This window comes from Enterobacter sp. SENG-6 (genome assembly GCF_001605945.1).
In the GTDB taxonomy this organism is placed as follows: Bacteria; Pseudomonadota; Gammaproteobacteria; order Enterobacterales; family Enterobacteriaceae; genus Enterobacter; species Enterobacter cloacae.
In genome coordinates this window covers 115344-173014 of sequence record NZ_LOMM01000022.1, presented here as the reverse complement: position 1 = coordinate 173014, position 57671 = coordinate 115344, and the positions used below count along the sequence as shown (strand labels likewise).

Genomic DNA, 57671 nt, shown 5'->3' with positions numbered 1-57671 from the left:
CAGTGGCTGAGAAGAGCGTTTCACCAGGAACTGGTTGTAACCGTCGTAGTCAGAGACGCGCAGCTCATACGGGAACTGGCCGCCGTTGGTCTGTACCACATAGGCGATACGGGTACGGAACGCACCTTTAATACCGGTCAGTTTTTCGAATACCGCATCGCTGGCAGCGTGAGCCGCATAGCGCAGGTACTGTTTAGTGACCTTGTAAGAGTTCTGAGCCAGAACGGTACCCGGTGCACCGCCGGTATCCACCAGCTGCCAGGCCACGTTGTAAGAGCCGTCCGGGTTAGGGGTAACCTGACCCACAACCACGGCATCAATGCCCAGTGCAGACCACGCGGCAGGCTGAACTTCCTGCGCGCTACCCGGCTGCTGAGGCAGACGAGAACGATCTAACGGGTTGAATTTACCGCTGTTACGCAGGTCAGCTGCCACGATGCCGCCGGCATCTTCAGGCGCCGCACCAGGGCCAGCCCACTGGAATGGAACTACACCGATTGGGCGTGCCGAGTCCACCCCCTGGGTGATCTCGATACGTACTTCTGCGTGCAGTACAGCTGCCCACAGCATTAAGAAACTAAATGCTACACGTAATGCCTGCTTCATCATATCTCCCTTATCTGGGTAACCTTACCCACGATAATTTAGCAGAATGTTAACAAACCCAAATAGACAAAACTACTAAACCCTGGTTACGACAATAGACTGTTTTCCATACTTCCGTAAGGAGAGTCGATTACAGCTTAAAGTCCAGTTTGGCATCTTTTATCTTTTCATAAACAGCCTCACTAGGCGGTTTAGGAATGTTCGCCGATCTTGCTGCGGCCAATGCTGCCTGACAAAGCGCAGGATCGCCCCCTTCAGACGTCACATTTTTCAACCGGCCGTCTGGCGCAAGGTTGATATGCAGCACGCACTGTTTACCCTGATAAAGGCCTGCATCAAACAGGCGACTCTGAATAGCCACCTGAATCTGCTTAGCGTAAGCGCTGATATCCGCCCCCGTCGCACCACCGTTGGCACCCGAAGTACCGCTGTCTTTAGACGGCTGACCACTCCCCTTCGCCCCACCGCCTGTTTTCGGCGCATTCTTACCGGAACTGAGATCGCCCAGCAGATCGTCAACGCCCGCAGCGGCAGCGGCTTTCTCTGCAGCAGCCTTTTTCGCTGCAGCTTTTTCAGCAGCCGCTTTTTTATCGGCAGCAGCCTTCTCAGCTGCAGCTTTTTTGTCGGCAGCCGCTTTCTCGGCGGCAGCTTTCTTCTCCGCAGCCGCTTTTTCAGCAGCGGCGGCTTTTTCTGCCGCAGCTTTCTCGGCAGCAGCGGCTTTCTTCGCAGCCTCGGCAGCTGCTTTCTTCTCGGCTTCCTGAGCCGCTTTTTTCGCGGCTTCGGCTTCCGCTTTCTTCTGAGCATCAGCAGCGGCTTTTTTCGCGGCTTCTGCTTCCGCTTTCTTCTGAGCATCAGCGGCGGCTTTCTTCGCGGCTTCCGCTTCCGCTTTCTTCTGGGCGTCGGCAGCGGCTTTCTTCGCCGCTTCTGCCGCTAATTTCGCCTGGGCATCAGCCTGTGCTTTGGCATCCGCTGCGGCTTTCGCTGCCGCTTCTTCCGCCTGCTTTTGCTGTTCCTGGGCTTTCTTCGCGGCCTCTTCGGCTTGCTTCTGCTGTTGTGCCTGCTCTTTCGCGGCTTCCTGCGCCTGCAAACGTTCTTTCTCAAGCTGCTTCAGACGTTCCTGCTCGGCGGCCTGCTTTTCACGCAGTTCCTCCGCTTGCTGTTGCGCCTGTTTTTCTCGCTGCTCTTCAGCCCGTTTTGCACTCGCCTGCTGCTGTTGCTGACGGTTATAGTTCTGCACGACCGCACCGGGATCCACCATGACGGCGTCGATAGAAGAACCGCCACCGCCGCCTGATGCATCAATATGCTCGTCGAACGAACTCCAGATCAGCCCTGCAAAAAGGATCACATGCAGCACTGCGGAGACGATTATCGCTCGCTTAAGCTTGTCGTTCTGTTCGGTTGCCTTTGACACTATCGGTTCCCAAAAACTACGCGGATGATCAAATAGGCTGAGTCATTAAGCCGACAGACTTAACACCCGCACTATGTAGCAAGTTCAGCGCTTTAATAATTTCATCGTAAGGCACGTCTTTCGCACCACCGATTAAGAAGACCGTTTTCGGATTTGACTCCAGGCGTCGTTGCGCTTCAGCAATCACCTGCTCCGGCGGTAGCTGATCCATACGATCTTTCTCTACCACGACGCTGTATTGCCCTACGCCGGAAACCTCAATGATGACCGGAGGATCGTCATTGGTGCTTACCGCCTGTGATTCTGTCGCATCCGGCAGATCAACTTCCACGCTCTGGGTAATGATGGGCGCTGTCGCCATAAAGATCAGCAGCAACACCAGCAGTACGTCCAGCAGCGGAACGATATTGATTTCGGACTTGAGCTCGCGACGACCTCGTCCACGCGATCTGGCCATGGTTTACCCCTTGTTGCTCTCGGTGCTGGTAAACGCCTGACGGTGCAGAATCGCGGTGAACTCTTCCATGAAGTTGTCGTAGTTCAGTTCCAGTTTATTCACGCGCTGGTTCAGACGGTTGTAAGCCATAACCGCCGGGATTGCCGCAAACAGACCGATAGCGGTTGCAATCAGTGCTTCTGCAATACCCGGTGCAACCATCTGCAACGTCGCCTGCTTCACTGCGCCCAGCGCGATAAAGGCGTGCATGATCCCCCACACCGTACCAAACAGGCCGATATACGGGCTGATGGACCCCACCGTTCCCAGGAAAGGAATGTGCGTTTCAAGATTTTCCAGCTCGCGGTTCATAGAGATACGCATCGCACGCGAGGCCCCTTCCACCACCGCTTCAGGCGCGTGGCTGTTCGCACGGTGCAGACGGGCAAACTCTTTGAATCCGCTGTAGAAAATTTGTTCGGAGCCAGCGAGACTATCGCGACGACCCTGACTTTCCTGATACAGACGGGACAGTTCGATACCCGACCAGAACTTGTCTTCAAACGCTTCCGCTTCACGGCCAGCCGCATTGAGAATACGCGTTCTCTGGATGATGATGGCCCAGGATGCGATTGAAAAACCAATTAAAATCAGCATGATAAGTTTAACCAGAAGGCTTGCCTTCAGGAACAAATCAAGGATATTCATGTCAGTCACTGCTTAAACTCCGCGACAATAGACTTAGGAAGCGCACGAGGCTTCATTATGGTTGGATCAACACAGACAATCAGTACTTCAGCTGAGTTCAGTACGGTGTTCTCTGCATTGACTATCCGCTGCGTGAAAACCAGCGAGGTTCCGCGCATTGATGTAATTTCAGTTTGGACTTCGAGCATATCGTCGAGTCTGGCAGGCGCAAAATACTCAAGCGTCATCTTGCGTACCACAAAGGCAACTCGCTCAGCCAACAGTACCTGTTGACTAAAGTGATGATGGCGCAGCATCTCTGTGCGTGCCCGTTCATAAAAAGCAACGTAGCTGGCGTGGTAAACCACACCACCGGCATCGGTATCTTCGTAATAGACACGAACCGGCCATCGAAACAGCGTTGTATTCACTTTACATCCCGGTAATGCAACAAAAGTTTATGCTTTAAACTTCGCTACTATACGCGCGGGAATGATGGTTTGGAATGGGAGAAAGTAAACGGAGAGTAAATTTTTATGGGCTCGGGTAAGCCCATATGGTTAACGGACATTTCTTATTCAGAAGAAGAAGAAAATCAATCCAGCAAGCAGCACGATATCGGCGATAAGCGGGCAGAAAATGCCCTGCCAGTGAATCGCTTTCGGACGAAAGCCTACGCCGTGGATCACACCTGCGCACACCGCCCACATAATGAGAAAGCCGTGCCAGATCTCAAGCTCGCTGGTCTTCGCTGCAAAACGCGAAGGGTCCCAGAAGATACACCCTGCCAGCAGTAATGCCATCACTAAAGAAAGCGCCCGTAACGGGCGCTTATCCATTACCGCATATAACGTTGCGATAATCTTCATTAGTGTTTTTCTTCACCCGCTTTGGTCGCTTCAACGTGCTCAAGCGCCAGGGCAGTGATGACACCAAAAGCACAGGCAAGAAGCGTCCCTAAAATCCATGCGAAATACCACATATTCAGCTCCTTACTTAGTACATAGAGTGGGTGTTGCTTTCGATATGTTCTTTAGTGATACGACCGAACATTTTCCAGTAACACCAGATGGTGTAGGCCAGAACAATCGGAACGAACACGCAAGCAACATAAGTCATTAAGTTCAGCGTCATATGGCTGGAGGTTGCATCCCACATGGTCAGGCTAGCATTCAGCATGGTGCTGGATGGCATCACGAATGGGAACATAGCGATACCTGCAGTCAGGATGATGCACGCCAGCGTCAGTGATGAGAACACGAACGCCAGAGCGCCTTTTTCCAGACGAGACGTCAGAACCGTCAGCAGCGGCAGCAACACACCCAACGCCGGAATAGCCCACAGCACAGGCATCGCGTTGAAGTTCACCAGCCATGCACCGGCCTCACGCGCCACTTCTTTGGTCAGCGGGTTAGACGGCGCGACGTGGTTAATCGCAGACGTCACCACGTAACCATCAATACCGTAGACCACCCAAACACCTGCCAGCGCGAAGCAGACCAGTGTGATCAGGGCAGCAACCTGAGCCGTTGCACGAGAACGCAGATGCAGCTCACCAACAGTACGCATCTGCAGATAGGTTGCGCCCTGGGTGATGATCATCGCCACACTGACTACGCCTGCCAGCAGACCAAACGGATTCAGCAGCTGGAAGAAGTTACCGGTGTAGTAAAGACGCATGTACTCGTCCATGTGGAACGGTACACCCTGCAGCAGGTTACCGAATGCCACACCAATCACCAGCGGTGGAACGAAGCTACCAATGAAGATGCCCCAGTCCCACATGTTACGCCAGCGGGTGTCTTCAATCTTGGAACGGTAGTCGAAACCGACCGGACGGAAGAATAAAGACGCCAGAACCAGAATCATCGCCACGTAGAAACCGGAGAACGCAGCCGCGTAAACCATCGGCCAGGCAGCGAACAGCGCGCCGCCTGCGGTGATCAGCCACACCTGGTTACCGTCCCAGTGCGGGGCGATGGAGTTGATCATGATTCGACGCTCGGTGTCATTACGACCGAGGAAACGGGTGAGCATCCCCACCCCCATGTCGAAACCATCCGTGACAGCAAAACCGATCAGCAGAACACCGATCAACAGCCACCAGATAAAACGCAATACTTCATAATCGATCATTTGATGACTCCTGTCTTAGCGTGCCGGCTGAGTAGTCACACCGGACTGCTCGTAGTGATAGCGACCGGTTTTCAGGCTGCTTGGGCCAAGGCGCGCGAACTTGAACATCAGGAACAGTTCAGCCACCAGGAACAGGGTGTAGAGACCACAGATCAGCAGCATTGAGAAGATCAGATCGCCTGCTGTCAGCGAGGAGTTGGCCACCGCCGTTGGCAGCACCTCACCAATCGCCCATGGCTGACGTCCATACTCCGCAACAAACCAGCCGGACTCAATTGCGATCCACGGCAGCGGGATAGCATACAGCGCCGTACGCAGCAGCCATTTTTTCTCGCCGATGCGGTTACGAATCACAGACCAGAAGGACGCCGCAATGATCAGCAGCATGATGATGCCGCAGCCTACCATGATACGGAATGCAAAGTAGAGTGGCGCTACGCGTGGAATAGAGTCTTTGGTTGCCATCTGGATCTGCGCTTCCGTCGCGTCGGAGACGTTCGGGGTATAGCGTTTCAGCAGCAGACCGTAGCCCAGATCTTTCTTCACGTCGTTAAACTGGTCACGAACGGCCTGGTCGGTAGAACCGGCACGCAGCTGTTCCAGCAGAGCGTAGGCTTTCATACCGTTACGGATACGGCCTTCGTGCTGCTCCATCAGCTCTTTCAGCCCCGTCACCTGTTTGTCAACAGAACGGGTGGCGATGATACCCAGCGCATAAGGAATTTGAATGGCGAAGCGGTTTTCCTGGGCGTCCTGGTCCGGAATACCGAACAGGGTAAAGGCAGCCGGGGCCGGTTGGGTTTCCCATTCAGCTTCGATTGCGGCGAGCTTGGTTTTCTGTACGTCACCCATTTCATAACCGGATTCATCACCCAGCACGATAACGGAGAGGATGGCAGCCATACCGAAGCTTGCAGCGATAGCAAAGGAACGTTTAGCGAAGGCGAAGTCACGACCACGCAGCATATAGTATGAGCTGATGCCCAGAATGAACATCGCGCCGCACACATAGCCAGAGGCCACGGTGTGGACGAATTTAACCTGAGCAACCGGGTTCAGGACCAGCTCGGCAAAGCTGACCATCTCCATACGCATGGTTTCGAAGTTGAAATCAGACGCAATCGGGTTCTGCATCCAGCCGTTTGCCACCAGGATCCACAGCGCGGACAGGTTAGACCCTAATGCCACCAGCCAGGTCACCGCCATATGCTGGACTTTGCCCAGACGGTCCCAGCCGAAGAAGAACAGACCTACAAAGGTGGATTCGAGGAAGAAGGCCATCAGACCTTCAATGGCCAGCGGCGCACCGAAGATATCCCCTACATAGTGGGAATAATATGACCAGTTAGTCCCGAACTGGAACTCCATGGTCAAACCGGTAGCCACGCCCAGTGCGAAGTTGATACCAAACAACTTGCCCCAGAACTTGGTCATATCTTTATAAATCTGTTTGCCGGACAGAACGTATACCGTTTCCATGATGGCCAGCAGGAACGCCATACCGAGCGTCAGCGGCACAAACAGGAAGTGGTACATCGCGGTCAAGGCAAACTGTAAGCGCGACAGTTCGACTACGTCTAACATTATGACTCCTTGCTCATCGCATGAAGACTCCGAGAGTGAACCCCAGGAAAAGGATCCACACGCATGCCCCAATACAAAGTTATCTGCTCCCCTTCTTCGTTGCCTATTCTCTACAGAATGAAAAAGCAGTGATGAAAGGTTACAAATACGTTAATAAAAAACTCAAATTGGTCCCGCAAATATAATACGCTGCAAAACCCTTACAATAAACAGGTTTTTATTGAATCATATTTACGTTTTTCGACGGCGATCAATTTATAGCAAAATTACCACTTTTCGACCATTTTGATCGGGGACAATTTAGCGCTTTTAAGCACCTTTTTCCAAGGATTAAACTTTGATTTAAATCAAAAACAACGACCGATGTTAACTATGTTTAAACGCGGTAAGAATGGTAAAAACCATGTTAACGATATGTGCATACAAAGCTGTGATTGGTTATCGAAGAAGGGAAAAAATATAAACAGAAGTGATTTTAATTAACGCAAAAGAAAAACACCTTTTAGACGCGGGGCAATCCTTAAAGCGTAGTCGGGCCAGGTTATTTTTCCAGAGTTTGACTGCAACCCTTCGAAATTACATTTAATTTACTTTTCGCGCTCTATAAGTTAACACCGTAGCGTGACTATTTAATGAAAAAAGGCTGCACTTGGCAGCCTTTTTCGTTTTTCAGGCAAGAAGAATGCTAAAGGTTCGTGACTGCCCCGGTCTGAACGTGCCGGTAATCCCCTGCTCTTCACGATCATCCAGTAACCGTTCATTCAGGTCCGTTTCGCCGCACCGTTTCAACGCCGGGTTAACGGATAACGTCGTCTCGCAGACGCTGGACTCCGAAGGGTTGAACAGGCGAAGAATAAGTTCATCACGATCTTCCGCTTTTTTGAGCGCGCTGAGCACGCATCCCGTCGGGGAAAGCGCCAGCAGACTGTAACTTTCCGGCGTGGTGAACGACGCACGGTTTAATTTCATCGCATCCCAGGGGATCTTGTTATAGCACTGCACCGGCGTTAACCACGCCTTAGCCTGCTGCGCGACGCCCGTGCTTTCAGGGGTGCCACTGAAACTGAACAGGCTAAAACGGCAAGTTAACGGACCACGCATCTGGGAATCCGGGACGGGCATCTTAATCCCCGAAGGTCTGCCAGGGCGCAACAGCAAATCTTCTTTTCCGAGTAACCCCACGCCGCGCAGCAGAGTCAGCGCAAAGGCTTTTTTGGTATCGCCCACCACTTCAAATTCACGTAGTCCTTCTGTAAACAGCGCAAGCCCGTTTCGCTTTTCCTGCAGCACGGCATAGTTGAGCAAATTCCAGACAGGAACGGGCGCTTCTTTCCAGCCCTCTTCCTGCCAGCGTTGCATCGCAGCGTCCTGCACGGGGCGAGTAATGGTGCCAAACTGCGTATCCGCGAGCACGTGCTGAGTCGTAAACGGTGTGGGGATCAGCACCCGAACGCGGTGGTCATCCGCCTGGTTATCCAGACGCACCGCCACATCAATACATCTGCTGTTGTGGCTGAGCGTAATGTCAAATGCCACATCAAGAGAACCCTTTCGCTGACGTGCAGCGCGTTCAGAGAGGTTTGCCGGTACAGCAATACGGTGGCGGATCACCGCCCTGCTCTGCCAGGCTTCGTGTATGACGTCAACCTGATGCTCGCCCTGTGCTGAAGTGAGTCTCCACTCTTCCCGTGAAGGCGAGTAGTCGTACTCATCGCCATCATCCGAACTCTCTTCAATCTCCAGTACCCGGTCGTAAATCAGGCCGGTTTCTTTGTCGCGCAGACGCAGCGTACCGTCGTCGTTTATATCAATCTGCCAGAAAGCGTTTTCCAGTAAGGCACCGGTGTTTTGCGCCGGAGAGAGCACCTTCCCGGCTACGTGCGGTTCTATAAACAGCGTACGGTAGCCCATCGACGGCAGGATCTGGCTGAGCTGGATATCAAACTCCATAAACGGTTCGTAGTTACCGTAATGGACAATCTGCCGGTCAATGAGACCAGGGTCGAGCTCGCGCGCGCTGCGAATGAAATACGGGATCTCGTTGCCTTTCTCATCACGCAGACGAAACTGGCTGGCGCGCAGCCGAATCGTGGTGTTCATCACCTCTTCACGCGGCCAGGGCATCAGGTTGAACATCACCAGCTTATCGGCGTCGGATTGCGGCATGTTGTCGACAATCTTGCGCATATAGAAGCGCACCAGGTTGTCTGCCATGTCCTCCGCCAGCTCAAAGCGGGAGACAATCTCGCGATGCACCTTGTCGCTGCAGCAGCAGCCGATGCTGTCGTGGGCGTGATTCTTGAGGATCTCTTTCCACATTTTCTCCAGCAGACCGTGGTGATAGTCGAAGCCGAGAGTCCAGGCAAGCGTCGCCAGCGGCTCAAGCACATTGACGATTTTATTCTCGATACGCGCATGGGCGATTTTAATATCCATGCGCGTGGAGCCGATTGTCCGGTGCACGCGCATGTATTTCCCGTCGATAAACTCCCCTTTCAGCGTCGCCAGTTCATCGCGCCGCGCCTCAATATGGTCAAACACCTCCTCGAAGCGGCTCATCACAAACTGACGTTGCGGATAGATTTCACGAAGCTTCTCCATCACCGCAAAGAGGTTCTGCTGCAGCGGCATCTGGTCGTGTCCGTTGGGCAGCAAAATCTCTTTGGTGATGGAGGCGTTTTCCAGGACCTCGAAATAACTGTCGAGCCGTTTTCGTAGCCCGGCCTCATCCTCAGGTAAGTACTTACCAATCGCATAGCCCAGCGGCAGCACCTGTGCCGTCACTTCACTGCCGTCCTGGCTCTGCCAGAGAAATTCGGTTTTATCGGTACCGTGTCGTTCAGAACAGCCGCGCCAGAACATCGTGCGGGTAATGCCAAAGCCATTATAAATATGCGGAAGCTGGCCTGACATCCCAAACGAATCCGGCAGATAACCGATCATCATCGGCTCGCCGAACGCCATACAGTCGCGAATACCGTACATCAGGTTGCGGACAATCGACTCGCCGCTGACGATCGTGGTATCGGTCTGGGTATACCACGGGCCGATAATCAATTTTCCGCGCTCGACAAGCGCCTTCACCCGCGAGCGGTTTTCGGGCTTGACGGCAAAGTAATCCTCCAGCACTGCCGTCTGTCCGTCGAGAACGTAATATTTATAGGCCTCGTCCTGCTCCAGACGGGTCAGGATCTCTTCCATATTATTGACCAGAAGAATACGCGACTCTTCGGTGGTGAAGTACCACTCACGGTCCCAGTGCATATGCGGCGTGATATGAACGCGAGATACAGCTTTCATCTTCGTTTCCTGTGTTGTGCGTTTTACGGTATGGCGTCTTCAGTGATGTATTTGCCCGTTTTGACCGCCTGACGTCGCCAGAGCAGCAGAATAAATGTGGAGATAGCGGTCCCCACCAGCGCCGCGCCAAACCAGCCTGCCGCTGCAACCACACCGCTCAGCCCTGCATCATGAAGTAAAAAGAGCGAGAAAATGCCTGCGCCCGGCGTGGACAGGCCGATCCCCATCGCGCCAACAATCGCCCCTGTCACCATGGAGCCCAGCACAAATGAGCCAATGACGCGGAGGGGATCTTCAATCGCCATCGGTATCGCCCCTTCGGTAATGCCCGCGAGGCCAAGCAGCCACGTTGATTTGCCGGTTTCAATTTCAAACGGTTTAAACAATCTCGGCGCCAGCATCGTTGACGCCGTCACGGTAAAGGCCGAGACCATCTTGACGGAGGCGAAAATTGCATAGGGGCCATATACCCCGTTGGCCATCGCCCCGAGGCAGAACGCGTAGGAGGCTTTGTTGACCGGCCCGCCCAAATCGAACGAACACATAAAGCCAAGGATCGCGCCCAGGAGCAGCGCATTTGCGCCAGAAAGACCATTAAGCCAGGCGGTGAGCGCGTTGTTTATCCATGCCACCGGTTCGCCGATCACAAACAGCATCAGGCTGCCCGCGCCCAGTACGCCAATAACCGGATAAAGATAAAAGGTTAAGAAGCCGTTGAAGCGGCTACTCAGACGAATGTGATTTTTTACCCAGCGCATCAGGTATCCCGCAATCAGCCCGCCTGCGATGGCACCCAGAAAACCGGAACCAATCATATTGGCAGCCAGACCGGCAGCGAAACCCGGCGTCAGCGCCGGTTTATCCGCCAGTGAATAAGCGGTATACGCCGCCAGAACGGGAACCATCAGCATGCCAAGCATGCCGCCGCCAAGCTTGCGGTACATCCACAGCCACGAATTTTCCTGATCGAATAAGTGCTGCAGCCCCAGAATTTGCGCCAGCAATACCGACACGGCCAGCACCGTACCACCGGCAACAATCAACGGCACCGCAAAGGAGATGCCGCTCAGGAGCGCCTGCTTGAGCTCGGTTTTGACACTCTTTTTTGTTTCAGTATCGACGGGCGCATGCCGCGCAGCGTCGGCAGGCTTTAACGCCAGCGCGCGTTCTATTAACGCTTCAGCATGGCGTAGTGGTTCCGCAACGGGTACGGAAACGGTGGGGATCCCCGCAAAGCGTTCACTCTCTTTGATCGCCACTTCTGCGGCAAAGATACATGCTCTGGCCTCCTGCAGTTGCTGCGAGGTGAGGCGTCCCTCAATGCCGTTCGCCCCCTGCTTTTCCACCACCACGTTGACGCCCATCCTGCGTCCCGCTTTTTCCAGGTACTCCGCCGCCATATAGGTGTGGGCAATCCCGGCCGGGCAGGCGGTAACGCAGACAATAGTCGGGGCACTCTCCTGGATGGCGTCGGCCTGTTCCCCGGGCGCGGCGTCCAGCGCGGTCAGCACACCTTCTGCCGTGGTCGCCGCCATTACGCGGGCCCTGAGATCGTCATCCGCCAGGCGAGACGTGAGCGCCGTTAACACCTCAATATGTGTTGATCCGGCTTCCGCCGGAGGGATCGCGAGCAGGAAAATGAGCGTGACCTCTTCCGGCCCGTCCACCCCTTCCCATTCCAGCGGCTCGCACAGCGTTGCGACGGCAAATGCCGCCTCTTTTACCGTGGCCGATTTGCCATGGGGGACAGCCAGCCCCTCACCCAGCGCGGTTGGGCCAAGCGATTCCCGTTGAAAAACGTCCGCCAGAAAAGCCTCGGCGTCAGTGATTTTGCCCAGCGCCTCCAGCCGCATCGCGAGCTGACGTATTGCCTCATCACGGCGGGTAAACTGCGCCTGAACGCAGACAGCACGCGGATCGGTCAGGGTCGTCAGGTTCATAGAGATCCTTACAGTTGCATCGTTATAGTCTGCGAAGGATTGTGGCAGAGCAGATAATACATTTATGTGATCATTTTCACTAACATCAACATTTGTATTTAAGTTGTATTATTTACAAATCATTAGTTGAATGCATAATTCTCAGAAAAGGTATTAATCAGGCGCGATAAAATGGGCAATAAACCGCGATACCGGCAGATAGCGGATGTCTTCCGCGAAAAAATTAACGCCGGAGAATTAAAACCGGGTGACGCGCTACCAACGGAATCCAGCCTTCAGGAGGCGTTTAGCGTCAGCCGCGTCACCGTCCGGCAGGCCCTGAAACTCCTTGCCGACGAACAGATCATCGAAAGCATCCAGGGCAGTGGTTCATATGTAAAAGAGGAGCGGGTCAATTACGACATTTACCAGCTCACCGGCTTTTACGAAAAACTGGCGGATCGCAACGTTGATACGCACAGCGACGTTAAAATTTTTGAAGTGGTAAAAGCCGATACAAGACTCGCGGCTACGCTGGCAATTGGCGAGGATGATAAGGTCTGGCACGTCAAGCGCGTACGCTTCATCAAGCAGAAGCCGGTAAACCTGGAAGAAACCTGGATGCCGCTGGCGATGTTCCCCGACCTCACCTGGGAAGTGATGGAAAAGTCGAAATACCACTACGTTGAACAGATCAAAAAGCTGGTCATCGATCGCAGTGAACAGGAGCTGGTGCCGGTCATGCCCTCAGAAGAGGCGATTGCCGCGCTGGCGCTCGATCCGGCAAAACCGATCCTGGAAAAAGTCTCCCGCGGTTTCCTGAAAGATGGCCGGGTTTTCGAATACAGCCGCAACGTGTTCAATACCGACGATTACAAATTCACCCTCGTGGCGAAACGCAGGCAATAAAAAAGGCCGCTTTACAGCGGCCAACCATGTCGAAACGGACATTTTTTATTTCAACGCGCCCCTTTCAGGGCGCAGAGAGGACTTACTTAATGATGGATTTCAGTGCTTCGCCGATATCCGCCAGGCTGCGAACGGTCTTCACGCCTGCGGCTTCCAGCGCTGCGAATTTCTCATCAGCCGTACCTTTACCACCGGCGATAATCGCGCCTGCGTGACCCATACGCTTACCTTTCGGCGCGGTCACACCCGCGATGTAACCGACTACTGGCTTGGTTACGTGTTCTTTGATGTAAGCAGCCGCTTCTTCTTCCGCGCTACCACCGATCTCACCGATCATGACGATCGCTTCGGTCTGTGGATCTTCCTGGAACAGCTTCAGGATGTCGATGAAGTTAGAGCCTGGGATTGGGTCACCGCCGATGCCCACACAGGTGGACTGGCCGAAGCCGTAGTCGGTGGTCTGCTTAACCGCTTCATAGGTCAGCGTACCGGAACGGGAAACGATACCCACTTTGCCCGGCTTGTGAATGTGACCTGGCATGATGCCGATTTTGCATTCGCCTGGGGTGATCACGCCTGGGCAGTTCGGGCCGATCATGCGCACGCCCGCTTCGTCCAGCTTCACTTTCACGGTCAGCATATCCAGCGTCGGGATACCTTCAGTGATGGTGATGATCAGTTTGATGCCTGCATCGATCGCTTCCAGAATGGAGTCTTTGCAGAACGGTGCCGGAACGTAGATAACGGTCGCGGTTGCGCCCGTCGCTTCTACGGCTTCACGCACGGTGTTGAACACCGGCAGGCCCAGGTGCGTGGTGCCACCTTTACCTGGGGTTACGCCGCCAACCATCTGCGTACCGTAGGCAATCGCCTGCTCGGAGTGGAAAGTCCCCTGGCTACCGGTGAAGCCCTGGCAGATAACCTTGGTATCTTTATTGATTAAAACTGACATTATTTCCCCTCCACTGCGGCAACAACCTGCTGAGCTGCATCCGTCAGACTTTTCGCTGCAATAATATTCAGGCCGCTGTCAGCCAGTTTTTTCGCGCCGAGTTCAGCGTTGTTACCTTCAAGACGCACAACAACCGGAACGTTAACGCCCACTTCTTCTACCGCGCCGATGATGCCGTCTGCGATCAGGTCGCAACGTACGATACCGCCGAAGATGTTCACCAGAACGGCTTTCACGTTGTCGTCAGAGAGAATGATTTTGAACGCTTCGGTTACGCGCTCTTTGGTTGCGCCACCGCCTACGTCGAGGAAGTTCGCTGGCTCGCCGCCGTGCAGCTTAACGATGTCCATGGTGCCCATCGCCAGGCCCGCACCGTTAACCATGCAGCCGATGTTGCCATCCAGCGCCACGTAGTTCAGTTCCCACTGAGCAGCCTGTGCTTCACGCGGGTCTTCCTGAGACTGGTCACGCATTTCGCGCAGATCTGGCTGGCGGAACAGGGCATTGCCGTCAGCACCCAGTTTGCCATCGAGGCAGATCAGATCGCCCTGAGTGGTGATCACCAGCGGGTTGATCTCGATCAGCGCCAGATCGCGTTCCAGGAAGATGGTCGCCAGACCCATGAAGATCTTGGTGAACTGCTGAACCAGCTTGCCTTCCAGACCCAGTTTGAACGCCAGCTCACGGCCCTGGTAAGGCATTGGACCTGCCAGTGGATCGATAGCCACTTTATGGATCAGGTGTGGTGTCTCTTCTGCCACTTTTTCGATTTCCACGCCGCCTTCGGTAGACGCCATGAACACCACGCGGCGTGAGCTACGGTCAACCACCGCGCCCAGATACAGCTCTTTCGCGATGTCGGTTGCCGCTTCAACCAGGATCTGGTTGACTGGCTGGCCGTTCGCATCTGTCTGGTAAGTGACCAGACGCTTGCCGAGCCAATGTTCAGCAAATGCACGAATTTCTTCTTTGCTCTTAACAACCTTCACACCGCCCGCTTTACCACGGCCACCAGCGTGAACCTGACATTTAACTACCCACGGGCCGGAACCGATTTTAGATGCGGCTTCTTCTGCTTCACGCGGGGTAGTACAGGCATAACCCACCGGAGCCGGTAAGCCATACCGGGCAAACAGCTGTTTGGCCTGATATTCATGTAAGTTCATGTGTTCTATCCATCCTTCAGGGTAATCGTTATCTTCAAACCTGCAGGCCGGTGCAAGGCGTATCCGGCCTACAGGGCAGGTGATGCTAAAAGGGACTAGACGTCCAGCAGCAGACGCGTTGGATCTTCCAGCAGCTCTTTAATCGCTACCAGGAAGCCCACGGACTCGCGGCCGTCGATCAGACGGTGATCGTAAGAGAGCGCCAGATACATCATTGGCAGGATCTCCACTTTACCGTCTACCGCCATCGGACGATCTTTAATGGCGTGCATACCCAGGATCGCGCTCTGCGGCGGGTTGATGATCGGGGTAGACATCAGCGAACCAAATACGCCGCCGTTGGTAATGGTGAAGTTACCGCCGGTCAGGTCGTCTACGGTCAGCTTGCCGTCGCGGCCTTTCACGGCCAGCTCTTTAATATTTTTCTCGATGTCGGCCATACCCAGGGTATCCACATCACGCAGAACCGGAGTCACCAGACCACGTGGCGTAGACACCGCCATGCTGACGTCGAAATAGTTGTGGTAAACCACGTCATCACCATCGATGGACGCGTTCACTTCCGGGTAGCGTTTCAGTGCTTCAACAACCGCTTTCACGTAGAAGGACATAAAGCCCAGACGGATACCGTGACGTTTTTCAAACGCGTCACCGTACTGCTTACGCAGGTCCATGATTGGCTTCATGTTCACTTCGTTGAAGGTGGTCAGCATCGCGGTGGAGTTTTTCGCTTCCAGCAGACGCTCTGCCACACGCTTACGCAGGCGAGTCATTGGCACGCGTTTTTCACTGCGCGCACCCAGAGCAGGCTGTGCTGCTGGTGCTGCCACAGGGGCTTTCGCTTCTGCCTGAGCAGGCGCTTTCGCCAGGTGTTTGTCGATGTCTTCACGGGTCAGACGACCGCCTACACCGGTACCTTTGATGGCTGCCGGGTCAAGGCTGTGTTCAGCCAGCAGGCGACGGATCGCCGGGCTGAGCGCGTCGTTGGTCTGTTCTTCCAGAGAAGCCTGCTGGCGCTGAGCCGGTGTAGAGGCTTTCTCTTCAGACTTCGCGCTGGACTCTTTGCCCGCGCTGTTGCCTTCACGCAGGCGACCCAGGATCTGGCGAGAGGTTACGGTGGTGCCTTCGTCTTCCAGCACCGCGTCCAGAACGCCATCCGCCGAAGCCGGTACTTCCAGTACCACTTTGTCAGTTTCGATTTCTACCAGCACTTCATCGCGCTTAACGGCATCGCCTGGTTTTTTATGCCAGGTAGCGACGGTCGCATCTGCTACAGATTCAGGCAGGTCGGGAACAAGAATATCTACGCTACTCATTATGTATCCTTTAATTAATCGACGTTCAGCGCGTCATTGACCAGATCTTGTTGCTGCTTCTGGTGAACGGACATATACCCTACCGCCGGAGAGGCGGAGGCCGGGCGACCTGCATAACGCAGAGCAGACCCAAATGGAATCACTTCACGGAAATGATGCTGGCTGCAGTACCATGCGCCCTGGTTGAGCGGCTCTTCCTGGCACCAGACAAAATCATGCACGTGAGCGTACGGTTTCAGCGCTTCCTGCACCGCCTGGTGCGGGAATGGATAAAGCTGTTCGATACGCACGATGGCGACATCTTTCTGATCGTTCTTACGGCGCTGTTCCAGCAGGTCGTAATAAACCTTACCAGAACACATCACCACACGCTTCACAGCCTGCGGATCCAGTTCATCAATCTCACCGATGGCAGGCAGGAAGGTGCCATTCGCCAGCTCATCCAGGCTGGACACCGCCAGTGGGTGACGCAGCAGGGATTTTGGTGACATGACCACCAGCGGACGACGCATACCGCGCAGCGCCTGACGACGCAGCATGTGGTAAACCTGAGCCGGGGTGGACGGTACGCAAACCTGCATGTTCTGCTCAGCGCAGAGCTGCAGATAACGTTCCAGGCGCGCGGAGGAGTGCTCAGGACCCTGGCCTTCATAACCATGTGGCAGGAGCATCACCAGGCCACACATACGGCCCCATTTCTGTTCGCCAGAAGAGATGAACTGGTCGATAACCACCTGAGCACCGTTGGCGAAGTCACCGAACTGCGCTTCCCAGATGGTCAGCGTACGCGGCTCTGCGGTAGCGTAACCGTATTCGAAGGCCAGCACCGCTTCTTCAGAGAGCACGGAGTCCCAGACCTTGAACTGGCCCTGACCGTTGTGCACGTGCTGCAGCGGGGTGTAGGTCGAACCGTTAGACTGGTTGTGAACTACCGCGTGGCGGTGGAAGAAGGTGCCACGGCCCGCATCTTCACCGGACAGACGAACAGGAATACCTTCGTCAACCAGCGTCGCGTAAGCCAGCGTTTCTGCACCGCCCCAGTCGAACAGCTTCTCACCTGCCGCCATAGACTGACGGTCAGCATAAATTTTTGCCACGCGAGACTGCATCTCGATGGCGTCTGGCACGGTGCTGATGCGTTTAGCCAGCTCCTGCAGGCGCTTCATCTCGACCTTGTTCGGGTAGCTCTCATCCCACTCGTGGTTGAGGTACGGCGACCAGGTAAAGGAGTGCATGTTCATCGGACGCAGCTCTTTCACCACGCACTCACCCGCATCCAGCGCGTCGCGGTAGAGGTTGACCATTTCGGTCGCATCTTCCAGCGTCGCCACTTTTTCGCTTTCCAGCTTGTCAGCGTAGATTTTGCGCGGCGTCGGGTGTTTTTTGATTTTCTGGTACATCAACGGCTGGGTTGCACTTGGCTCGTCGGCTTCGTTGTGGCCGTGACGGCGGTAGCAGAACAGGTCGATGAACACATCGCGTTTGAAGGTGTTACGGAAGTCCAGCGCCAGACGGGTCACGAAGGCGACCGCTTCCGGGTCATCCGCGTTCACGTGGAAGATTGGCGCCTGTACCATCTTGCCGATGTCGGTGCAGTAAGGGGTTGAACGCGCATCCAGTGGGTTAGACGTTGTGAAGCCCACCTGGTTGTTGATGACGATACGAACGGTACCGCCCACTTCATAACCACGCGCTTTGGACATGTTCAGGGTTTCCTGAACCACGCCCTGCCCTGTGACCGCCGCATCACCGTGAATGGTAATTGGCAGCACTTTGTTGCTGCTTGGCTCATCCAGACGATCCAGACGCGCACGCACGGAACCGATAACTACCGGGCTGACGATCTCCAGGTGCGACGGGTTAAACGCCAGCGCCAGGTGAACCAGACCGCCTTCGGTTTCGATATCAGACGAGAAGCCCATGTGGTACTTCACGTCACCGGTGCCGAGATGTTCTTTATGTTTGCCCGCGAATTCGTCGAACAGGTCCTGCGGTTTTTTACCCAGCACGTTGACCAGCACGTTCAGACGACCACGGTGCGCCATGCCCAGTACCACTTCACGGGTACCGCTCTTGCCTGCATGACGAATCAGCTCTTTCAGCATTGGCACTAACGCATCGCCGCCTTCCAGCGAGAAGCGTTTTGCGCCCGGGAATTTCGCGCCCAGATAGCGCTCAAGCCCTTCCGCTGCCGTGAGTTCGTTAAGGAAGCGTTTTTTCTCTTCAGAAGAGAACGTCGCGTGGCCCGCCACGGACTCAATGCGCTGCTGGATCCAGCGTTTCTCTTCAGTAGAAGTGATATGCATGTATTCCGCGCCGATGGAGCCGCAGTAGGTTTGCTTGAGGGCGTCGATCAGATCGCCCAGCTTCATCGTGTCTTTACCGATGGCAAAAGAACCTACGTTAAAGCTTTCCTGGAAATCGGCCTCGGTCAGATCGTGATACGCCGGATCGAGATCCGCCACACGGTCTTGTTTCCACAGTCCCAGCGGATCGAGATTCGCATGCTGGTGACCGCGGAAGCGATAAGCGTTAATAAGCTGCAGGACTTTAACCTGCTTCGCGTTGGTGTCAGGGTCGGAAATCGCAGAAGAGTAACGTGAGGCATCCTTCGCCAGACGACGGAAATAATCACGTGTTTTGGAATGGAATTGATCCGGTTTGACTCCCGTGCCAGGCAACTGCTGGAACATGGAACGCCAGTTTGCGTCCACTGAGTCAGGATCGGTTAAGAAGTCTTCATAGAGCTGTTCTATCCAGCTCTGGTTGGCACCAGAGAGGTAAGAAGAGTCCAGCCAGGCTTTCATTGCGCCGTTCTGCATCGTGATCCCTTAAGCATTTTTATGCTTACTTTCGCCGTAGAAACTACCACGCACACCGCGTGTACGTGCCGGGGTTCACCTGCGAGCTCTTTTCATTTGGCCCGCGAAGGAACCTTTAGAAACTGTCTAGACTTCAGGGCAGTTTTTAAAGGTTTCTGCAATCTATCCCCTCTCCCTTTGGGAGAGGGTTAGGGTGAGGGGGAACAGCGCCCCCTCTCACTACTTACTTACGCACTGCGCTGCAACAGCATCGACTTAATATGGCCGATGGCGCGCGTCGGGTTAAGCCCCTTCGGACACACACTGACGCAGTTCATGATGCTATGGCAGCGGAATACGCTGAAAGCGTCACTTAAACCTTCCAGACGACTATCGGTTTCGGTGTCGCGGCTATCGATCAGGAAGCGATAGGCAGCCAGCAGACCGGCCGGGCCGATGAACTTGTCCGGGTTCCACCAGAACGACGGGCACGACGTTGAACAACATGCACAGAGAATACACTCATACAAGCCGTCGAGTTTTTCACGCTGCTCAGGAGACTGTAAATGCTCACGAGCGGGTGGATTTTGCCCATTATTCAATAAGTAAGGTTTAATCTTCTCATATTGTGCATAGAATTGCCCCATGTCTACCACCAAATCACGCACGACCGGCAAGCCTGGCAGAGGACGGATAACAATTTTCTGGCCCGGGCGCTGCAACGCGGAAATTGGCGTGATGCAGGCCAGACCATTTTTGCCGTTCATGTTGACGCCGTCAGAGCCACACACCCCTTCACGGCAGGAGCGACGGAACGACAGTGTCGGATCTTTTTCTTTCAGCTGGATTAACGCATCCAGCAGCATCATGTCACGACCTTCTTCCGCTTCCAGCGTGTAATCCTGCATGCGCGGAGCGTCATCTACATCCGGGTTATAACGATAAACTGAGAATTCGAGTTTCATTGTCCTGTCTCCGCATTAGTAAGTACGAATCTTCGGCGGGAACGCCGGACGCAGTTTCGGTTCCATGTTCACCTGACGGCGTGTCATGGTTTCCGACTCTGGCAGATACAGGGAATGGCACAGCCAGTTTTCATCGTCACGATCCGGGAAGTCGAAGCGGCTATGCGCGCCACGGCTTTCGGTACGGAAGTTGGCCGACATCGCGGTTGCGAACGCGGTTTCCATCAGGTTATCCAGCTCCAGACACTCAACGCGCTGGGTGTTGAACTCGCTGGAAGTATCATCCAGACGGGCGTTTTTCAGGCGCTCGCGGATCGCTTTCAGTTGCTCAAGACCTTTCGCCATCGCGTCACCTTCACGGAATACCGAGAAGTTGTGCTGCATACATTCCTGCAGCGCTTTGCGGATTTCCACCGGATCTTCACCGTTATGGTTACCGTTCCAGCGGTTCAGACGCTCAAGCGATGCATCAATTTCGTCGTCAGTGGCGTCACGCAGCGCGCCCTGTTCGGCAATGGATTCCTGCAGGTGCAGACCCACCGCACGACCAAACACCACCAGGTCCAGCAGGGAGTTCCCCCCCAGACGGTTGGCACCGTGTACGGATACGCAGGCAATTTCGCCTACCGCGAACAGGCCTGGAATGACCACATCTTCGCCCTGCTCGTTCACGGTCAATGCCTGACCGGTCACTTTGGTCGGAATACCGCCCATCATGTAGTGGCAGGTAGGAATAACCGGAATCGGCTCTTTCACCGGGTCGACGTGGGCGAAGGTACGGGACAGTTCCAGAATACCCGGCAGACGGGATTCCAGTACCTCTTTACCCAGGTGGTCGAGTTTCAGCTTGGCGTGTGGACCCCATGGGCCATCACAGCCGCGACCTTCACGGATTTCGATCATGATGGAACGCGCCACCACGTCACGACCCGCCAGGTCTTTCGCATTCGGGGCATAACGTTCCATGAAACGTTCGCCGTGTTTGTTCAGCAGGTAACCGCCTTCACCACGGCAGCCTTCGGTCACCAGAACGCCCGCACCGGCGATACCGGTTGGGTGGAACTGCCACATCTCCATATCCTGCACCGGCACGCCAGCGCGGATAGCCATCCCAACGCCGTCACCGGTATTGATGTGGGCGTTAGTGGTGGACTGGTAAATACGCCCTGCACCGCCGGTCGCCAGCACGGTTGCGCGCGCTTTGAAGTAGACCACTTCACCGGTTTCAATGCACAGCGCGGTACAACCAACAATCGCGCCATCGGCATTTTTCACCAGATCCAGCGCATACCACTCGGAGAAGATAGTCGTGTGGTTTTTCAGGTTCTGCTGATACAGAGTATGCAGCAGCGCGTGACCGGTACGGTCAGCCGCTGCCGCGGTACGTGCCGCCTGCTCGCCGCCGAAGTTTTTCGACTGGCCGCCAAACGGACGTTGATAGATGGTGCCATTTTCCAGACGGGAGAACGGCAGACCCATATGATCCAGCTCCAGAATCGCTTCCGGGCCAGTCTTACACATATATTCGATGGCATCCTGGTCGCCGATGTAGTCGGACCCTTTTACCGTGTCGTACATGTGCCATTCCCAGTTATCTTCATGGGAGTTACCCAGCGCAACGGTAATACCGCCCTGCGCAGATACCGTGTGGGAACGGGTCGGGAATACTTTAGAGAGCAGCGCACAGGTCTGGCCGCTCTGGGAAATTTGCAGCGCGGCGCGCATACCTGCGCCACCCGCACCAATCACAACAGCATCAAATTCTCTGACTGGCAGTTTCATTACACACCCCACACCACAACGAATCCATAAATAACGTAAACCACCAGTGCAACGACAATGGCCAGCTGCAGAGGAAGGCGAATCGCCAGCGGTTTAACGTAATCGGTCAACACCTGCCACATGCCAATCCAGGCATGAATAAGAATGGAGAACAGCGCCAGCAGGGTGAACACTTTGGTGAAGGCAGATCCGAAGAACCCACTCCAGATTTCCCACGTCAGCGTGCCGCTGGTCGCGAAGAAACCGATCATATAGATGATGTAGAGGGTGAGAACGATGGCGGTAGCACGGACCAGAATGAAGTCATGTACGCCGTTGCGTCCTAATGCGGAGGCGTTGCTTACCATACGAGAACTCCTGCGAGAAGTGAAAGCACGACTGTAATCACAAATGAAATGTTAGCGGAACGTTTCCCGGCTTCGAAAGTCTCTTCCAGGTAACCAAAGTCCATCAGCATATGGCGAACACCCACCACAACGTGGTACGCCAGCGCGGTCAGAATGCCCCACATGATGAATTTCACGAAGAAGCTGTTCATGATGGCAGAGGCCTGGAGGAATCCTTCAGGAGAAGAGAGGCTGGTGCCCAGTAACCACAGCAGAATGCCTACCGCCACAAACGTAATCACACCCGATACACGGTGCAGAATGGACGCTATTGCTGTTACGGGGAACCGGATCGTTTTGAGATCCAGATTGACAGGTCTTTGTTTTTTCACATTTCTTATCATGAATAACGCCCACATGCTGTTCTTATTGTTTCCTTCCTCCGGACTGCGATGCGGGTCAGACAGCGTTCCTTTTCTATAACTGCGCGTCATGCAAAACATTGCTTCCAAATGCTAAAACGACACGTTACAACGCTGGGTGGCTCGGGATTGCAGGGTGTTCCGGAGACCTGGCGGCAGTATAGGCCGTTCACAAAATCATTACAATTAACCTACATACAGTTTGTCGGGTTTTCTCTGGAACAGTGATCAGGGTCACGATAACAACATCTTTTTAATTTTTAATCATCTGATTTGACAAATGTTAAACAATATTGTTACAAACGTCATCAGAAAAGGCATATAATGCGCAAAAGTTATGAGGTCTCTCTTTCACCTGACAAATAGTTATGTAACAGTGTGATGGTATTGACCGAAGTTATCAGGACAGTTATTAGTGATATACAGGTTTGAAAAATTCGGACTGCAAAAACGCTGATTTGCTGTTGTTTCACTGATATTTCATTCGTTTACCTGCAAGGCGCCATAGCTCTGTACCCTGGTTTGTCCTCGTGAGCTGAGCGGTAAGCCAAATAACAATCTGGTAACGGTGATTAACAGCTGAAAGCAAATCCGGTAAAGCGCAGTCTTAAGCATAAGGCGCTAAGGAGACCGTAAATGGCTGATACAAAGGCAAAACTCACCCTCAACGGTGGTGATGCTATTGAACTGGATGTGCTAAAAGGCACGCTCGGTCAGGATGTTATTGATATCCGTACGCTGGGTTCCAAAGGAGTGTTCACCTTTGACCCTGGATTTACCTCTACCGCATCTTGCGAATCCAAAATCACCTACATTGACGGTGACGAAGGTATCCTGCTCCATCGCGGCTTCCCCATCGATCAGTTAGCCACAGAATCCAACTATCTGGAAGTGTGCTACATCCTGCTGAACGGCGAAAAGCCGACGCAGGCTCAGTATGATGAATTCAAAACCACCGTCACCCGTCACACCATGATCCATGAGCAGATTACCCGTCTGTTCCATGCGTTCCGTCGTGACTCTCACCCGATGGCGGTGATGTGCGGGATTACCGGTGCGCTGGCGGCGTTCTACCACGACTCCCTTGACGTGAATAACCCACGCCACCGCGATATCGCCGCGTTCCGCCTGCTGTCCAAAATGCCAACCATGGCAGCGATGTGCTACAAATACTCCATCGGTCAGCCGTTCGTGTATCCACGTAACGACCTCTCCTATGCCGGTAACTTCCTGCGCATGATGTTCTCCACGCCGTGCGAAGAGTACGAAGTGAATCCGGTGCTGGAACGCGCGATGGACCGTATTCTGATCCTGCACGCTGACCATGAACAGAACGCCTCTACCTCCACCGTCCGTACCGCAGGCTCTTCAGGTGCGAACCCGTTCGCCTGTATCGCTGCGGGCATCGCCTCCCTGTGGGGACCGGCGCACGGCGGCGCGAACGAAGCTGCACTGAAGATGCTGGAAGAGATCAGCACCGTTGAGCACATTCCTGAATTCGTGCGCCGCGCGAAAGACAAGAATGACTCCTTCCGTCTGATGGGCTTCGGTCACCGTGTGTACAAAAACTACGACCCACGTGCAACCGTGATGCGTGAAACCTGCCACGAAGTGCTGAAAGAGCTGGGCACCAAAGACGATCTGCTGGAAGTGGCGATGGAGCTGGAACACATCGCGCTGAACGACCCGTACTTCATCGAGAAGAAACTCTACCCGAACGTAGACTTCTACTCTGGCATTATTCTGAAAGCGATGGGCATTCCGTCATCCATGTTCACCGTGATCTTCGCCATGGCGCGTACCGTGGGCTGGATTGCGCACTGGAACGAAATGCACAGCGAAGGCATGAAAATCGCCCGTCCTCGTCAGCTGTATACCGGCTACGAGCAGCGTGATTTTAAGTCTGATCTTAAGCGCTAAAAGACGTGGGTGCGGCCTGATGCCCTCACCCCGGCCCTCTCCCACCGGGAGAAGGTGAAAACATTAAAAACGGTAACCTGAGGGTTACCGTTTTACTTTTTACCTCTGGCACCCGGGACACCAGTAAAACGGTCGTGAAGAGAGCGTTGTCTTCTCAATCACCCCACCGCACCGCTCGCACCTCTTCCCCGCCCGATGAAACACCTTAAAGCGGAACAGCGCCCCGTGATGCTTGTTGTCATCTACCACGCCGCGGGTGTTGTACGATAGCCGCGGAATATCCAGCAGCGCGTGAGAGAGCACTTCCAGCTGATCATCCCTCAACTGCGACGCTTTGTGCTGCGGTGCCAGCCCGACCTCCCAGAGAATTTCGACGCGAAGGTAATTGCCTAATCCGGCCAGGAACGCCTGATCGAGCAGTAGCCCGGAAAATTGCCGGTTGCGGAATTTAGGAGATAACAGGCGGGCTTTGACATCGTTCGCCGTCAGACGCATATCCAGCACGTCCGGCCCGACCCGCTGTAAGAACGGGTGCGTAAGCAGTTGCTCCGGCGTTAACATTTCGATATCAGACGCGCTATACAGCAAAATCGCTTTATCCGCGGTTTGCAGCCTGACGCGCAGCACACGGGTGGTTTGCGGCTGCTCGTTGGCGTTAACCACCCGCCAGACGCCATAAAGCTGGTTGTGGCTGTATAACGTCAGGTTATGAGAAAAATGCGTGAGTAACGCCTTTCCCCGTGTTTCGATGTGGGTCACCGTTTGTCCCATCAGCGGTGCTTCAAACGGCTTCAGTTGAGGAAAAGCAAACCAGACGTCCGTCAGGGGTTTGCCTTTTATCGCCGCCTCGAGGCTATCCGCAGCGCGGCGGATCTCCGGGCCTTCTGGCATCTCTTTATCCTTATGATTTTCAGGCGCTGACGAGGATCCCCTGCTCTGCAAACGCCGCCCGTAAGCGGCGGGCAAACTGCAGCGCGTGCTCGCCATCACCGTGTAAGCATACTGTGTCAGCCTGAACGCTGGCCGTTGTACCCTCGACCGTTGTTACTGTTCCCTCGCGCACCATCTGAAGGGTCTGCGCCAGCGCCAGAGACTCATCGGTGATCAGCGCGTTGGGCCGGGAACGGGGAACCAGGGTTCCGTCGGGCTGATAGCCTCGGTCGGCAAACACTTCCTGGCGGGTGGTTAACCCCAGACGCTGACCGGCGCGAATCAGCTCGCTCCCCGCCAGGCCAACCAGGATCAGTTGCGGGTTGCAATCGAACACCGCCCGGGCGATGGCCTCTGCCAGCGCGGGGTCGTTCGCCGCCTGATTATAGAGCATGCCGTGCGGCTTCACGTGGCGCAGCGCGCCCTGCTGCGAACGCACTATAGCCTCGAGCGCGCCAATCTGGTAAAGCGTCTGGGCGTAGACCGTTTCGGGCGGGAGATCCATCGCCGTGCGGCCAAAATTCTCCCGATCAGGGAAGCTCGGATGCGCCCCTATCGCTACGCCGTTTTTGATGGCATTGCGCACGCTCGCCAGCATCGTTTGGGCATCACCCGCGTGAAAACCGCAGGCGATATTCACCGAGGTGACCAGGGTCATCAGTTCAGCGTCGGCGCTGCCGCCCTCGCCCAGATCGGCGTTTAAATCAATCTTTACCATCAAGCCTCCACGCCAGTTGTTCCAGATAACGCTGCTGGTCCTGCCGCGCCTTCAGCGCCTCCTCCAGGGAGCATTGCACGAAGTGAATCGGCTGTCCGAGAGGGATTTGCGCCAGATGGTAGCGATCGGCCTCAATGATGCAGGCGATGCGCGGGTAACCGCCCGTGGTCTGTGCATCGTTCATCAACACAATCGGTTGACCGTTACCCGGCACCTGAATAACGCCGGGCAACAGACCGTGTGAAAGCAGCTCGCGGTCCGTCGTACGGGTCAGCGGCTGCCCCTGAAGACGATACCCCATGCGGTTACTCTGCGGGCTAATCTTCCACGGCGAGCGCCAGAAAGACTCCTGAGACACCTCATCAAATTCCTGATACTCCGGTCCCGGCAGGGCGCGGATCTGGTTTCCCCACAGGAGTTGTTTTACACCCTGCGCGGTTGAAAAGTGCCGCGTTGACGGTTTTATCGCCAGACGATCGCCATCGCGCAACAAACGTCCTTCGTGACCGCCAATTCCGGCTTTCTGATCGGTACTGGATGAGCCCAGCACCTCCGGCACGTCAATCCCACCGGCAACGGCAAGATAACTGCGAACCCCATGCTGAGGTCGCTTAAGCGTTAAACGTTGTCCGGCTTTTGCCCGCAGTCGCCAGCCGGTCCAGACCGCTTTGCCATCAAGCGTGGCATCGCACCCGGCGCCGGTTAACGCAAACCAGGTCTCCTGGCTAAATTCAATGACACACTGCCCCAGCGTAATTTCAAGCGCAGCCGTATTGCCGGGATTGCCCACCAGCACATTGGCAATCTCCAGTGCTGGCCTGTCCAGCGCGCCACAGTAGCTCACGCCAGACTGGCGCATGCCAAAGCGACCAGCATCCTGAACAGAGGTGTAAAGTCCGGCGCGAATAAGCGTTAACATACCCCCTCCTTCTGCGGGATAAAGCGAAGGGTGTCGCCAGGACGCAGGAGGACCGGCGAGTCCTGGCCCGGTTCAAATAACGGCATCGACGTGTGTCCGATAAGCTGCCAGCCCCCCGGCGACGCCAGCGGATAAATGCCCGTCTGTTCGCCGCCAATCGCGACGGTACCCGCCGGCACGCTCAGACGCGGCTCAGCGCGACGTGGCGTATGCAGTGCCGAAGGGAGTCCGCCCAGATACGGGAAGCCCGGCTGGAATCCCAAAAACCAGACCACATAATCAACGGAGGCGTGCAGCTCAACGACCTGTTTTTCGGTTAGCCCACTGTGTTCAGCCACCACGCCAAGATCGGGTCCCCCTGTGCCCCCATACACCACCGGGATCTCAATCGTGCGGGATTCCGGCTCCAGCGCTTCGCTCTCCTCCCACCAGCGCTGTAAACGTTCAATGGCATCCAGTGCCAGCGTATGCGGATTACGCAGCACCACGGTGATGTTATTCATCCCCGGGATCGCTTCAACCACCTCCGGCACATCCACCAGACGCTGCGTTAACCGCCAGATACGCTTTTGGGTAGCAAGGGTGACGGGCGGCTCCAGCTCCAGCACCACCGCCGTTTCCCCCAGAAGATAACAACGCGCTCGCTGCACTCAGGTACCTCTCATCAGGCCGGGTTAGGGATATCAATAAAGGTGACATCCAGATCGGTATTTTCGGTCAGCCATTCGCTCAGGGCGCGAATGCCGCCGCGCTCGGTGGCGTGGTGACCTGCCGCGTAAAAATGCAGCCCCTGTTCACGGGCTGAATGGATGGTCTGCTCGGAGACTTCCCCGGTAATAAAGGCATCCACACCAAAACGCGCGGCGCTATCGATAAAGCCCTGACCGCCACCGGTGCACCAGGCGACACGCTTCACCGTATCCGGGCCGGTATCGCCGCTCCACAGCGGACGGCGGCCCAGACGTGCTTCAATCCAGGAGGCCAGCTCAAGACCCGGTACCGGCATCGACAGCTCGCCCCACGGTACCAGCGGCTCAATTTCACCCATCACGGTGATCCCTAACAGCTGCGCGAGCTGGACGTTGTTGCCAAGCTCGGGATGAGCGTCCAGCGGCAGGTGATAGCCATAGAGGTTGATATCATTTGCCAGCAACGTTTTCAGTCGGTTGCGCTTCATGCCGCGAACGATCGGTGATTCGTTCTTCCAGAAATAGCCGTGATGGACGATGACCGCATCGGCCTCCTGACGCACGGCTTCATCCAGCAACGCCTGACTGGCGGTCACACCGGTGATAATTTTTTGCACCGTGTCGCGCCCTTCAACCTGTAACCCGTTCGGGCCGTAGTCGCTGAAGGCACTGCTGTTCAGTTTTTCGTTGATCAGACTTTCCAGTTCGGTATTTTTCATCATGACTCTCTTACGCTTTGCGGGCCGCTTCGTACGCCGCCAGCGTGGCGACGCGCGCCTGTTTATGTTCAACAATCGGACGAGGATAATCGAGCGTTACGCCCTGTTTGTCCGCCCATGCCCACGGGTCGTGGATCGCCTTAGCGGGAACCGCTTTCAGCGCAGGCAACCAGTGGCGGATAAACGTCCCGTCCGCATCAAATTTTTGTCCCTGCGTGGTGGGATTAAAAATCCGGAAGTAAGGTGCCGCATCGGTTCCGGTCGAGGCCGCCCATTGCCAGCCGCCGTTATTCGCCGCGAGATCGCCATCGATCAGCTGAGAAATAAAATACCGCTCCCCGACACGCCAGTCGATAAGCAGATCTTTCACCAGGAAGCTGGCGGTAATCATCCGCAGGCGGTTATGCATCCATCCGGTTTCATTTAGCTGGCGCATCGCGGCGTCCACAATCGGGTAGCCGGTTTCACCCTTTTGCCAGGCCTGCAGCAGCGTCTCGTTTTGCTGCCACTGCACATTTTCGGTCCAGCGAAAGAAAGGACGATGTTTACATAATTCAGGGTGATACGTCATCAGATGACGGTAGAATTCGCGCCAGATAAGCTCGTTAAGCCATACCGAGCCAGCGCCCCCCTCCAGCGCCTGGGGCTGCTCTGCCAGAAGACGGTGTAAACACTGGCGCGGAGAAAGCACGCCCAGCGCTAAACAGGCCGACAACCGGCTGGTACCTTCAATGGCGGGAAAATCCCGGCGTGCGTCGTAAGCGGCCGCCCCCGTTTTACAGAACTGGCGCAGCTGCGCGATTGCCGCTTTTTCATCTGCCGGGAATAAAGAGTGGTCATACGCCTGTTGCGGATAGTCAAACGTCAGTTCAGGCAGGTCGTTTACACACTCCTCTCGCGCAGACGGCGCGGCAACACACTCCGGCAACGCCTCTTTCAGCCGTTTGATAAATGCATTTTTAAACGGCGTAAAGACCTTATACATCTCGCGATTGCCGGTCATCACGCTGCCCGGCGCCAGCATGACGCTGTCATCAAATCCCTGACACTCAACATTCCCGAGGATACGCGCAAGCTCGCGATCGCGCTGCTGTTCATTGAATTCGTACTGGTAGTTGTAAAAAAGATGCGTAACGTCGTTCTGCTGACACACCTCCTGTACCGCGCTGAGCTGAGCGGTAAAATCGCTGACCTCTTTGTAAATCAACGGAATGCCTTTTTCCGCCAGCGAACGTTGCAGGGCATTCAGATGCGAACAGAGATAAGCGGCTTGTCGGGGGGCCATATCATGCTGCTGCCACTGTCCGGGAGTAGCGATAAACAGCGCCAGCACGCGGGCGTGTTCAGAGCGACAGGCCGCCGCCAGGGCGATGTTGTCATGCAGGCGCAGATCCGCGCGAAACCAAACCAGATGGGTGGGCATAAAACTCCAGGCAATTGTCCATTATGTCCGTAAGGGCATGCCGTAAAACGAAAAAGGCACGCATTGAACTACTTTGCCATGAAGTGTAGACAGGATGAAATAAGGTAGTGGCTGTTGATGACTCAGAATAAGAAGATATGCCTGAAAACCACCCAACGAACCGCGAATCAGGAGGGACAAAAAAACCGCCACATTGCTGTAGGCGGTTTGTTTATTGCTGTGTGTAGTCTTTTTATTAGTAGAAATCACAGGTCGCTTTTTCGGCCTGATCCATCCATACCGGCTTCTCGCTGGTTTTTGCCCAGACGCGGTGCAGATAGCTGTAAAAACGTGCGCGATCTTTCCAGAACAACATCACCGGCAGGGCCAGCACGCCAGCCACTACGGCGAAAGCACGACGCATGAACACGATATGAGCCGGATACTCTTTATAAAGATCCATATTTTTCTCCCCTGTAGTTGGCCGGAAACTGACTCCGGAAAATTCAAAAACTGTGACCTGGCTAAAATAATATCGCTTTGTTTGTAATTTTACTACTCATCCGACCACTTATTTTTAGCCGTTTAGCCAAAATTTACATTCACACCGTAATTAAGTTACAAAAAAGTTAACGATTTACTTATCAATAGTTAAATTGTGGGCTTTGCCATTTTTATACTTTTTTTACACCCCTCGTCCTGATTTTTGCGAAATCTTTGCGCCATAAATCCTACCGTTAGCACAAATACAAATGTCACCCGGAGGTGGATTGTGAGTGCAGGCCTTATTGCCGGCATCGTGCTGGTATTCCTGTTATTGGGTTATCTGGTTTATGCCCTGATTAATGCGGAGGCATTCTGATGGCTGCTCAGGCGTTTTTGCTTATTGCCAGTTTTTTAGGGGTGTTGTTCCTGCTGGCAAGACCGCTGGGAACAGTACTGGCAAGGATGATTAACAACATGGCGCTGCCGGTGGCAGGTCGCGTTGAAAAAGGGATCTGGCGCGTTCTGGGCATTCGGGAGGGGGAAATGAACTGGCGCCAGTATCTGATGGCGCTCCTGCTGCTGAATATTGTCGGCCTCATCGTCCTCTTCAGCATGCTGATGCTGCAGGGGAGCTTACCGCTCAACCCGCAGCAGTTACCGGGTCTGTCCTGGCATCTGGCGCTGAACACGGCAGTCAGCTTTGTCACTAACACCAACTGGCAGTCCTATGCCGGGGAAACCACGCTGAGCTACTTTAGCCAGATGGCCGGGTTAACCGTGCAAAACTTCCTCTCTGCTGCCACCGGCATTGCGGTGATCTTCGCGCTCACGCGTGCCTTTGCGCGTCAAAATATCAGCACGCTGGGCAACGCATGGGTCGATCTGACACGCATCACGCTGTGGATACTGCTCCCTGTTGCCCTCATTATCGCGCTGTTCTTTATTCAGCAAGGTACCCTGCAAAACCTGCTGCCTTACGCGCCGTATACCTCTCTGGAAGGGGCAAAACAGCTTTTGCCTATGGGGCCGGTGGCCTCGCAGGAAGCCATTAAGATGCTCGGTACTAACGGCGGTGGCTTCTTCAACGCCAACTCGTCGCATCCGTTTGAAAACCCAACAGCGCTGACCAACTTTGTCGAAATGCTGGCGATCTTCCTGATCCCCGCCGCGCTCTGTTTTGCCTTTGGCGATGTGGTCAACGACCGCCGTCAGGGACGCACCCTTCTGTGGACCATGTCTCTGATCTTCGTGGTCTGCGTCGCGCTGGTGATGTGGGCGGAATGGAAAGGTAATCCGCATTTCCTGACGCTGGGCGCTGACAGCGCGATCAACATGGAAGGGAAAGAGAGTCGCTTTGGCATCCTGTCCAGCAGTTTGTTTGCCGTGGTCACCACCGCAGCCTCGTGCGGGGCGGTTAACGCCATGCATGACTCCTTTACGGCACTGGGTGGCATGATCCCAATGTGGCTGATGCAGATTGGCGAAGTGGTGTTTGGCGGCGTGGGCTCTGGTCTTTACGGCATGCTGCTGTTTGTGCTGCTGGCGGTGTTTATCGCCGGTCTGATGATTGGCCGTACCCCGGAATACCTGGGCAAAAAAATCGACGTCCGGGAAATGAAATTAACCGCGCTGGCCATTCTGGTCACGCCTGCCCTCGTGCTGCTCGGCACCGCGCTGGCACTGATGACCGAAGCCGGGCGCAGCGGCATCTTTAACCCGGGTATCCATGGCTTTAGTGAAGTGCTCTACGCCGTCTCGTCTGCGGCGAACAACAACGGCAGCGCCTTTGCAGGCTTAAGCGCCAATTCGCCTTTCTGGAACTGTCTGCTGGCATTCTGCATGTTTGTCGGTCGCTTCGGCGTGATTGTGCCGGTGATGGCCATCGCCGGATCGCTGGTGAATAAAAAAATCCAACCGACCACCACCGGCACATTACCGACACACGGTGCGCTGTTTATTGGCCTGCTGACCGGCACCGTGTTGCTGGTAGGCGCCCTGACCTTTATCCCCGCCCTCGCGTTAGGCCCGGTCGCGGAAATCCTCTCTTTACGCTGATTTTGCGGAGAATTGTCATGAGTCGTAAACAACTGGCCCTGTTCGAACCGTCGTTAGTTCGTCAGGCCCTCATGGATGCGGTGAAAAAGCTGAGCCCGCGCGTGCAGTGGCACAACCCGGTGATGTTTATCGTCTGGGCAGGCAGCGTGCTGACTACCGTCCTGGCGATTGCCATGGGAACGGGTCACCTCCCGGGCAACGCCATGTTCACCGGAGCCATCAGCCTGTGGCTGTGGTTTACCGTGCTGTTTGCCAACTTTGCCGAGGCGCTGGCGGAAGGCCGCAGTAAAGCACAGGCCAACAGCCTGAAAGGGGTAAAAAAGACCGCCTTCGCACGTAAATTACGTGAGCCAAAATACGGCGCGCAGATGGACCACGTGCCGGCAGATGAGCTGCGTAAAGGCGATGTGGTGCTGGTGGAAGCCGGTGACATCATCCCCTGTGATGGCGAAGTCATTGAAGGGGGCGCCTCGGTAGACGAGAGCGCCATTACCGGGGAATCCGCGCCGGTCATTCGTGAATCTGGCGGTGACTTCGCCTCGGTCACGGGCGGGACGCGTATTCTCTCCGACTGGCTGGTGATCCAGTGCAGCGTCAACCCGGGTGAAACCTTCCTCGACCGGATGATCGCCATGGTTGAGGGCGCGCAGCGTCGTAAAACACCCAACGAAATTGCCCTCACCATTCTGCTGGTGGCGCTGACCATCGTCTTCCTGTTGGCTACCGCCACGCTGTGGCCCTTCTCCAGCTACGCGGGCACCGCGGTCAGCATCACCGTGCTGGTGGCGCTGCTGGTCTGCCTGATCCCAACCACCATCGGCGGCCTGCTCTCCGCTATTGGCGTGGCGGGTATGAGCCGCATGCTGGGCGCGAACGTTATCGCCACCAGCGGACGCGCCGTAGAGGCCGCCGGTGACGTGGATGTGCTGCTGCTGGATAAAACCGGGACCATCACCCTCGGCAACCGCCAGGCCTCCGAGTTTTTACCTGCCCCGGGCGTGGATGAAAAAACGCTGGCCGATGCCGCCCAGCTCTCGTCTCTTGCCGATGAAACGCCGGAAGGCCGCAGCATCGTCATTCTGGCGAAACAGCGCTTTAATCTGCGCCAGCGTGATGTGCAGAGCCTGCACGCCACTTTTGTCCCCTTTACGGCACAAACCCGAATGAGCGGTATCAACATTCAGGAGCGCATGATCCGTAAAGGTTCCGTTGATGCCATTCGTCGCCACATTGAAGCCAACAACGGCCATTTTCCACCGGAAGTGGACAATCTGGTTGAGAGCGTTGCTCGCCAGGGGGCCACACCGCTGGTCGTAGCCGAAGGGGCGAATGTGCTGGGGGTGATTGCGCTGAAGGACATCGTCAAAGGCGGCATTAAAGAGCGTTTCGCCCAGTTGCGTAAAATGGGGATTAAAACGGTGATGATCACCGGGGATAACCGGCTGACTGCCGCCGCGATTGCCGCAGAAGCGGGCGTGGATGATTTCCTCTCGGAAGCCACACCGGAAGCCAAGCTGGCGTTGATCCGTCAGTACCAGGCGGAAGGTCGTCTGGTCGCGATGACCGGTGACGGCACCAACGACGCCCCTGCCCTCGCACAGGCCGACGTGGCGGTGGCGATGAACTCCGGTACCCAGGCAGCAAAAGAGGCGGGCAACATGGTCGACCTTGACTCTAACCCGACCAAGCTGATTGAAGTGGTGCATATCGGTAAACAGATGCTGATGACGCGCGGGTCATTGACCACGTTCAGTATCGCCAATGACGTGGCGAAGTATTTCGCCATTATTCCCGCAGCGTTCGCGGCCACCTATCCGCAGCTAAACGCGCTGAACGTGATGCATCTGCACTCCCCGTCTTCGGCCATTCTCAGCGCGGTGATTTTCAACGCCCTGATTATTGTCTTCCTGATCCCGCTGGCGCTGAAAGGGGTGAGCTATAAACCGCTGACGGCTGCTGCCATGCTGCGCCGTAACCTGTGGATTTACGGGCTGGGCGGGCTGCTGGTGCCCTTTATCGGGATTAAAGCTATCGACCTGCTGTTAACGCTGTTCGGGCTGGTTTAAAAGGTGAATCAAATGACGATGTTACGTCCCGCTATACTTCTGTTTATTCTGCTGTCTCTCATTACCGGTGGGCTTTACCCGCTGCTGACCACCGCGCTGGGCCAGTGGTGGTTCAAGGATCAGGCCAATGGCTCGCTGATCATACAGCAGGGTGAAAACCGCGGCTCCCGCCTGATTGGTCAAAACTTTACGGACGCCCGGTACTTTCAGGGACGCCCTTCCGCTACCGCCGATAGCCCGTATAATCCGATGGCATCCGGCGGGAGTAACCTGGCGGGCAGTAATCCTGAACTGGACAAAGCCATCGCTGAGCGTGTGGCGGCCCTGCGCAGTGCCAACCCGCAGGCCAGCCGGGAGATTCCAGTGGAACTGGTGACTGCCTCCGCCAGTGGGCTGGACTACAGCCTGACGCCTGAAGCGGTGGCCTGGCAGATACCGCGCGTCGCCGCTGCCCGTCATCTGAGCGTCGAGCAGGTCAGCCAGCTGGTGGCAGCGCACACGCAAAAGCCGCTGGTCAGTTTTATTGGCATGCCGGTAGTAAATATTGTTGAGCTGAATCTGGCGCTGGACGCGCTAAGGAATAACTAAATGACCGACGAGCCCTTGCGCCCGGATCCTGACAGGCTGCTGGAACAGACAGCTGAAGCCCATCGCGGCAAGCTGAAAATTTTCTTCGGTGCCTGCGCGGGCGTCGGGAAAACCTTCGCCATGCTGACAGAAGCTCAGCGGCTTCGGGCTCAGGGGCTCGATATTCTGATCGGCGTGGTGGAAACCCACGGCCGTAAAGAGACCGCGGCGTTGTTAAAGGGGCTGGCCACGCAGCCTCCTCGCCGTATCAGCCATCGTGGCAGGCTGGTAACGGAGTTTGATCTCGATGCCGCCCTCGCCCGCCGCCCCGCCCTTATTCTGATGGACGAACTGGCGCACAGCAATGCGCCAGGCTCGCGTCACCCCAAACGCTGGCAGGACGTAGAAGAGCTACTTGAAGCCGGGATTGACGTCTTCACCACGGTGAATGTTCAGCATCTTGAAAGCCTGAACGACGTGGTCAGCGGCGTGACCGGCATTCAGGTGCGCGAAACGGTGCCGGATCCGTTCTTTGACTCCGCTGATGAAGTGGTGCTGGTGGATCTGCCGCCAGACGATCTGCGCCAGCGCCTGCATGAAGGGAAAGTCTATATTGCAGGCCAGGCCGAACGCGCTATCGAACACTTCTTTCGTAAAGGCAACCTGATCGCCCTGCGCGAACTGGCCCTGCGCCGCACCGCCGATCGCGTGGATGACCAGATGCGTGCCTGGCGCGATCTGCAAGGACAGGAGCGCGTCTGGCATACGCGGGATGCCATCCTGCTGTGCATTGGTCACGGTAGCGGCAATGAAAAGCTTGTCCGTACCGCCGCCCGGCTGGCTGCGAAATTTGGCAGCGTCTGGCATGCGGTGTATGTCGAAACGCCGCAGCTTCACGCCCTGCCAGAAAACCAGCGTCGCGCGATCCTGAGTTCGCTGCGCCTGGCGCAGGAGCTGGGGGCGGAAACCGCGACCCTCTCCGATCCGCAGGAAGATAAAGCCATTCTGCGCTACGCGCGTGAGCACAACCTGGGCAAAATTGTCATTGGCCGTCGCCAGCACCGGCGCTGGTTTAGCCGCGAATCGTTTGCCGACAAGCTGGCCCGGCGTGCACCCGACCTGGATCTGGTGGTCGTGGCGCTGGACGACAAACCCACGCCGTTACCCAACCGTGCGCCAGACAGCCGCACGTTCACCGATAAATGGCGCATCCAGCTTCGCGGTTGCCTTATCGCCGTCGTGCTTTGCGCCCTGATTACCTTTATTGCCAGCCAGTGGCTGATTGCGTTTGATGCCGCCAACCTGGTGATGATCTACCTGCTCGGCGTGGTGGTGGTGGCGCTCTTTTACGGGCGCTGGCCGTCAGTCCTGGCAACGGTGATTAACGTCATCAGCTTCGATCTCTTCTTTATCGACCCGCGCGGAACGCTTGCCGTCTCGGATGTACAGTACGTCCTCACGTTTGCCGTCATGCTCACCGTCGGGCTGGTGATCGGGAATCTGACAGCAGGCGTTCGCTATCAGGCGCGTATCGCCCGCTATCGTGAACAGCGCACCCGACATTTATACGAGATGTCTAAATCGCTGGCGGTAGGCCGCACGCCGCTGGATATCGTCCAGACCAGCGAGCAGTTTATCCGCTCGACATTTAATGCCAGCAATCTGATTTTACTCCCGGATGAGCACGGTAAGCTGCGCCCGCTGACGTCGGCCACGGGCATGACGCCGTGGGATGAGGCCATTGCACGCTGGAGCTTCGATAAAGGGTTACCGGCAGGCGCAGGGACAGACACCCTCCCCGGCGTGCCGTATCAGATCCTGCCGCTGCGCAGTGCGGATAAAAATCAGGGGCTGGTCATCGTCGAGCCTTCTAATCTGCGCCAGCTGATGATCCCCGAGCAGCAGAGGCTGCTCGAGACCTTTACGTTGCTGGTTGCCAGCGCCCTGGAGCGGCTGGCGCTGACGGCCAGCGAAGAACAGGCCCGGCTGGCAAGCGAGCGCGAAAGCATTCGCAACTCGCTGCTGGCAGCGCTCTCACACGATCTTCGCACGCCTCTCACCGTGCTGTTTGGCCAGTCGGAAATTCTGACCCTGGATCTGGCGGCTGAAGGTTCAAAACACGCCCTGCAGGCCAGCGAGATCCGCCAGCACGTGCTGAACACCACGCGGCTGGTGAATAACCTGCTCGATATGGCGCGGATACAGTCTGGCGGGTTCAACCTCAAAAAAGAGTGGCTCACGCTTGAGGAAGTGGTAGGAAGCGCGCTGAAAATGCTGGAGCCCGGTCTCGGCGGACGGCATATCGCCCTGAACATGCCCGATCCCCTGACATTAATTCACGTTGATGGCCCGCTGTTTGAGCGGGTGTTAATTAATCTGCTGGAAAATGCGGGTAAATATGCCGGAGCACACGCGCAAATTGGGGTGAATGCTTCGGTGGAAGATCACACCCTGCGGCTCGACGTCTGGGACACCGGGCCCGGTATTCCTGCCGGGCAGGAAAAAGCGATATTCGAAAAATTCTCACGGGGCAATAAAGAGTCTGCCATTCCGGGGGTTGGGCTGGGTCTGGCGATCTGCCAGGCCATTATTGACGTCCATGGCGGCACCATTTCGGCAGAGAACCGCCCGGAAGGAGGCGCACGTTTTTGTGTTACACTTCCTCTGGACACCCCGCCAGAACTTGATGAATTACCAGAGGATTTGTGATCAACGTCCTGATTGTAGAAGATGAACTCGCCATTAGCCGGTTTCTGCGCGCTGCGCTGGAAGGTGACGGTCTGCGCGTTCATGATGCCGGTACGCTCCAGCGCGGGTTGATTGAAGCCGCTACCCGCAAGCCGGACCTGGTGATCCTCGATCTCGGTTTGCCGGATGGCGACGGTATCGATTTTATTCGCGAGGTGCGCCAGTGGAGCCAGATGCCCATTCTGGTGCTCTCCGCACGCACCGAAGAGTCAGATAAAATCGCCGCGCTGGATGCCGGTGCGGACGACTATCTTATTAAACCTTTTGGGATTGGTGAGTTACAGGCTCGCCTTCGTGTGGCGCTGCGTCGCCACGGTGCCGCCACGCCTGCCGACCCAACGTACACTTTCGGTGATGTGCACGTTGATCTCGCTTCGCGACGTATTGTGCGCGGTGAAGAGGAGATCCATCTCACGCCGATAGAGTTCCGCCTGCTTGCGGTTTTGCTCAACAACCACGGTAAGGTGCTGACCCAACGTCAGCTGCTGGCTCAGGTGTGGGGACCCAACGCCGTGGAACATAGTCACTATTTACGCATATATATGGGCCACCTGCGCCAGAAACTTGAAACCGACCCCGCACGTCCTCGCCATTTATTAACTGAAACCGGTATCGGTTATCGGTTTATGCTTTGAATAACTATTCAATTTTATTTCCAATAAAAACAAACCCACCCACATAATTCCGTTTAAATAAGCCATAAGCGATAATTTTGGCTTATTTTCGCTCATTCAAAACAGAAACAACACAATCCGTTAACGCATCATCAACAAACCAGTGTTTTGATCTGAGATATTCATCGAAAGCGAATAATTATTTCTGATTTGATCGGTTAAGGGTGATCTGATTCACAGTTAATCGCTTTTTCCTGGATAAAATGACCATGCTTTCAATTACTGAAAGGAAAATGAAACATGGAAAACAATAATCGCTTGATGCCCCATATAAGGCGGACAACACATATCATGATGTTTGCCCACCGAAACTGCTTTGACTTCCATCTCTTTAATGCCCGGTAGTCCTTCGACTTCTGGCGCACCCGCTTGCAGGTTAACCTGAAAAAACTCTATTTTACAGGCCGTTGCCTGTGAAGGCGTGCGTTCATTCAATTTAATTCAGACTTATCCGCAGCCGGGCGGACTGAATCTCATATATTAAAAAGCAACTTACTGATTTTTTATCAGCGGCCACACTTTGCTTTTTTTCCGGACATTATCGATTTCTTTCTAGCGAGAAATCGAGGGACGAATATTGCCTTAAATAAAGAGAGAAAGATGAAAAGTTTAAAAATTGCAGCCAGCCGTGCATGCCCTGATTGCTTTACCACTCACCGTGAACTGGTAGATGTCAGCACCTCAGATTATATTGACGTGGCCGCCATTGTTCTGGCCGTGAGCGATATTTCCAGTGGCACTCTGGAAGAAATAGAAGCTACCGGGTTTGGTATTCCCGTATTTATTGCGACACATAAAGAAGAGTTCATTCCGGCTGAATATTTATCGCGCATTCACGGTGTGTTTGAGTGTTCAGAGACCAGTAACGACTTTTACGGACGTCAACTGGAAGCGGCCGCGCAGAAGTACGAAACCCAGCTACGCCCCCCGTTTTTCCGCGCACTGGTCGACTACGTGAATCAGGGCAACAGCGCATTCGATTGTCCGGGGCATCAGGGTGGGCAATTTTTCCGCCGTCATCCTGCCGGTAATCAATTTGTCGATTTCTTCGGCGAAACGCTTTTCCGCTCCGATCTGTGCAACGCCGACGTGGCCATGGGGGATCTGCTGATTCATGAAGGCGCGCCGTGCATTGCCCAGCAACACGCGGCGAAAGTGTTTATTGCGGATAAAACCTACTTTGTGCTGAACGGTACCTCATCATCCAACAAAGTGGTGCTAAACGCCCTGCTCACCCCCGGCGACCTGGTGCTGTTCGATCGTAATAACCATAAATCCAACCACCACGGAGCTCTGCTTCAGGCGGGTGCCACGCCGGTCTATCTGGAAACTGCGCGCAACCCGTACGGCTTTATTGGTGGCATTGATGCCCACTGCTTTGAGGAGAGCTACCTGCGCGAGCTGGTATCGGAAGTGGCACCGGGTCGTGCGCGTGACGAACGTCCGTTCCGTCTGGCGGTGATCCAGCTGGGCACCTACGATGGCACCATTTATAACGCCCGCCAGGTCGTCGATAAAATTGGTCACCTGTGCGACTACATCCTGTTCGATTCTGCCTGGGTGGGCTACGAGCAATTTATTCCGATGATGGCCGACTGCTCTCCGCTGCTGCTGGAGCTGAACGAAAACGATCCGGGGATTCTGGTTACCCAGTCGGTCCATAAACAGCAGGCGGGTTTTTCGCAGACCTCGCAAATTCACAAGAAAGACCGCCATATTAAAGGCCAACCGCGCTATGTCCCGCACAAGCGCCTGAATAACGCCTTTATGATGCACGCCTCCACCAGCCCGTTCTACCCCCTGTTTGCCGCACTGGATATCAATGCCCGCATGCACGAGGGGCAGAGTGGCCGCAATATGTGGATGGACTGCGTGGTTACCGGCATTGAAGCACGCAAGCTGATCCTGGAGAACTGCCAGTTTATTCGCCCGTTCGTGCCGGAGCTGGTAGATGGCCGTCCGTGGGAAAGCTGGGACACGGCTGAAATTGCCACCGACCTGCGCTTCTTCCACTTTGTGCCGGGTGAAAACTGGCACGCTTTTGAAGGGTATGCCGAGCATCAATACTTTATCGACCCGTGCAAACTGCTGTTGACCACGCCGGGCATCAACGCCCGTACCGGCGAGTATGAGGATTTCGGCGTGCCCGCCACCATCCTGGCTAACTTCCTGCGTGAAAACAGCATCGTGCCGGAGAAATGCGATCTCAACTCGATCCTGTTCCTGCTGACCCCTGCGGAAGATATGGGCAAGCTGCAGCAGCTGGTGGCACAGTTGGTGCGTTTCGAAAAACTGCTTCAGACCGATGCGCCATTAAAAGAGGTGCTTCCGTCTATCTGTAACCAATACCCGGAACGCTACGCCGGTTATACCCTGCGCCAGATATGCCAGGAGATGCATGAACTGTACGCCCGCCATAACGTGAAACAACTGCAAAAAGAGATGTTCCGCAAGTCTCACTTCCCTCGCGTGATGATGAACCCGCAGGACGCAAACTATGCGTGTCTGCGTGGTGAGGTTGAACTGGTCTCGCTGCGTGATGCGGAAGGCCGTATTGCCGCCGAAGGCGCCCTGCCTTACCCACCAGGCGTGCTGTGCGTGGTTCCGGGTGAAGTCTGGGGAGGCTCCGTCCTGCGCTACTTTGCCGCGCTGGAAGAGGGTATCAACCTTTTACCGGGCTTCGCACCGGAACTACAGGGTGTGTACGTTGAGGAGTGTGACGGACGCAAACATGTTCGCTGTAACGTCATCAAACAACCCGCCGCTCAGCCCGCGCTGCTGAAAGGAGAAAAATTATGAGTAAGTCCAACAAGATGGGCGTGGTGCAGCTGACCATCCTCACCATGGTCAACATGATGGGGTCAGGGATTATTATGCTGCCCACCAAACTTGCCGAGGTGGGTACTATTTCGATTATCTCCTGGCTGGTAACCGCGGTCGGCTCCATGGCGCTGGCATGGGCATTTGCCAAATGCGGAATGTTCAGCCGCAAGTCAGGCGGGATGGGCGGCTACGCCGAATACGCCTTCGGCAAATCTGGCAACTTTATGGCTAACTACACCTATGGCGTGTCGCTGCTGATCGCCAACGTGGCGATTGCCATCTCCGCCGTGGGTTACGGTACGGAACTGTTTGGTGCCACGCTCAGCCCGGTGCAAATTGGTTTGGCCACCATCGGCGTATTGTGGATCTGCACCGTGGCCAACTTTGGCGGCGCGCGCATCACCGGCCAGCTGAGTAGCATCACCGTCTGGGGCGTGATTATCCCGGTTGTCGGGCTATGCATCATCGGCTGGTTCTGGTTCAGTCCGACCCTGTACGCGAACTCCTGGAACCCGCACCATGTGCCGTTCTTTACCGCTGTCGGGTCATCTATCGCCATGACGCTGTGGGCCTTCCTCGGTCTGGAATCCGCCTGCGCAAACGCGGAAGTGGTAGAGAACCCCGAAAAGAACGTCCCGATTGCCGTTCTTGGCGGAACGCTGGGCGCGGCGGTGATCTATATCGTCTCCACTAACGTTATTGCCGGTATCATACCGAACATGGATTTGGCTAACTCCACGGCGCCGTTTGGGCTGGCCTTCGCGCAGATGTTCACCCCGGAAGTCGGGAAAGTGATCATGGGGCTGATGGTCATGTCCTGCTGCGGTTCACTCCTCGGCTGGCAGTTCACCATCGCGCAGGTGTTTAAATCTTCGGCTGACGAAGGTTACTTCCCGAAAATCTTCTCCCGCGTGACCAAAGCCGATGCGCCGGTGCAGGGCATGCTGGCCATTGTCATCTTCCAGAGCGGATTGTCGCTGATGACCATTAGCCCGTCGCTGAACAGCCAGTTCAACGTGCTGGTCAACCTGGCGGTGGTGACAAATATCATTCCGTATATTCTGTCGATGGCGGCGCTGGTGATCATTCAGAAAGTGGCGAAAGTTGATCCCCGCAAAGCTCGGGCGGCCAATATTGTGGCGCTGATTGGGGCGATTTACAGCTTCTATGCGCTCTACTCATCCGGCCAGGAGGCGATGCTTTATGGTGCGATGGTGACCTTTATGGGCTGGACGCTGTACGGGCTGGTCTCACCGCGGTTTGAATTGAAGAATAAACATAGTTAGGTAAAAGCAAAACGGCAACCCAGGGGTTGCCGTTTTTCGTGTTTTCACCCTCTCCCTGTGGGAGAGGGCCGGGGTGAGGGCATCAGCCCGCACCGAACACCACTTACGCGTTTTTCAGCACTTCGCTGACAATCTCTACCGCTTCTTTCTCAATCTGCTGGCGATGCTCAGCGCCGAGGAAGCTTTCACAATAGATTTTGTACGCATCTTCCGTACCGGATGGACGCGCGGCGAACCAGCCATTTTCGGTCATCACTTTCAGACCACCGATAGAGGCACCGTTACCCGGCGCTGCCGTCAGACGGGCCGTGATGGGATCACCGGCCAGCGTGCTGGCACTGACCATCTCCGGAGAGAGTTTAGACAGGGCTGCTTTCTGTGCGGAGGTCGCGCTTGCCTGGATACGGTTGTAGCTCGGTGCACCAAAGCGCGCCGCCAGCTCGTCGTAGTGTTCCTGCGGGTTCTTGCCGGTGACCGCGGTGATCTCCGCCGCCAGCAGACACATGATGATACCGTCTTTGTCGGTTGACCATGGTGTGCCGTCGAAACGCAGGAAGGATGCCCCCGCGCTCTCTTCACCACCAAAGCCGAAGCTGCCGTCATGCAGACCGTCAACAAACCATTTAAAACCAACCGGCACTTCCACCAGCTTGCGACCCAGCGCGTCAACCACGCGGTCGATCATGGCTGAAGAAACCAGCGTTTTACCCACAGCCACCTCTTTGCCCCACTGTGGGCGATGCTGGAACAGGTAGTTGATTGCCACAGCCAGGTAGTGGTTTGGGTTCATCAGCCCGGCCGGGGTAACGATACCGTGGCGGTCATAATCCGGGTCGTTGGCGAAGGCCAGATCGAATTTGTCACGCAGTGCCAGCAGGCCTGCCATCGCGCACTCAGAGGAGCAGTCCATACGGATCGCGCCGTCTTTATCAAGGTGCATAAAGCGGAAGGTCTGATCGACGTGATCGTTAACGATGGTCAGATCCAGCTTGTAATGCTCTGCAATGCGTTTCCAGTATTCAATACCGGAGCCGCCCAGCGGATCCACACCCAGCTTCAGGCCGGCTTTCTGGATAGCCGCCATATCGACGATATCCGCCAGCCCTTCCACGAACGGCTGCACCAGATCCTGCTCTTTCACGTGGCCGGACGCCATGGCCGCATCCAGAGAAATACGCTTAACGCCTTTCAGACCATCGGCCATTAAGGCGTTGGCGCGGTCTTCCACCACTTTGGTGACGTTGGTATCTGCCGGGCCACCGTTAGGTGGGTTGTATTTGATACCACCGTCTTCCGGCGGGTTGTGAGAAGGCGTGATAACGATACCGTCAGCCTGTGGGCCACCTTTTTTGTTGTGCACAAGGATAGCGTTAGAAACGGCAGGCGTTGGGGTGAAACCGTTATTTTCCTGCACAATTACATCAACGCCGTTCGCCGCCAGAACTTCCAGCACGGAAATGAATGCCGGTTCAGACAGGGCGTGAGTATCTTTCCCCACGTAGCACGGACCGGTAACACCATTTTTGGCGCGCTCTTCCGCGATGGCCTGAGCAATGGCCAGAATGTGCGGTTCGTTAAAGCTATGGCGTGCCGCGCTACCGCGATGGCCTGATGTCCCAAACTTCACTGCGTGTTCTGCGTTGCCCACGACCGGTTTCAGCACATAATACTGCGCGGTCAGCTGAGCGACGTTAATCAAATCGCTTTGTTGTGCAGGTTGGCCTGCACGGCTGTGATTTGCCATTACCGGGTCCTTCTGATGCAAGGGTTAAATTGTACCGCAAACCTTTTCAATCAATTCCGCCGGGAACTGCATGGACTGCATGATGTGTTCAACCATGCTGCACTTGCGGCCCGTATTGGTATTGGTGATGACCCAGTACGGTGTGCCAGGGACATGTTTAGGTTTGGTCTGGTTGCCATTTTGCAGCAGCGTCTGCTCGTCGCCCGCGAAATAGACGCGCGTGCGACCGTGCAGCGACTCAGTCGCTTCAGCAAACGCCTTGTTATCCAGTGAATAAAGTGTAGACAGCACCAGCATGAAGCGGTTGACCGCTTTTTTCTGCTCTGCATATTCATCAGACAGCAGCAGCTCGCGCATCGCACGTACTTTGTCTTTTACCTGCACGGCGGCAGGTTTTGCTTGTGCAACAACACTCGGCTGAGACACGACATCTTTAGTGGCTGGGGTAGCAGACGGTGAGGCGGCGGAAATTTTAAGCATACGCCGTAAAATGTCGGACGCGCTCTCCCCGATATGCCGCGTTTGGCTGGCAATAAACTGATAGAGTTCGTCATCAACTTCGATTGTTTTCATCTTAATCCAGTGCGATATCTTATCTGAATACAAGTCGTTGAGATTATAAAGTCAAATCCCAACAGCGGATAGCGTCAAACCAGGTTGGCGGCAAAAGTCAGATTAAACTGGAACCTTGCAGCCGGGCGGCAGAATGGTCAACATAATACCCTAACCTGTCACACCTAAAAAAAGAACTTTGCCATGAAATTGAATACCCGAGCGCAATCTGCACAATCGCCGAACACGAATCCTCCCATCGTACTGGTTCACGGGCTGTTTGGCAGCCTGGATAACCTGGGCGTGCTGGCACGCGATCTGGTTACCGATCACGATATTTTGCAGGTGGATATGCGAAATCATGGCCTTTCCGGGCGTTCAGAAGAGATGACCTATGCGGCCATGGCGCAGGATCTGCTGGATACGCTGGATGCCAACAATCTCGAGAAAGTGACGTTGATCGGGCATTCAATGGGCGGCAAAGCGGTCATGGCCCTGACGGCTCTGGCACCAGAAAGAATAAGTGGCCTGGTGGTCATAGATGTTGCCCCGGTGGATTACCACGTCCGTCGCCATGATGAGATTTTCGCCGCCATCAACGCGGTGACCAACGCTGGCGTCTCGACGCGCCAACAGGCAGCCGTCGTTATGCGTGAGCATCTGGATGAAGAAGGGGTTATCCAGTTTCTGCTGAAATCGTTCGTTGACGGCCAGTGGCGGTTCAACGTGCCGGTGCTGTGGGAGCAGTACGATAACATCGTTGGTTGGGAAACCGTACCGGCATGGCCGCACCCTACCCTCTTCATTCGTGGCGGCAATTCGCCCTACGTTACCGACGCCTGTCGCGATACCCTGCTGGCGCAATTCCCGCAGGCACGCGCTCATGTTATAGCTGGCGCCGGACATTGGGTTCATGCGGAAAAACCAGACGCCGTCTTACGCGCCATTCGCCGCTATCTGACTGATACGGCAAATTGATTAAAAAGAGAGCGACTGGAAGGCTGCGGGCTTCCAGTCGTTGGCGTGCCGTTTTTGGTGATGTATGATGGCGCGCTTATCGCCCAGGCATTAGCAGGGCGGCGTGTTTCCCCCGAAGTCTCAGAATCATGGCCAAAGAACAAACGGACCGTACGACACTAGATCTGTTCGCGAATGAGCGTCGACCGGGACGACCAAAAACGAATCCGCTTTCGCGCGACGAACAGCTGCGTATTAATAAACGCAACCAGCTTAAACGCGATAAAAATCGTGGACTTAAGCGTGTCGAACTGAAGCTCAACGCCGACGCTGTCGATGCGCTAAACGAACTGGCTGACGCGCGTAATATCAGCCGCAGCGAGCTGATCGAAGAGATGTTACTCACCCAACTCGAGACCATGCGCAGTAAGGCATAAGTCCGAAAAATCCCTTTATTACCCTTTTCATGTAGCACAGAGTGCAGTCCTGCGCGATAGCTGTTTCCGCAGGGTTGCCTGTTCTGCTATTATTGCCTTTATCCGTGGACAAATTGCGCCACCATACCATTAAGTATCAAGAGGTTATTTTACTCATGGCAATTATCGGCATTTTCTTCGGCAGTGATACCGGCAATACCGAAAATATCGCAAAAAACATTCAGAAACAGCTCGGTAAAGACGTTGCCGATGTGCACGACATCGCCAAGAGCAGCAAAGAAGATCTCGAAGGCTATGACATCCTGCTGCTGGGTATTCCGACCTGGTATTACGGTGAAGCCCAGTGTGACTGGGATGATTTCTTCCCAACGCTGGAAGAGGTGGATTTCAACGGCAAGCTGGTTGCCCTGTTTGGCTGCGGCGACCAGGAAGACTATGCAGAGTACTTCTGTGATGCGCTGGGCACCATCCGCGACATTATTGAGCCAAACGGTGCCGTTATTGTAGGTCACTGGCCTACCGCTGGTTACCACTTCGAAGCGTCTAAAGGTCTGGCAGACGACGATCACTTCGTGGGTCTGGCGATTGACGAAGATCGCCAGCCAGAACTGACCGCCGAGCGCGTTGAAAAATGGGTTAAGCAGATCCGTGAAGAGCTGCACCTGGACGATATTCTCAACGCCTGATGATTCTTGCGGCGCAACGGTGGTTGCGCCCATAAACCAGGTCAAACCGATTAAATTAATTGCTACAATCTTTTAACTTTTTCGCCCAGACCTGTACAATGACCCCCTGATAAAACGTGGCTTTCACAATGCAAGTTTGTTGGTGATACCACGTTTTTATAAGCATACTTTACCTGAGACTTGCAGTTTTCATTTAGCCATGGCAGTTCTATAATGAGACGCATTATCCCGGGTGCAATTTCTGTCACTTCCTACAGAAGTGAATCGTTTAGCAACAGGACAGATTCCGCATGACTGACAACAATACCGCATTAAAGAAGGCTGGCCTGAAAGTTACGCTTCCTCGGTTAAAAATCCTTGAAGTGCTTCAGGGTCCAGACAATCACCATGTCAGTGCGGAAGACCTTTATAAGCGTCTTATCGACATGGGCGAAGAGATTGGGCTGGCAACCGTCTATCGTGTGCTGAACCAGTTTGATGACGCGGGCATTGTCACCCGTCATAATTTCGAAGGCGGTAAATCTGTATTCGAACTGACTCAACAGCATCACCACGATCACCTGATCTGCCTGGATTGCGGCAAGGTCATTGAATTCAGCGATGATTCCATTGAATCTCGCCAGCGTGAAATCGCCGCACGTCACGGTATCCGCCTGACGAACCACAGCCTGTACCTGTATGGTCACTGCGCTGAAGGCGATTGCCGCGAAGACGATCACGCGCACGACGCGAAATAAACACGTTTCATACTCTGAGCCAGCCGCAAGGTTGGCTTTTTTTTGCCTGCGGTCTGGCAAAAAAAAGCCCGGCAGCGCAGCGCTACCGGGCATGATAACAGCGGGTTAAAGGCTGTTGTTGCTGCGAATCTCTTTCCAGATCTGATCGCAACGCTTCGCGACTTCCTGATCGTTACCGGTTTTACGCGCCTGGATACAGGCCTGGTAATCCATTACGCGAATATTCTCCTGGGTTGCGAACTGTTCATGCGCTTTCTCTTTTTTCAGCACATTCAGCACGCTCTGACAGGCTTCGATCTTCTCCGGCGAACCTTCCGCCGTATTGATACACGCGCTGTAGGCTTCTTTCAGACGGGAGTCCTCTTTCGGGGCCTGATTCTGCGCACAAGCCACCAGTCCCGATGCCAGCAACGCGACGATTACAATCTTTTTCATATGTAGTCTCCGGTCCGGCGGGAATTACCCCGCCGGACGAGTCATCAGAAGATGGTGAACGGTGCGATAACCATGAATTTCACGTCGCGTTCATCCTGGAAGATGTTGCCGTAACCGCCCGCGTAACTCGGGATATCGGAGTGGTTGTCGTATTGTGTAAAGTGAAGTTTGAACATGGTCCCTTTGGCGCGACCATCCTGCAGGGTGTAGATCGCATCAAGGCTGTAAGCGGATTCTTTGAGACGATAGTTTGGATCGTAGTATGCGTCTGGCGTTGCCATATCAGCAGGCTTCGCATCCCATGCGTAGGCGTAAGATGCCCCCACCGCCCAGCCTGGCAGGTTCCAGTTTTTCAGATCATACATTGCGCCGAAGAAGACTGCTTTTTCGCCATCGGCGTTGAAGTCGGAACGGTTATCCCACCAGATATCCAGACGACCGTTTGAAGAGGCATAGGTTGGGGTCATACGCTGCAGGAAGTAGCCCTGCTGCCCTTCCGCTTTTACCCACGTTCCTTCAAGACGCAAATCTACCTGACCGACTTTGTAGCCGAAGGTCAGCGCCTGCAACCACGCCGTGCCGTCATAAATATCATTCACGCCACCATCACTGACTTTATCTCGCGTACCGTAGAACTGGTAGCTGGTACTCAGCGGGCTACCCGCGATGTCAAATTTATAACTGGCCTTAGCAAAATACTGATCGATATAACCTTCCGCCTGACCAAATGCCGCTTCAAGCACTAAATCATTTTTAAAGTCGTACTTCGCGCCCAGCGAGTGAAGATAATCCACTTTGGTCTTTTTATCGTTCTGGTAGAACTTGTCCATTTCGATATGCCACGGCGCTTTATACTCGTTGGTCCACATATACGAGAAGCTTAACGCACCCGCGTCACCGTAATCAAAATTGGCGCCCGCTTCTGCCCCCTGATAGGTACCTGGCATAAAGCTCCAGTGCGGAGCTAACAGGGTTTGACCAGTTGGCTGAATATAACCACCGCGCGCCCATACCGGGCCGTATTTAAATTTCGCAGCAGCTTTATACAGGCTGATACCGCTTTTATCTCCGGACCAGTCTTCTTTATACGCTTTATTACTGGAGGAGAAGGCAATTTCGTTCGGGTGGCCGCTGTCACCATTTTCCGCCATTTCAATTGCCGTGAAGGCGGCAATATCCAGGCCGAACATATCGGCAGCGTAACCAGACTGGAAATCCAGATTGGCGTTCCAGGTAGAGTGAGAAAGGTTCGTTTTATATTTATCTTCCGTGACATCTTTACGGTCACGTTCACGCTGCCAGTAATAAATACCGCCCGTGAGGGTTGAATCATCGATGAAGCCTGCTGCTTTAGCGTCTGGCGTCACCACCAAGCCTGACATTGCTGTCACACCGGCAATAGCCAGCGCCAGCGCACTACGTTTGCCACTGAACGTACGCATAGATTATTCCTCTTTGACGAATTAAAACGCCTAAAACGGCGAAAAATATAAAAGACCTGATGGTCAGGGGTAGTCGGAAATACCCTCGAATAACTACCGTCTTTAGGTTATTTTTCGCGACGCGAATTATCAATGCTTTTCGGTGGCTAAAACTCAGGATTATGACGAAGAGCACATAATTGGTAGTGCTTTGTAACATTTAACGGGATGCCAGAACTGGCGGGGGAAAAGGCCGATTTTCAATAAGTAACGCGTTAAATGATATTCTTTTTACGGTGTGTCAGACTTTTGAAAGGGGATAAACTTTTTTTAAAAAAAATAAGTAGCACCACATTGACCTGTTATTTTTATAAACGCTATTTGGCTACTGCTTTAAAGGCATGATCACTCTATAAAAAAACGCCGCATTACGCGGCGTTTGTTTCTCATTGACCAGCGCGGCGTTATTATTCGCCGATTTTCGTCCAGGTATCACGCAGACCGACCGTACGGTTAAATACCGGTTTTTCAGCGGTGCTGTGACGGCTGTCCAGGCAGAAGTAACCTTCACGTTCAAACTGGAACGCTTTACCCGCCTCAGCCGCTTTCAGGGATGGCTCAGCGTAACCCTGTTTGATGACCAGCGATTCCGGGTTGATGGTCGCCAGGAAGTCTTCTGCTGCGCCTGGGTTAGGCACGCTGAACAGACGATCGTACAGACGAATCTCTACCGGCAGCGCGTGTGATGCACTGACCCAGTGGATCACGCCTTTCACCTTACGACCGTCCGCCGGATCTTTGCTCAGGGTCTCGGCATCGTATGTGCAGAAGATCGTGGTGATGTTGCCTTCCGCATCTTTTTCTACGCGCTCAGCCTTGATCACATAGGCGTTACGCAGACGCACCTCTTTACCGAGCACCAGTCGCTTGTACTGTTTGTTCGCTTCTTCGCGGAAGTCAGCACGATCGATCCAGATTTCACCACTGAACGGTACGTCACGGCTGCCCATCTCCGGTTTGTTCGGATGGTTAGGCATCGAGACCATTTCGCTCGCACCCTGCGGATAGTTTTCGATAACCAGTTTTACCGGGTCGATAACGGCCATCGCGCGCGGCGCGTTTTCGTTCAGATCTTCACGAATGCAGGATTCCAGAGACGCCATCTCAATGGTGTTATCCTGCTTGGTCACGCCAATGCGTTTGCAGAACTCACGGATTGACGCCGCGGTGTAGCCACGACGGCGCAGACCAGAGATGGTCGGCATACGTGGGTCGTCCCAGCCTTCAACGTGCTTATCGGTCACCAGCAGGTTCAGCTTACGCTTGGACATCACGGTGTATTCCAGATTCAGACGAGAGAACTCGTACTGACGCGGATGCACCGGAATTGTGATGTTATCCAGCACCCAGTCGTACAGACGACGGTTGTCCTGGAATTCCAGCGTACACAGCGAGTGGGTGATGCCTTCCAGCGCATCGCTGATGCAGTGGGTGAAGTCGTACATCGGGTAGATGCACCACTTGTTACCGGTCTGGTGATGTTCAGCGAATTTAATGCGGTAAAGCACCGGGTCGCGCATCACGATAAACGGTGATGCCATATCGATTTTGGCACGCAGGCACGCTTTACCTTCCTCGAAACCACCAGCACGCATTTTTTCAAACAGCGCCAGGTTCTCTTCCACGCTGCGATCGCGGAACGGGCTGTTTTTACCCGGTGCCGTCAGCGTGCCGCGGTATTCACGGATTTCATCTGCAGAGAGCTCGTCAACATAGGCCAGACCTTTATTGATCAGCTCAACGGCATAGGCATACAGCTGATCGAAATAGTCAGAGGAGTAGCAGATATCGCCAGACCAGTTGAAGCCCAGCCATTGCACGTCGTTCTTAATGGACTCAACGTATTCGATGTCTTCTTTTACTGGGTTGGTGTCATCGAAACGCAGGTTGCACTGCCCCTGGTAATCCTGTGCGATACCAAAGTTCAGGCAGATCGATTTGGCGTGACCAATGTGCAGGTAGCCATTTGGCTCCGGCGGGAAACGCGTATGCACTGTGGTGTGCTTACCACTGGCCAGATCTTCATCGATGATCTGACGAATAAAGTTACTCGGGCGGGCTTCTGCCTCACTCATCGTGGATTCCTCAAAGCGTAAACAACGTATAACGGCATATGATCTTATAAGCCGGACGTAGTGACAACCCTTAAAACGTCCCGGAAGAAAATAATGGGGGCATTTGCTGCAAAAAAAAGCGGCGGAGGATCTCCCCCGCCGCTTAAGGCATGACTCTACTCAGGAGCGATTACTTGCCTTTAATCTCATACAGTGGCGTTTGCCCCGCAACCACCTGACCTTTTGCCTGAAGCACCAGGCCGCTGAAGTCGTCGATGTTGCTGCATACCACCGGGCTTATCATCGAACGGGCATTGGCGTTCAGGAAGTCCAGATCCATTTCCAGAATCGGCTGGCCTGCAACCACTTCTGCGCCCTCTTCCACCAGGCGAGTAAAGCCCTGGCCGTTCAGCGCAACGGTATCAATACCCATATGAACCACGATCTCCGCGCCTTTTTCGGTTTCGAGGCAGAACGCGTGGTTGGTGTTGAAGATTTTCACGATGGTGCCCGCCGCAGGAGACACAACGGTTTTCTCCGTTGGTTTCACCGCAACACCGTCACCGACCGCTTTGCTGGCAAACGCTTCGTCAGGTACCTGCTCAAGCGCGACCACCTCACCCGTAACCGGTGAAACCAGCGCGGCGATAGTAGCGGCGTTTGGTACAGCCTGCGGTTTAGCAACCGGAGCATCAGCCACAGGCGCGCTATCCGTTGAGGCAGCAGCAACCGGTCCACGGGCAACCACTTTTTTCATTTCATCGCCGATAGATTCGGCTTTCGCACCCACAATAACCTGGATGGTTTGTTTGTTCAGTTTCACCACACCAGACGCGCCCAGGCGTTTGCACATGGCATCGCTTACGCGCGCAGAGTCGCCAACGGTCAGACGCAGACGGGTAATACAGGCATCAATGGCTTTCAGGTTGTCGGTACCGCCTACCGCGGCGATATAGCTGGTTGCCAGCTGGGTCAACCCTTCTTCGGTATTGCTGTTTGCTTCACTGGTTACGACGTCATCTTTTGTATCTTCGCGACCCGGCGTTTTGAGGTTAAACATACGAATAACCGCGCTGAACAGGAGGAAGTAGACAACGAAGAACACCAGGCCCATCACAGCCAACATCCAGACGTTTTTGCTGGCTGCCGGCAGGTTGTACATCAACACGTAGTCGATCGCACCGGCAGAGAAGGAGAAGCCCGCGTGAATGCCCAGCAGGGTGGCCACAAACAGGCTGATACCGGTAAGCACCGCGTGCATGAGGTACAGCAGCGGAGCCAGGAACATGAACAGGAATTCCAGTGGCTCAGTAACACCGGTCAGGAACGCCGTTACCGCAACAGAGAGCAGCATGCCGCCAACCATTGGGCGACGCGCTTTTGGCGCGGCCAGATACATTGCCAGTGCAGCGCCCGGCAGACCAAACATCATGATTGGGAAGAAACCGGACATAAACATGCCCGCAGTGCCGTCACCCGCGTAGAAGCGGTTGATATCACCGTGGAATACGGTACCTGCCGCGTTGGTGAACTCACCAATCTGGAACCATGCGATGGTATTCAGAACCTGATGCAGGCCGGTTGGGATCAGCAGACGGTTGATGAAACCGAAGATACCTGCCCCCATTGCGCCCGCAGATACGATCCACTCACCGCCTGCATGAATGGCATGCTGTACCGGTGGCCAGACATAACCAAAGATAGCGGCCAGAATCAGACAGAAAAAGCCGGTCGCAATCGGGACAAAGCGTTTTCCGCCAAAGAAGCTCAGGAAATCTGGCAGTTTGATACCCGCCCAACGGTTGTACACTGCACCGCCGACCAGACCGGTAATAATACCCGCCAGAACACCCATGTTGATTTCAGGGTTGATGGTTACCATCGCTTTGGTCAGGATGAAATAACCGACTGCCCCTGCCAGCGCCGCGGCACCCGCGCTGTCTTTAGACCAGCTGGACGCCACGCCGATGGCGAAAATCAGCGCCAGGTTGTCAAATATCGCACCACCCGCTTGCGCGATAAACGGCACGTTAAGAAGATCGGGTTGCCCGAATCGCAACAGCAGTGCTGCAACCGGTAGCACGGCGATAGGGAGCTGCAAAGCCCTACCGAGGCGCTGGAAAAAACCTAAAATATTCATCCTATTCCCCCTACGAGACCCTTGTTAAGGCTCGTGCATTAACTATGTTTTTTATTGTGTCACGAACTAGAAATACAGTTGATGATTCACTGGCATTGTGAGTGTGTGAAAAATTAATTCGTATCGCAAATTAAAAGCGTACTTTTTGTGATTTTTGTCACCAAATATCGTTTACCACCCTCCCTTTCACTGGCTAACATCGAAAACTTATTTTATCATTCGAAAAATCAAGACGGATTGATCCGGCCTGAAAGGTTCCAGGTTACGCTTAAGTATCAGGTCCCGATACCCATCCGCCCACTCTTCTACTTAAACTCTTGAGGTGAACAATGAGACTGATTCCCCTGGCAACTGCTGAACAAGTCGGTAAATGGGCCGCTCGCCATATCGTTAACCGTATCAACGCCTTCAAACCAACCGCCGATCGTCCTTTCGTACTTGGCCTCCCTACCGGCGGCACACCGCTGACCGCATATAAAGCACTGGTAGAGATGCACAAAGCAGGCCAGGTTAGCTTCAAACACGTTGTCACCTTCAACATGGATGAATATGTCGGCTTACCGAAGGATCACCCGGAAAGCTACCATAGCTTCATGCACCGTAATTTCTTTGATCACGTTGATATTCCAGCTGAAAACATTAACCTGCTGAATGGAAACGCGCCTGATATTGACGCAGAATGCCGTCAGTATGAAGAAAAAATCCGTTCTTACGGTAAAATCCACCTGTTTATGGGCGGTGTGGGTAACGATGGTCATATCGCGTTTAACGAACCCGCGTCGTCACTGGCGTCCCGTACCCGTATTAAAACGCTGACCCATGACACGCGCGTGGCAAACTCCCGCTTCTTTGATGGCGATGTGAACCAGGTTCCTAAATATGCCCTGACCGTCGGTGTCGGCACGCTGCTGGATGCCGAAGAAGTGATGATTCTGGTGCTGGGCAGCGTGAAGGCGCAGGCGCTCCAGGCTGCCGTTGAAGGCAACGTAAACCACATGTGGACCATCAGCTGCCTGCAGCTGCATCCAAAATCCGTCATCGTTTGTGACGAACCGTCCACGATGGAACTGAAGGTGAAGACGCTGAAATACTTCAACGAGTTAGAAGCTGAGAACATCAAAGGTCTGTAATTGAATAACCGCCTCTTCATGAAGAGGCGGCCGCTTTTTTTAACCGGGGGTCGTTATGTACGCTTTAACCCACGGTCGGATTTATACCGGCCATGAAATTCTGGATGACCATGCGATTGTTATCGCCAATGGCCTGATTGAACGTGTTTGTCCGCTGGCAGAGCTGCCGCCGGAGATTGAACAGCGCTCACTCAATGGAGCAGTAATCTCCCCCGGTTTTATCGACGTACAGCTGAACGGCTGCGGCGGTGTGCAGTTTAACGACACCGCAGACGCCGTCACCGTCGAAACGCTGGAAATCATGCAGAAAGCGAACGAGAAATCGGGCTGCACCAGCTATCTGCCAACCCTCATCACCAGCAGCGATGAGCTGATGAAACAAGGTATCCGCGTTATGCGTGAATACCTGGCGAAACACCCAAATCAGGCTCTGGGTCTGCACCTTGAAGGGCCATGGCTGAATATGGTCAAGAAAGGGACGCATAATCCGGATTACGTGCGTAAGCCTGATGCCGAACTGGTTGACTATATGTGTGCCAATGCGGATGTGATCACCAAAGTGACGCTGGCACCTGAAATGACCGGTACTGATGTGATCAGCAAACTGGCCGCCGCCGGGATTGTCGTGTCAGCGGGCCATTCAAACGCCACGCTGAAAGAGGCAAAAGCCGGTTTCCGTGCGGGTATTACCTTTGCGACACACCTGTATAACGCCATGCCGTATATCACGGGTCGTGAACCGGGGCTGGTCGGGGCGATTCTGGATGAGCCAGACGTTTACTGCGGCATCATCGCGGACGGTTTACACGTCGATTACACCAACATTCGCAACGCCAAGCGGTTGAAAGGTGACAAGCTTTGCCTGGTGACGGATGCCACCGCACCGGCAGGTGCAAATATTGAGCAGTTCATTTTTGCCGGTAAAACAATATACTACCGCAACGGACTGTGTGTGGATGAAAACGGTACGTTGAGCGGCTCCTCCCTGACCATGATTGAAGGCGTGCGTAACCTGGTCGAGCATTGCGGCATTGCGCTTGAAGAAGTGCTGCGCATGGCAACCCTTTATCCTGCGCGTGCCATCGGCGTGGATAAACAGCTTGGCGGAATTGCACCAGGCATGGTTGCAAACCTGACGGCATTCACACACGATTATAAAATTATTAAGACCATCGTTAATGGTAACGAGGTCGTCACTGAGTAAGTAAAAGTATGACACCAGGCGGACAAGCTCAAATCGGTAATGTCGATCTCGTTAAACAGCTTAACAGCGCGGCGGTATATCGCCTGATTGACCAACACGGGCCAATCTCACGTATTCAGATAGCCGAACAAAGCCAGCTTGCTCCCGCCAGCGTGACAAAAATTACACGTCAGCTTATTGAGCGCGGCCTGATCAAAGAAGTCGATCAGCAGGCCTCCACCGGAGGCCGCCGCGCAATTTCCATCATCACCGAAACCCGCAATTTTCAGGCCATTGGCGTTCGTCTTGGTCGCCATGACACCACCCTGACGCTTTACGATCTGAGCAGTAAAGCCATTGCCGAAGAGCACTACCCTCTTCCGGAGCGCACCCAGGAGACACTGGAGCACGCGCTGCTCAATACCATCGCGCACTTTATCGAAAGCTGTCAGCGCAAGATCCGCGAGCTCATCGCCATTTCGGTGATCCTGCCCGGGCTGGTTGATCCTGAAAGCGGTGTCATTCGTTATATGCCACATATCCCGGTCGAGAACTGGGCGCTGGTGGAGGCGCTGGAAAAGCGCTTTAAAGTGACCTGCTTTGTGGGTCACGACATCCGCTCGCTGGCGCTGGCCGAGCACTACTTTGGTGCGAGTCAGGACTGTGAAGACTCTATTCTGGTGCGTGTTCACCGCGGTACCGGGGCGGGCATTATCTCCAACGGACGTATCTTTATTGGTCGTAACGGCAACGTGGGCGAGATTGGTCATATCCAGGTGGAACCGCTTGGCGAGCGCTGCCACTGCGGTAATTTTGGCTGTCTTGAAACGGTTGCCGCCAACGCGGCCATTGAGCATCGCGTCCGTCATCTGCTGGAACAAGGCTACCAGAGCCGCGTGACGCTGGATGATTGTAAAATCGGCGCCATCTGCAAAGCCGCCAATAAAGGCGATGCGCTGGCCTGCGAAGTGATCGAACAGGTCGGGCGCCACCTCGGCAAAACCATTGCCATTGCCATCAACCTTTTTAATCCACAAAAAGTGGTGATTGCAGGTGAAATCGTCGAGGCGGAAAAAGTGTTACTGCCCGCGATTGAAGGCTGCATTAACACCCAGGCGTTGAAAGCGTTTCGTCAGAATTTACCGGTCGTGCGTTCGACGCTGGATCACCGCTCTGCGATTGGCGCGTTTGCGCTGGTCAAACGCGCCATGCTCAACGGGATCCTGTTGCAGCATTTGCTGGAAAGCTAATCGGGACTTATAGTAACGCCTTCTTTTTTTGATGTCGGATTGTTCATGACCATTAAGAATGTAATTTGTGATATTGACGGCGTGCTGATGCACGACAACGTCGCCGTGCCAGGTGCTGCGGAGTTTCTACACCGCATCATCGACAAAGGAATGCCGCTGGTT

The 57671-nt window shown here is 54.7% G+C and carries 51 protein-coding genes (2 of these 51 cut by a window edge); 19 read left to right on the top strand and 32 right to left on the bottom strand.

Annotated elements, in window-relative coordinates:
• The 11 genes from tolB to mngA form a co-directional block, all read right to left on the bottom strand.
• Window positions 1-606 carry the start of a Tol-Pal system beta propeller repeat protein TolB gene (gene tolB, locus AX755_RS12390; protein ID WP_013097529.1) on the bottom strand. Its footprint begins 687 nt before the window's first position, so 606 of the gene's 1293 nt are visible here — the first part of the coding sequence; its start codon is at window positions 604-606; the stop codon falls past the left edge of the window.
• Window positions 607-736: 130 nt separating this feature from the next.
• On the bottom strand, window positions 737-2020 hold the full coding sequence (gene tolA, locus AX755_RS12385; RefSeq protein WP_038418917.1) for a cell envelope integrity protein TolA: 1284 nt from the start codon (window positions 2018-2020) through the stop codon (window positions 737-739).
• 28 nt (window positions 2021-2048) lie between these two features.
• Window positions 2049-2477, bottom strand: a complete 429-nt coding sequence (tolR, locus tag AX755_RS12380; RefSeq protein ID WP_003858589.1) for a colicin uptake protein TolR — start codon at window positions 2475-2477, stop codon at window positions 2049-2051.
• Between the two features lie 3 nt (window positions 2478-2480).
• Entirely contained in the window at window positions 2481-3173 is a 693-nt protein-coding gene (gene tolQ / locus AX755_RS12375; protein ID WP_013097532.1) for a Tol-Pal system protein TolQ, read from the bottom strand.
• A complete protein-coding gene (ybgC, locus tag AX755_RS12370) occupies window positions 3170-3574 on the bottom strand; it encodes a tol-pal system-associated acyl-CoA thioesterase (protein WP_003858593.1) in 405 nt (134 codons plus the stop codon). The genes tolQ and ybgC overlap by 4 nt, the downstream gene beginning before the upstream one ends.
• 147 nt (window positions 3575-3721) lie before the next feature.
• Entirely contained in the window at window positions 3722-4012 is a 291-nt protein-coding gene (gene ybgE / locus AX755_RS12365) for a cyd operon protein YbgE (protein ID WP_013097534.1), read from the bottom strand.
• Window positions 4012-4125, bottom strand: a complete 114-nt coding sequence (cydX, locus tag AX755_RS12360) for a cytochrome bd-I oxidase subunit CydX (protein ID WP_003858598.1) — start codon at window positions 4123-4125, stop codon at window positions 4012-4014. The genes ybgE and cydX overlap by 1 nt, the downstream gene beginning before the upstream one ends.
• Before the next feature lie 14 nt (window positions 4126-4139).
• The gene (gene cydB, locus AX755_RS12355) at window positions 4140-5279 is read right to left on the bottom strand and encodes a cytochrome d ubiquinol oxidase subunit II (protein WP_013097535.1); all 1140 of its coding nucleotides are present in this window, start codon (window positions 5277-5279) and stop codon (window positions 4140-4142) included.
• A 15-nt stretch (window positions 5280-5294) separates the two neighbouring features.
• The gene (gene cydA, locus AX755_RS12350; RefSeq protein ID WP_013097536.1) at window positions 5295-6863 is read right to left on the bottom strand and encodes a cytochrome ubiquinol oxidase subunit I; all 1569 of its coding nucleotides are present in this window, start codon (window positions 6861-6863) and stop codon (window positions 5295-5297) included.
• Between the two features lie 669 nt (window positions 6864-7532).
• Window positions 7533-10163, bottom strand: a complete 2631-nt coding sequence (gene mngB / locus AX755_RS12345) for a mannosylglycerate hydrolase (RefSeq protein ID WP_062856842.1) — start codon at window positions 10161-10163, stop codon at window positions 7533-7535.
• 23 nt (window positions 10164-10186) lie between these two features.
• Complete coding sequence (gene mngA, locus AX755_RS12340; RefSeq protein ID WP_062856841.1) at window positions 10187-12103, bottom strand: PTS 2-O-a-mannosyl-D-glycerate transporter subunit IIABC; 1917 nt, start codon at window positions 12101-12103, stop codon at window positions 10187-10189.
• Window positions 12104-12274: 171 nt separating this feature from the next.
• Here mngA and AX755_RS12335 point away from each other — a divergent pair, with 171 nt between their 5' ends.
• A complete protein-coding gene (locus AX755_RS12335; protein WP_013097539.1) occupies window positions 12275-12991 on the top strand; it encodes a GntR family transcriptional regulator in 717 nt (238 codons plus the stop codon).
• Between the two features lie 82 nt (window positions 12992-13073).
• Here AX755_RS12335 and sucD read toward each other — a convergent pair whose 3' ends face one another.
• The 8 genes from sucD to sdhC form a co-directional block, all read right to left on the bottom strand.
• On the bottom strand, window positions 13074-13943 hold the full coding sequence (sucD, locus tag AX755_RS12330; RefSeq protein ID WP_008501094.1) for a succinate--CoA ligase subunit alpha: 870 nt from the start codon (window positions 13941-13943) through the stop codon (window positions 13074-13076).
• Complete coding sequence (gene sucC, locus AX755_RS12325; RefSeq protein WP_006809579.1) at window positions 13943-15109, bottom strand: ADP-forming succinate--CoA ligase subunit beta; 1167 nt, start codon at window positions 15107-15109, stop codon at window positions 13943-13945. The genes sucD and sucC overlap by 1 nt, the downstream gene beginning before the upstream one ends.
• 95 nt (window positions 15110-15204) lie before the next feature.
• Window positions 15205-16425 carry a 2-oxoglutarate dehydrogenase complex dihydrolipoyllysine-residue succinyltransferase gene (gene odhB / locus AX755_RS12320; RefSeq protein WP_013097540.1) on the bottom strand — a complete coding sequence of 407 codons (1221 nt, stop codon included), beginning with the start codon at window positions 16423-16425 and terminating at the stop codon, window positions 15205-15207.
• A gap of 14 nt (window positions 16426-16439) precedes the next feature.
• A complete protein-coding gene (gene sucA, locus AX755_RS12315; RefSeq protein WP_040020635.1) occupies window positions 16440-19247 on the bottom strand; it encodes a 2-oxoglutarate dehydrogenase E1 component in 2808 nt (935 codons plus the stop codon).
• A gap of 227 nt (window positions 19248-19474) precedes the next feature.
• Window positions 19475-20191 (bottom strand): succinate dehydrogenase iron-sulfur subunit SdhB, encoded by a 717-nt coding sequence (gene sdhB / locus AX755_RS12310; RefSeq protein ID WP_008501090.1) that lies wholly within the window; start codon window positions 20189-20191, stop codon window positions 19475-19477.
• 15 nt (window positions 20192-20206) lie between these two features.
• Complete coding sequence (gene sdhA / locus AX755_RS12305) at window positions 20207-21973, bottom strand: succinate dehydrogenase flavoprotein subunit (protein ID WP_062856840.1); 1767 nt, start codon at window positions 21971-21973, stop codon at window positions 20207-20209.
• Window positions 21973-22320 carry a succinate dehydrogenase membrane anchor subunit gene (gene sdhD / locus AX755_RS12300; protein WP_008501088.1) on the bottom strand — a complete coding sequence of 116 codons (348 nt, stop codon included), beginning with the start codon at window positions 22318-22320 and terminating at the stop codon, window positions 21973-21975. The genes sdhA and sdhD overlap by 1 nt, the downstream gene beginning before the upstream one ends.
• A complete protein-coding gene (gene sdhC, locus AX755_RS12295) occupies window positions 22314-22718 on the bottom strand; it encodes a succinate dehydrogenase cytochrome b556 subunit (RefSeq protein WP_020684965.1) in 405 nt (134 codons plus the stop codon). Before sdhC ends, sdhD begins: the two co-directional genes overlap by 7 nt.
• A 639-nt stretch (window positions 22719-23357) precedes the next feature.
• Between sdhC and AX755_RS12290 the strand changes: the two genes are divergently transcribed.
• Window positions 23358-24641: a citrate synthase gene (locus AX755_RS12290; RefSeq protein ID WP_013097545.1), complete on the top strand. Its 1284-nt coding sequence runs from the start codon at window positions 23358-23360 to the stop codon at window positions 24639-24641.
• Window positions 24642-24740: 99 nt separating this feature from the next.
• Here AX755_RS12290 and nei read toward each other — a convergent pair whose 3' ends face one another.
• The 7 genes from nei to AX755_RS12255 all read right to left on the bottom strand — a co-directional run bounded on the left by nei (window position 24741) and on the right by AX755_RS12255 (window position 30481).
• A complete protein-coding gene (gene nei, locus AX755_RS12285; protein WP_062856839.1) occupies window positions 24741-25532 on the bottom strand; it encodes an endonuclease VIII in 792 nt (263 codons plus the stop codon).
• Between the two features lie 19 nt (window positions 25533-25551).
• A complete protein-coding gene (gene pxpA, locus AX755_RS12280; protein ID WP_020684961.1) occupies window positions 25552-26289 on the bottom strand; it encodes a 5-oxoprolinase subunit PxpA in 738 nt (245 codons plus the stop codon).
• Window positions 26276-27208, bottom strand: a complete 933-nt coding sequence (gene pxpC, locus AX755_RS12275) for a 5-oxoprolinase subunit PxpC (RefSeq protein WP_013097548.1) — start codon at window positions 27206-27208, stop codon at window positions 26276-26278. Before pxpC ends, pxpA begins: the two co-directional genes overlap by 14 nt.
• A complete protein-coding gene (gene pxpB / locus AX755_RS12270) occupies window positions 27202-27858 on the bottom strand; it encodes a 5-oxoprolinase subunit PxpB (protein WP_023621133.1) in 657 nt (218 codons plus the stop codon). The genes pxpC and pxpB overlap by 7 nt, the downstream gene beginning before the upstream one ends.
• Window positions 27859-27872: 14 nt before the next feature.
• On the bottom strand, window positions 27873-28616 hold the full coding sequence (locus AX755_RS12265; protein WP_023621132.1) for a type 2 GTP cyclohydrolase I: 744 nt from the start codon (window positions 28614-28616) through the stop codon (window positions 27873-27875).
• Window positions 28617-28626: 10 nt separating this feature from the next.
• On the bottom strand, window positions 28627-30039 hold the full coding sequence (phrB, locus tag AX755_RS12260; protein WP_062856838.1) for a deoxyribodipyrimidine photo-lyase: 1413 nt from the start codon (window positions 30037-30039) through the stop codon (window positions 28627-28629).
• A 235-nt stretch (window positions 30040-30274) separates the two neighbouring features.
• Window positions 30275-30481: a YbfA family protein gene (locus AX755_RS12255; RefSeq protein ID WP_013097552.1), complete on the bottom strand. Its 207-nt coding sequence runs from the start codon at window positions 30479-30481 to the stop codon at window positions 30275-30277.
• Window positions 30482-30790: 309 nt separating this feature from the next.
• On the opposite strand from AX755_RS12255, the gene kdpF reads away from it, so the two are divergent.
• The 9 genes from kdpF to potE all read left to right on the top strand — a co-directional run bounded on the left by kdpF (window position 30791) and on the right by potE (window position 42723).
• The gene (kdpF, locus tag AX755_RS25125) at window positions 30791-30880 is read left to right on the top strand and encodes a K(+)-transporting ATPase subunit F (RefSeq protein WP_014069365.1); all 90 of its coding nucleotides are present in this window, start codon (window positions 30791-30793) and stop codon (window positions 30878-30880) included.
• On the top strand, window positions 30880-32559 hold the full coding sequence (kdpA, locus tag AX755_RS12245; protein ID WP_062856837.1) for a potassium-transporting ATPase subunit KdpA: 1680 nt from the start codon (window positions 30880-30882) through the stop codon (window positions 32557-32559). Before kdpF ends, kdpA begins: the two co-directional genes overlap by 1 nt.
• A gap of 17 nt (window positions 32560-32576) precedes the next feature.
• A complete protein-coding gene (gene kdpB, locus AX755_RS12240) occupies window positions 32577-34625 on the top strand; it encodes a potassium-transporting ATPase subunit KdpB (protein ID WP_029883015.1) in 2049 nt (682 codons plus the stop codon).
• 12 nt (window positions 34626-34637) lie between these two features.
• Window positions 34638-35213 (top strand): potassium-transporting ATPase subunit KdpC, encoded by a 576-nt coding sequence (gene kdpC / locus AX755_RS12235; RefSeq protein ID WP_013097555.1) that lies wholly within the window; start codon window positions 34638-34640, stop codon window positions 35211-35213.
• The gene (gene kdpD / locus AX755_RS12230; protein WP_013097556.1) at window positions 35214-37901 is read left to right on the top strand and encodes a two-component system sensor histidine kinase KdpD; all 2688 of its coding nucleotides are present in this window, start codon (window positions 35214-35216) and stop codon (window positions 37899-37901) included.
• Window positions 37898-38575 carry a two-component system response regulator KdpE gene (gene kdpE, locus AX755_RS12225; RefSeq protein WP_013097557.1) on the top strand — a complete coding sequence of 226 codons (678 nt, stop codon included), beginning with the start codon at window positions 37898-37900 and terminating at the stop codon, window positions 38573-38575. Before kdpD ends, kdpE begins: the two co-directional genes overlap by 4 nt.
• 279 nt (window positions 38576-38854) lie before the next feature.
• Entirely contained in the window at window positions 38855-38959 is a 105-nt protein-coding gene (gene speFL / locus AX755_RS25120) for a leader peptide SpeFL (RefSeq protein WP_003858645.1), read from the top strand.
• Window positions 38960-39214: 255 nt separating this feature from the next.
• Window positions 39215-41413 (top strand): ornithine decarboxylase SpeF, encoded by a 2199-nt coding sequence (gene speF / locus AX755_RS12220; RefSeq protein WP_062856836.1) that lies wholly within the window; start codon window positions 39215-39217, stop codon window positions 41411-41413.
• Window positions 41410-42723 carry a putrescine-ornithine antiporter gene (gene potE / locus AX755_RS12215; RefSeq protein ID WP_062856835.1) on the top strand — a complete coding sequence of 438 codons (1314 nt, stop codon included), beginning with the start codon at window positions 41410-41412 and terminating at the stop codon, window positions 42721-42723. The genes speF and potE overlap by 4 nt, the downstream gene beginning before the upstream one ends.
• A 103-nt stretch (window positions 42724-42826) precedes the next feature.
• On the opposite strand, the gene pgm is transcribed toward potE, so the two are convergent.
• Together pgm and seqA are read right to left on the bottom strand one after the other, a co-directional pair.
• On the bottom strand, window positions 42827-44467 hold the full coding sequence (gene pgm, locus AX755_RS12210; protein WP_020684950.1) for a phosphoglucomutase (alpha-D-glucose-1,6-bisphosphate-dependent): 1641 nt from the start codon (window positions 44465-44467) through the stop codon (window positions 42827-42829).
• A gap of 24 nt (window positions 44468-44491) precedes the next feature.
• Window positions 44492-45040, bottom strand: coding sequence for a replication initiation negative regulator SeqA (gene seqA, locus AX755_RS12205; RefSeq protein ID WP_023621116.1), 549 nt, complete (start codon window positions 45038-45040; stop codon window positions 44492-44494).
• Window positions 45041-45223: 183 nt separating this feature from the next.
• Between seqA and ybfF the strand changes: the two genes are divergently transcribed.
• From ybfF to fur, 4 genes are all read left to right on the top strand, one after another.
• Complete coding sequence (gene ybfF / locus AX755_RS12200; protein WP_023621115.1) at window positions 45224-45997, top strand: esterase; 774 nt, start codon at window positions 45224-45226, stop codon at window positions 45995-45997.
• A gap of 128 nt (window positions 45998-46125) precedes the next feature.
• Complete coding sequence (gene ybfE, locus AX755_RS12195) at window positions 46126-46413, top strand: LexA regulated protein (protein WP_013097563.1); 288 nt, start codon at window positions 46126-46128, stop codon at window positions 46411-46413.
• Window positions 46414-46568: 155 nt separating this feature from the next.
• Window positions 46569-47099, top strand: a complete 531-nt coding sequence (gene fldA, locus AX755_RS12190; RefSeq protein WP_008501067.1) for a flavodoxin FldA — start codon at window positions 46569-46571, stop codon at window positions 47097-47099.
• A 290-nt stretch (window positions 47100-47389) separates the two neighbouring features.
• Window positions 47390-47836 (top strand): ferric iron uptake transcriptional regulator, encoded by a 447-nt coding sequence (gene fur / locus AX755_RS12185; protein WP_010428651.1) that lies wholly within the window; start codon window positions 47390-47392, stop codon window positions 47834-47836.
• Window positions 47837-47941: 105 nt separating this feature from the next.
• On the opposite strand, the gene chiQ is transcribed toward fur, so the two are convergent.
• The 4 genes from chiQ to nagE form a co-directional block, all read right to left on the bottom strand.
• Complete coding sequence (chiQ, locus tag AX755_RS12180; protein ID WP_020684948.1) at window positions 47942-48271, bottom strand: ChiQ/YbfN family lipoprotein; 330 nt, start codon at window positions 48269-48271, stop codon at window positions 47942-47944.
• A 44-nt stretch (window positions 48272-48315) separates the two neighbouring features.
• Window positions 48316-49713 carry a chitoporin ChiP gene (chiP, locus tag AX755_RS12175; RefSeq protein WP_038418907.1) on the bottom strand — a complete coding sequence of 466 codons (1398 nt, stop codon included), beginning with the start codon at window positions 49711-49713 and terminating at the stop codon, window positions 48316-48318.
• A 446-nt stretch (window positions 49714-50159) separates the two neighbouring features.
• Window positions 50160-51827, bottom strand: a complete 1668-nt coding sequence (gene glnS, locus AX755_RS12170; protein WP_013097566.1) for a glutamine--tRNA ligase — start codon at window positions 51825-51827, stop codon at window positions 50160-50162.
• 169 nt (window positions 51828-51996) lie between these two features.
• Complete coding sequence (nagE, locus tag AX755_RS12165) at window positions 51997-53946, bottom strand: PTS N-acetyl glucosamine transporter subunit IIABC (RefSeq protein WP_062856834.1); 1950 nt, start codon at window positions 53944-53946, stop codon at window positions 51997-51999.
• 329 nt (window positions 53947-54275) lie between these two features.
• On the opposite strand from nagE, the gene nagB reads away from it, so the two are divergent.
• The 4 genes in view from nagB to nagD are tightly spaced (at most 55 nt apart) and all read left to right on the top strand, a layout consistent with a single transcriptional unit that may run on beyond the window.
• Entirely contained in the window at window positions 54276-55076 is an 801-nt protein-coding gene (nagB, locus tag AX755_RS12160; RefSeq protein WP_013097568.1) for a glucosamine-6-phosphate deaminase, read from the top strand.
• 55 nt (window positions 55077-55131) lie between these two features.
• Window positions 55132-56280 (top strand): N-acetylglucosamine-6-phosphate deacetylase, encoded by a 1149-nt coding sequence (nagA, locus tag AX755_RS12155; protein WP_013097569.1) that lies wholly within the window; start codon window positions 55132-55134, stop codon window positions 56278-56280.
• Between the two features lie 8 nt (window positions 56281-56288).
• A complete protein-coding gene (gene nagC / locus AX755_RS12150; RefSeq protein WP_013097570.1) occupies window positions 56289-57509 on the top strand; it encodes a DNA-binding transcriptional regulator NagC in 1221 nt (406 codons plus the stop codon).
• A 45-nt stretch (window positions 57510-57554) separates the two neighbouring features.
• Window positions 57555-57671 carry the 5' portion of a ribonucleotide monophosphatase NagD gene (nagD, locus tag AX755_RS12145; RefSeq protein WP_013097571.1) on the top strand. The gene runs 636 nt beyond the window's last position, so only the first 117 of its 753 coding nucleotides appear in the window; it begins with the start codon at window positions 57555-57557; its stop codon lies beyond the right edge, outside the window.

Coding starts and splice junctions, on each gene's coding strand:
- tolR (WP_003858589.1), bottom strand. CDS start 2,477: ATGGCCAGATCGCGTGGACGAGGTCGTCGCGAGCTCAAGTCCGAAATC.
- ybgE (WP_013097534.1), bottom strand. CDS start 4,012: ATGAAGATTATCGCAACGTTATATGCGGTAATGGATAAGCGCCCGTTA.
- cydX (WP_003858598.1), bottom strand. CDS start 4,125: ATGTGGTATTTCGCATGGATTTTAGGGACGCTTCTTGCCTGTGCTTTT.
- cydB (WP_013097535.1), bottom strand. CDS start 5,279: ATGATCGATTATGAAGTATTGCGTTTTATCTGGTGGCTGTTGATCGGT.
- cydA (WP_013097536.1), bottom strand. CDS start 6,863: ATGTTAGACGTAGTCGAACTGTCGCGCTTACAGTTTGCCTTGACCGCG.
- mngB (WP_062856842.1), bottom strand. CDS start 10,163: ATGAAAGCTGTATCTCGCGTTCATATCACGCCGCATATGCACTGGGAC.
- mngA (WP_062856841.1), bottom strand. CDS start 12,103: ATGAACCTGACGACCCTGACCGATCCGCGTGCTGTCTGCGTTCAGGCG.
- AX755_RS12335 (WP_013097539.1), top strand. CDS start 12,275: ATGGGCAATAAACCGCGATACCGGCAGATAGCGGATGTCTTCCGCGAA.
- sucD (WP_008501094.1), bottom strand. CDS start 13,943: ATGTCAGTTTTAATCAATAAAGATACCAAGGTTATCTGCCAGGGCTTC.
- sucC (WP_006809579.1), bottom strand. CDS start 15,109: ATGAACTTACATGAATATCAGGCCAAACAGCTGTTTGCCCGGTATGGC.
- odhB (WP_013097540.1), bottom strand. CDS start 16,425: ATGAGTAGCGTAGATATTCTTGTTCCCGACCTGCCTGAATCTGTAGCA.
- sucA (WP_040020635.1), bottom strand. CDS start 19,247: ATGCAGAACGGCGCAATGAAAGCCTGGCTGGACTCTTCTTACCTCTCT.
- sdhB (WP_008501090.1), bottom strand. CDS start 20,191: ATGAAACTCGAATTCTCAGTTTATCGTTATAACCCGGATGTAGATGAC.
- sdhA (WP_062856840.1), bottom strand. CDS start 21,973: ATGAAACTGCCAGTCAGAGAATTTGATGCTGTTGTGATTGGTGCGGGT.
- sdhD (WP_008501088.1), bottom strand. CDS start 22,320: ATGGTAAGCAACGCCTCCGCATTAGGACGCAACGGCGTACATGACTTC.
- sdhC (WP_020684965.1), bottom strand. CDS start 22,718: ATGTGGGCGTTATTCATGATAAGAAATGTGAAAAAACAAAGACCTGTC.
- AX755_RS12290 (WP_013097545.1), top strand. CDS start 23,358: ATGGCTGATACAAAGGCAAAACTCACCCTCAACGGTGGTGATGCTATT.
- nei (WP_062856839.1), bottom strand. CDS start 25,532: ATGCCAGAAGGCCCGGAGATCCGCCGCGCTGCGGATAGCCTCGAGGCG.
- pxpA (WP_020684961.1), bottom strand. CDS start 26,289: ATGGTAAAGATTGATTTAAACGCCGATCTGGGCGAGGGCGGCAGCGCC.
- pxpC (WP_013097548.1), bottom strand. CDS start 27,208: ATGTTAACGCTTATTCGCGCCGGACTTTACACCTCTGTTCAGGATGCT.
- AX755_RS12265 (WP_023621132.1), bottom strand. CDS start 28,616: ATGAAAAATACCGAACTGGAAAGTCTGATCAACGAAAAACTGAACAGC.
- phrB (WP_062856838.1), bottom strand. CDS start 30,039: ATGCCCACCCATCTGGTTTGGTTTCGCGCGGATCTGCGCCTGCATGAC.
- AX755_RS12255 (WP_013097552.1), bottom strand. CDS start 30,481: ATGGATCTTTATAAAGAGTATCCGGCTCATATCGTGTTCATGCGTCGT.
- kdpA (WP_062856837.1), top strand. CDS start 30,880: ATGGCTGCTCAGGCGTTTTTGCTTATTGCCAGTTTTTTAGGGGTGTTG.
- kdpB (WP_029883015.1), top strand. CDS start 32,577: ATGAGTCGTAAACAACTGGCCCTGTTCGAACCGTCGTTAGTTCGTCAG.
- kdpC (WP_013097555.1), top strand. CDS start 34,638: ATGACGATGTTACGTCCCGCTATACTTCTGTTTATTCTGCTGTCTCTC.
- kdpD (WP_013097556.1), top strand. CDS start 35,214: ATGACCGACGAGCCCTTGCGCCCGGATCCTGACAGGCTGCTGGAACAG.
- speFL (WP_003858645.1), top strand. CDS start 38,855: ATGGAAAACAATAATCGCTTGATGCCCCATATAAGGCGGACAACACAT.
- speF (WP_062856836.1), top strand. CDS start 39,215: ATGAAAAGTTTAAAAATTGCAGCCAGCCGTGCATGCCCTGATTGCTTT.
- potE (WP_062856835.1), top strand. CDS start 41,410: ATGAGTAAGTCCAACAAGATGGGCGTGGTGCAGCTGACCATCCTCACC.
- pgm (WP_020684950.1), bottom strand. CDS start 44,467: ATGGCAAATCACAGCCGTGCAGGCCAACCTGCACAACAAAGCGATTTG.
- seqA (WP_023621116.1), bottom strand. CDS start 45,040: ATGAAAACAATCGAAGTTGATGACGAACTCTATCAGTTTATTGCCAGC.
- ybfF (WP_023621115.1), top strand. CDS start 45,224: ATGAAATTGAATACCCGAGCGCAATCTGCACAATCGCCGAACACGAAT.
- ybfE (WP_013097563.1), top strand. CDS start 46,126: ATGGCCAAAGAACAAACGGACCGTACGACACTAGATCTGTTCGCGAAT.
- fldA (WP_008501067.1), top strand. CDS start 46,569: ATGGCAATTATCGGCATTTTCTTCGGCAGTGATACCGGCAATACCGAA.
- fur (WP_010428651.1), top strand. CDS start 47,390: ATGACTGACAACAATACCGCATTAAAGAAGGCTGGCCTGAAAGTTACG.
- chiQ (WP_020684948.1), bottom strand. CDS start 48,271: ATGAAAAAGATTGTAATCGTCGCGTTGCTGGCATCGGGACTGGTGGCT.
- chiP (WP_038418907.1), bottom strand. CDS start 49,713: ATGCGTACGTTCAGTGGCAAACGTAGTGCGCTGGCGCTGGCTATTGCC.
- glnS (WP_013097566.1), bottom strand. CDS start 51,827: ATGAGTGAGGCAGAAGCCCGCCCGAGTAACTTTATTCGTCAGATCATC.
- nagE (WP_062856834.1), bottom strand. CDS start 53,946: ATGAATATTTTAGGTTTTTTCCAGCGCCTCGGTAGGGCTTTGCAGCTC.
- nagB (WP_013097568.1), top strand. CDS start 54,276: ATGAGACTGATTCCCCTGGCAACTGCTGAACAAGTCGGTAAATGGGCC.
- nagA (WP_013097569.1), top strand. CDS start 55,132: ATGTACGCTTTAACCCACGGTCGGATTTATACCGGCCATGAAATTCTG.
- nagC (WP_013097570.1), top strand. CDS start 56,289: ATGACACCAGGCGGACAAGCTCAAATCGGTAATGTCGATCTCGTTAAA.